This window comes from Algoriphagus sp. CAU 1675 (assembly GCF_029222925.1).
In the GTDB taxonomy this organism is placed as follows: Bacteria; Bacteroidota; Bacteroidia; order Cytophagales; family Cyclobacteriaceae; genus Algoriphagus.
Window position 1 is genome coordinate 346,029 of record NZ_JARHUI010000002.1, and the last position, 57,671, is coordinate 403,699.

At 41.1% G+C, this 57,671-nt stretch carries 50 protein-coding genes and 1 pseudogene (2 of these 51 cut by a window edge); 34 read left to right on the forward strand and 17 right to left on the reverse strand.

From position 1 onward, the window contains the following. The 19 genes from P2G54_RS05465 to P2G54_RS05555 all read left to right on the forward strand — a co-directional run. Positions 1–439: the 3' portion of a hypothetical protein gene (locus tag P2G54_RS05465; protein ID WP_275869003.1), read on the forward strand. 251 nt of this gene lie to the left of the window's left edge; the window shows 439 of its 690 coding nt (coding positions 252–690); its start codon lies beyond the left edge, outside the window; its stop codon occupies positions 437–439. A gap of 66 nt (positions 440–505) precedes the next feature. Continuing rightward, a complete protein-coding gene (locus P2G54_RS05470; RefSeq protein WP_275869656.1) occupies positions 506–658 on the forward strand; it encodes a four helix bundle suffix domain-containing protein in 153 nt (50 codons plus the stop codon). Between the two features lie 227 nt (positions 659–885). Then, the gene (locus tag P2G54_RS05475) at positions 886–1,719 is read left to right on the forward strand and encodes an agmatine deiminase family protein (protein ID WP_275869005.1); all 834 of its coding nucleotides are present in this window, start codon (positions 886–888) and stop codon (positions 1,717–1,719) included. Positions 1,720–1,839: 120 nt separating this feature from the next. After that, positions 1,840–2,196 (forward strand): hypothetical protein, encoded by a 357-nt coding sequence (locus tag P2G54_RS05480; RefSeq protein ID WP_275869007.1) that lies wholly within the window; start codon positions 1,840–1,842, stop codon positions 2,194–2,196. A gap of 246 nt (positions 2,197–2,442) precedes the next feature. Further along, positions 2,443–4,422: an IPT/TIG domain-containing protein gene (locus P2G54_RS05485; RefSeq protein WP_275869008.1), complete on the forward strand. Its 1,980-nt coding sequence runs from the start codon at positions 2,443–2,445 to the stop codon at positions 4,420–4,422. Between the two features lie 687 nt (positions 4,423–5,109). Then, a complete protein-coding gene (locus P2G54_RS05490) occupies positions 5,110–6,489 on the forward strand; it encodes a S41 family peptidase (RefSeq protein WP_275869010.1) in 1,380 nt (459 codons plus the stop codon). Positions 6,490–7,168: 679 nt separating this feature from the next. Continuing rightward, complete coding sequence (locus P2G54_RS05495; RefSeq protein ID WP_275869012.1) at positions 7,169–7,423, forward strand: hypothetical protein; 255 nt, start codon at positions 7,169–7,171, stop codon at positions 7,421–7,423. A 22-nt stretch (positions 7,424–7,445) separates the two neighbouring features. Beyond that, on the forward strand, positions 7,446–8,609 hold the full coding sequence (locus tag P2G54_RS05500; RefSeq protein WP_275869014.1) for a DUF4221 family protein: 1,164 nt from the start codon (positions 7,446–7,448) through the stop codon (positions 8,607–8,609). Then, positions 8,606–9,019 carry a hypothetical protein gene (locus P2G54_RS05505; protein ID WP_275869015.1) on the forward strand — a complete coding sequence of 138 codons (414 nt, stop codon included), beginning with the start codon at positions 8,606–8,608 and terminating at the stop codon, positions 9,017–9,019. The genes P2G54_RS05500 and P2G54_RS05505 overlap by 4 nt, the downstream gene beginning before the upstream one ends. Beyond that, positions 9,016–10,062 carry a hypothetical protein gene (locus P2G54_RS05510; RefSeq protein WP_275869017.1) on the forward strand — a complete coding sequence of 349 codons (1,047 nt, stop codon included), beginning with the start codon at positions 9,016–9,018 and terminating at the stop codon, positions 10,060–10,062. The genes P2G54_RS05505 and P2G54_RS05510 overlap by 4 nt, the downstream gene beginning before the upstream one ends. 738 nt (positions 10,063–10,800) lie before the next feature. Beyond that, positions 10,801–11,451, forward strand: coding sequence for a DUF6266 family protein (locus P2G54_RS05515; RefSeq protein WP_275869019.1), 651 nt, complete (start codon positions 10,801–10,803; stop codon positions 11,449–11,451). Between the two features lie 92 nt (positions 11,452–11,543). Continuing rightward, positions 11,544–13,133, forward strand: a complete 1,590-nt coding sequence (locus P2G54_RS05520; RefSeq protein WP_275869021.1) for a serine hydrolase domain-containing protein — start codon at positions 11,544–11,546, stop codon at positions 13,131–13,133. Positions 13,134–13,216: 83 nt separating this feature from the next. Next, positions 13,217–14,269 carry a serine hydrolase domain-containing protein gene (locus P2G54_RS05525; RefSeq protein ID WP_275869023.1) on the forward strand — a complete coding sequence of 351 codons (1,053 nt, stop codon included), beginning with the start codon at positions 13,217–13,219 and terminating at the stop codon, positions 14,267–14,269. Positions 14,270–14,485: 216 nt separating this feature from the next. Beyond that, on the forward strand, positions 14,486–15,388 hold the full coding sequence (locus P2G54_RS05530) for an NAD(P)-dependent oxidoreductase (protein ID WP_275869025.1): 903 nt from the start codon (positions 14,486–14,488) through the stop codon (positions 15,386–15,388). Positions 15,389–15,605: 217 nt separating this feature from the next. After that, on the forward strand, positions 15,606–17,135 hold the full coding sequence (locus tag P2G54_RS05535) for a SulP family inorganic anion transporter (protein WP_275869027.1): 1,530 nt from the start codon (positions 15,606–15,608) through the stop codon (positions 17,133–17,135). 126 nt (positions 17,136–17,261) lie between these two features. After that, entirely contained in the window at positions 17,262–17,663 is a 402-nt protein-coding gene (locus P2G54_RS05540; RefSeq protein ID WP_275869029.1) for a DUF3592 domain-containing protein, read from the forward strand. Positions 17,664–17,779: 116 nt separating this feature from the next. Then, complete coding sequence (locus tag P2G54_RS05545; RefSeq protein ID WP_275869031.1) at positions 17,780–19,168, forward strand: DHA2 family efflux MFS transporter permease subunit; 1,389 nt, start codon at positions 17,780–17,782, stop codon at positions 19,166–19,168. A gap of 270 nt (positions 19,169–19,438) precedes the next feature. Further along, a complete protein-coding gene (locus P2G54_RS05550; RefSeq protein ID WP_275869033.1) occupies positions 19,439–21,214 on the forward strand; it encodes a glycoside hydrolase family 9 protein in 1,776 nt (591 codons plus the stop codon). Continuing rightward, positions 21,211–21,882, forward strand: a complete 672-nt coding sequence (locus P2G54_RS05555) for an HAD family phosphatase (RefSeq protein ID WP_275869035.1) — start codon at positions 21,211–21,213, stop codon at positions 21,880–21,882. Before P2G54_RS05550 ends, P2G54_RS05555 begins: the two co-directional genes overlap by 4 nt. A gap of 48 nt (positions 21,883–21,930) precedes the next feature. Here the strand turns inward: P2G54_RS05555 and P2G54_RS05560 are convergent, their stop codons facing one another. The 13 genes from P2G54_RS05560 to P2G54_RS05620 all read right to left on the reverse strand — a co-directional run bounded on the left by P2G54_RS05560 (position 21,931) and on the right by P2G54_RS05620 (position 40,365). Then, positions 21,931–23,178 (reverse strand): serine hydrolase domain-containing protein, encoded by a 1,248-nt coding sequence (locus P2G54_RS05560; RefSeq protein WP_275869037.1) that lies wholly within the window; start codon positions 23,176–23,178, stop codon positions 21,931–21,933. 96 nt (positions 23,179–23,274) lie between these two features. Next, positions 23,275–24,390 (reverse strand): lipid-A-disaccharide synthase, encoded by a 1,116-nt coding sequence (gene lpxB, locus P2G54_RS05565; protein ID WP_275869658.1) that lies wholly within the window; start codon positions 24,388–24,390, stop codon positions 23,275–23,277. 22 nt (positions 24,391–24,412) lie between these two features. Next, complete coding sequence (locus P2G54_RS05570) at positions 24,413–24,784, reverse strand: GxxExxY protein (RefSeq protein ID WP_275869040.1); 372 nt, start codon at positions 24,782–24,784, stop codon at positions 24,413–24,415. 102 nt (positions 24,785–24,886) lie between these two features. Then, positions 24,887–25,306, reverse strand: a complete 420-nt coding sequence (locus P2G54_RS05575) for a 6-carboxytetrahydropterin synthase (RefSeq protein ID WP_275869043.1) — start codon at positions 25,304–25,306, stop codon at positions 24,887–24,889. Between the two features lie 100 nt (positions 25,307–25,406). After that, the gene (locus P2G54_RS05580) at positions 25,407–26,120 is read right to left on the reverse strand and encodes a hypothetical protein (protein WP_275869045.1); all 714 of its coding nucleotides are present in this window, start codon (positions 26,118–26,120) and stop codon (positions 25,407–25,409) included. Beyond that, positions 26,117–29,569 (reverse strand): S8 family serine peptidase, encoded by a 3,453-nt coding sequence (locus P2G54_RS05585; protein WP_275869047.1) that lies wholly within the window; start codon positions 29,567–29,569, stop codon positions 26,117–26,119. The genes P2G54_RS05580 and P2G54_RS05585 overlap by 4 nt, the downstream gene beginning before the upstream one ends. A 178-nt stretch (positions 29,570–29,747) precedes the next feature. Then, positions 29,748–30,584 carry a hypothetical protein gene (locus P2G54_RS05590; protein ID WP_275869049.1) on the reverse strand — a complete coding sequence of 279 codons (837 nt, stop codon included), beginning with the start codon at positions 30,582–30,584 and terminating at the stop codon, positions 29,748–29,750. Continuing rightward, positions 30,550–31,989: a RagB/SusD family nutrient uptake outer membrane protein gene (locus P2G54_RS05595; protein WP_275869051.1), complete on the reverse strand. Its 1,440-nt coding sequence runs from the start codon at positions 31,987–31,989 to the stop codon at positions 30,550–30,552. The genes P2G54_RS05590 and P2G54_RS05595 overlap by 35 nt, the downstream gene beginning before the upstream one ends. A 12-nt stretch (positions 31,990–32,001) precedes the next feature. Then, a complete protein-coding gene (locus tag P2G54_RS05600; protein WP_275869053.1) occupies positions 32,002–34,983 on the reverse strand; it encodes a TonB-dependent receptor in 2,982 nt (993 codons plus the stop codon). Between the two features lie 618 nt (positions 34,984–35,601). Continuing rightward, positions 35,602–37,527: an OmpA family protein gene (locus tag P2G54_RS05605; protein ID WP_275869054.1), complete on the reverse strand. Its 1,926-nt coding sequence runs from the start codon at positions 37,525–37,527 to the stop codon at positions 35,602–35,604. 4 nt (positions 37,528–37,531) lie between these two features. Beyond that, entirely contained in the window at positions 37,532–38,158 is a 627-nt protein-coding gene (locus P2G54_RS05610) for a 7-carboxy-7-deazaguanine synthase QueE (protein WP_275869056.1), read from the reverse strand. A 113-nt stretch (positions 38,159–38,271) separates the two neighbouring features. Beyond that, positions 38,272–38,709, reverse strand: a complete 438-nt coding sequence (locus tag P2G54_RS05615) for a GNAT family N-acetyltransferase (protein WP_275869058.1) — start codon at positions 38,707–38,709, stop codon at positions 38,272–38,274. Between the two features lie 66 nt (positions 38,710–38,775). Beyond that, entirely contained in the window at positions 38,776–40,365 is a 1,590-nt protein-coding gene (locus P2G54_RS05620) for an amidohydrolase (RefSeq protein ID WP_275869060.1), read from the reverse strand. 171 nt (positions 40,366–40,536) lie between these two features. On the opposite strand from P2G54_RS05620, the gene leuS reads away from it, so the two are divergent. After that, positions 40,537–43,311, forward strand: a complete 2,775-nt coding sequence (leuS, locus tag P2G54_RS05625; RefSeq protein ID WP_275869062.1) for a leucine--tRNA ligase — start codon at positions 40,537–40,539, stop codon at positions 43,309–43,311. 80 nt (positions 43,312–43,391) lie between these two features. After that, positions 43,392–44,423, forward strand: a complete 1,032-nt coding sequence (locus P2G54_RS05630; protein WP_275869064.1) for a glycosyltransferase family 4 protein — start codon at positions 43,392–43,394, stop codon at positions 44,421–44,423. Here the strand turns inward: P2G54_RS05630 and P2G54_RS05635 are convergent. Further along, positions 44,417–45,070, reverse strand: coding sequence for a Crp/Fnr family transcriptional regulator (locus P2G54_RS05635; protein WP_275869066.1), 654 nt, complete (start codon positions 45,068–45,070; stop codon positions 44,417–44,419). The genes P2G54_RS05630 and P2G54_RS05635 overlap by 7 nt on opposite strands. A gap of 175 nt (positions 45,071–45,245) precedes the next feature. On the opposite strand from P2G54_RS05635, the gene P2G54_RS05640 reads away from it, so the two are divergent. The 7 genes and pseudogenes from P2G54_RS05640 (at position 45,246) to P2G54_RS05670 (ending at position 50,733) form a co-directional block, all read left to right on the forward strand. Continuing rightward, positions 45,246–45,860, forward strand: a complete 615-nt coding sequence (locus tag P2G54_RS05640; protein WP_275869068.1) for a DUF2202 domain-containing protein — start codon at positions 45,246–45,248, stop codon at positions 45,858–45,860. Positions 45,861–45,872: 12 nt separating this feature from the next. After that, positions 45,873–46,328 carry a cytochrome c gene (locus P2G54_RS05645; RefSeq protein WP_275869070.1) on the forward strand — a complete coding sequence of 152 codons (456 nt, stop codon included), beginning with the start codon at positions 45,873–45,875 and terminating at the stop codon, positions 46,326–46,328. A 102-nt stretch (positions 46,329–46,430) separates the two neighbouring features. Then, on the forward strand, positions 46,431–47,081 hold the full coding sequence (locus tag P2G54_RS05650) for a peroxiredoxin (RefSeq protein ID WP_345795461.1): 651 nt from the start codon (positions 46,431–46,433) through the stop codon (positions 47,079–47,081). Positions 47,082–47,779: 698 nt separating this feature from the next. Further along, positions 47,780–47,846: pseudogene (locus tag P2G54_RS05655) on the forward strand (hypothetical protein); the annotation flags it as partial. A 239-nt stretch (positions 47,847–48,085) separates the two neighbouring features. Further along, positions 48,086–49,249: a dipeptidase gene (locus tag P2G54_RS05660; RefSeq protein ID WP_275869074.1), complete on the forward strand. Its 1,164-nt coding sequence runs from the start codon at positions 48,086–48,088 to the stop codon at positions 49,247–49,249. Positions 49,250–49,252: 3 nt separating this feature from the next. Then, the gene (locus P2G54_RS05665; protein WP_275869075.1) at positions 49,253–49,978 is read left to right on the forward strand and encodes a VIT1/CCC1 transporter family protein; all 726 of its coding nucleotides are present in this window, start codon (positions 49,253–49,255) and stop codon (positions 49,976–49,978) included. A 2-nt stretch (positions 49,979–49,980) separates the two neighbouring features. Beyond that, positions 49,981–50,733, forward strand: a complete 753-nt coding sequence (locus P2G54_RS05670; protein ID WP_275869077.1) for a DUF5995 family protein — start codon at positions 49,981–49,983, stop codon at positions 50,731–50,733. 12 nt (positions 50,734–50,745) lie between these two features. Here P2G54_RS05670 and P2G54_RS05675 read toward each other — a convergent pair whose 3' ends face one another. Continuing rightward, entirely contained in the window at positions 50,746–51,852 is a 1,107-nt protein-coding gene (locus P2G54_RS05675; protein ID WP_275869078.1) for a DUF4407 domain-containing protein, read from the reverse strand. Between the two features lie 252 nt (positions 51,853–52,104). On the opposite strand from P2G54_RS05675, the gene P2G54_RS05680 reads away from it, so the two are divergent. After that, positions 52,105–52,785, forward strand: a complete 681-nt coding sequence (locus tag P2G54_RS05680) for a GDSL-type esterase/lipase family protein (RefSeq protein ID WP_275869080.1) — start codon at positions 52,105–52,107, stop codon at positions 52,783–52,785. 14 nt (positions 52,786–52,799) lie between these two features. On the opposite strand, the gene P2G54_RS05685 is transcribed toward P2G54_RS05680, so the two are convergent. Next, a complete protein-coding gene (locus P2G54_RS05685) occupies positions 52,800–53,396 on the reverse strand; it encodes an outer membrane beta-barrel protein (protein ID WP_275869082.1) in 597 nt (198 codons plus the stop codon). Positions 53,397–53,577: 181 nt separating this feature from the next. On the opposite strand from P2G54_RS05685, the gene msrB reads away from it, so the two are divergent. The 3 genes from msrB to P2G54_RS05700 all read left to right on the forward strand — a co-directional run bounded on the left by msrB (position 53,578) and on the right by P2G54_RS05700 (position 55,888). Then, positions 53,578–54,675 (forward strand): peptide-methionine (R)-S-oxide reductase MsrB, encoded by a 1,098-nt coding sequence (gene msrB, locus P2G54_RS05690; protein WP_275869084.1) that lies wholly within the window; start codon positions 53,578–53,580, stop codon positions 54,673–54,675. A 265-nt stretch (positions 54,676–54,940) separates the two neighbouring features. Then, the gene (locus P2G54_RS05695; RefSeq protein ID WP_275869086.1) at positions 54,941–55,327 is read left to right on the forward strand and encodes a response regulator; all 387 of its coding nucleotides are present in this window, start codon (positions 54,941–54,943) and stop codon (positions 55,325–55,327) included. A gap of 153 nt (positions 55,328–55,480) precedes the next feature. After that, positions 55,481–55,888: a hypothetical protein gene (locus tag P2G54_RS05700; protein ID WP_275869088.1), complete on the forward strand. Its 408-nt coding sequence runs from the start codon at positions 55,481–55,483 to the stop codon at positions 55,886–55,888. Here the strand turns inward: P2G54_RS05700 and P2G54_RS05705 are convergent, their stop codons facing one another. Beyond that, on the reverse strand, positions 55,889–56,311 hold the full coding sequence (locus P2G54_RS05705) for a Dabb family protein (protein ID WP_275869089.1): 423 nt from the start codon (positions 56,309–56,311) through the stop codon (positions 55,889–55,891). Between the two features lie 137 nt (positions 56,312–56,448). On the opposite strand from P2G54_RS05705, the gene P2G54_RS05710 reads away from it, so the two are divergent. Beyond that, positions 56,449–57,633 carry a hypothetical protein gene (locus P2G54_RS05710; protein ID WP_275869091.1) on the forward strand — a complete coding sequence of 395 codons (1,185 nt, stop codon included), beginning with the start codon at positions 56,449–56,451 and terminating at the stop codon, positions 57,631–57,633. A gap of 6 nt (positions 57,634–57,639) precedes the next feature. Further along, positions 57,640–57,671, forward strand: the beginning of a protein-coding gene (locus P2G54_RS05715; RefSeq protein ID WP_275869092.1) for a 2-hydroxyacid dehydrogenase. Its footprint extends 967 nt past the window's final position; the window shows 32 of its 999 coding nt (coding positions 1–32); its start codon is at positions 57,640–57,642; its stop codon lies beyond the right edge, outside the window.

Consider the following 57,671-nt stretch of genomic DNA (forward strand, 5'->3'; position numbering starts at 1 on the left):
AGGAAGGCATGAAGTTCAAAGAATTAATCAATTAACTGATCCCTGTACTTTGCAAGGAATTACAAAAATTCGATATTACTATCTTAGGCATATTGCCGTTAAACTAAACAAACCACATAAATGGCCATTAATACTTTCAATATTTAGAGAAATGGAGCTATTTATTGAATACTTTGAAAGTAAATCCATGTCAGAAAGTAAGGTTAGAATGATATTTGCCTGTAAGGCAATTATCGAATGGATTGAAGACACTTTTCTCATATTAGCAAATGAAAAATTTGGAACGTTAGACGAATATTTACAACATTTTGAGATAAACATTATACATAATTTTCCAGATACTATGTTGGTTAAAAGTCCCTTCATAGATAGGTACCAAAAATATAGAGATAAATTAACCAAAGAGGTTTTTAACATTTTAAAAGGAAATAAAAGATAAGAAGCATACTCCCCTACTCCTTCTTATCAGACCTTTCAAAAAGCCATAGAGCACGATAATCCCGAGATATGTGCAAACACGATGATCACCTTAATTAAAATCTGCACTTATCTACTAAGTCAACAAATCAAAAAACTAGAAATAGAGTTTGTGAAAGAGGGTGGATTGAGAGAGCGAATGACTAGAGCAAGAATTGAGGAAAGAAAAAAGAATCGATAGTTTTTTAGGACAAGTGAGAAATTTGGAACTCAGGCCCAAGTGTCACAAATGTCCCAAAAAAGCTACTAATTACATCAAAAAGTAGTAACACAATATTGTAATTAGGCATTTCTACTCCCTTCTGGGAGTAGAATCATGGTTAGAACTAGGCGTAGTTTGCAACTACGCCTTCCTATCCAAACGAATTTGTAATTCGCAAAACCTTCCAAACCCAGTCTTTCCCAAAAATGACCCCCGACTCCCTCACTAACTTCCTTTATCTGGCAGATACTTTACCCAAAAAGTATCCTGAGTTTTATGCCCGTTTGGAAAAGGAATTAAAGGAGCAGAAAGTTGATTTTGACTTTTTACCCGGCACCAAAGATGTCTGGGCGGTAGATTATATGCCGATTCAGGTTGGGGACCGATTTATTCAGTTTCGATACGATCCGGGCTATCTCAAACCCCAAACTTTCCACAAAACCATCTCCGACGTGGATGCGATTTGTGCCGCTTTGGGAATCGAAACCGTGAAACCGGATATTGTACTGGATGGAGGAAACTTGGTTCGCTCTCAGCATCAGGCCATTTTGACCAACCGGGTTTTTCAGGACAATCCGGATTGGGATCGCAAGAAATTGCTTTTCCAAATTCAAGACCTTTTGGAGCTGGACCGGATTATCCTGATTCCTGAGCAGCCCGGGGATTATACCGGACATGCGGACGGGATGGTTCGGTTTATCGACGAGCATACCCTTCTAGCCAATGACTTTTCCCGGGAGGAGAAAGAGTTCTACGAAGCCTTTGAAATTGCCCTGCACAATACCGGATTGGAGGTGGTTTACCTTCCCTACAATGTCTACCAAAACCCCAATAACAACTACGCCAATGGAGATTACATCAATTACCTCCAGATGCGACAGGGGATTTTCGTACCTACCTTCGGACTTCCGGAAGATGAAAAAGCAATTCAGGTTATCGAGACTTGCTTCCCAGACCAAAAAATAATTCCCATCGAATCCAACGACCTCGCAAAGGACGGAGGGATATTGAATTGCATCAGCTGGAATATTTTTAAATAGGGATTTCTCTTTCCATCCCCCCAACCCATATTCTAACTATTGGCTGTTAGTTTAAAATTGTAAGATTTCCCTTATTTTTAATTTACACTCCGAAGTTGTTTCCTTCAAACCGACATCAATATGTTATCCAAAACCAAAAACACAATACTTTCTGCATTTTTACTAGCATCCCTTACAGCATGTAAAGAAGAACCCATAGCGGTTGATTTCCTGAAGTTTCAAAATGACCTTGTCTTGTTTACTGTAGAAAACAATACGGGAGAAGACATCTACTCCATTGGATTTGAAATCACTTACTTTACTTCAGATCATTCTATAATTGACGTCGACACCTTAAAGTTTTCCAAAACTTCCGATCCGGAGGGCATCCAAAAACCATTTGTTGAGGCAGGAAGTGAAACGTTCTTTTCCTATTCCATGCCCCCAAACACATCCTCGGCTTCTGCCAGAGCTTTTGAATTCAGTTTCAACAAATAGGCGCCATCGGGGTGTTGAATAGAATTGATTCTTAAAAAGGCGTTTGCCAGAGTGTAGCTTGCATCTTCGCTCCCTTATCCCATCGAATCCTTTAGCCAGATTTTAATCCACCCAATCCCTTTGATAATTAGACTAAACTTTGCGGGAAAGATCAATTTTTGTTCAAAAAATATTTTTGATAGGGACTACTTAGAACTATATAAATAATCGAAATAGAGATTATATTTGGATCTAACCCAAATCCAAATGAAAAATTTTTCGCTCTTTCTTTTGTTATTCCTCTTTCTCGCATCTTGTCAAGAAACTGAGGATCCTGGCTCTGTAAAACCAAAGGTAACAACAGGAGGGGCTGAACTATTGGATATTGGTGGTGTGACCTTAGTTGGAGAACTTTCCACTATCGAATCAGTAGTAAAACATGGTTTTTTTCTTGCCCAGGATACATCTCAATGGGAAAAATCAGAAAATAATTTAGACCTCGGACGTCCTTCAACATCAGGAAGATTCGAAACAAAAGTTTTCCAGGGACTTTTATCAGGACAAACCTATTATTTCAAAGCCTATTTGAAGACTCAATTCGAAACAATCTATGGCAAAACGGTTGCCTTTGTGTCCAAAGGAGGAAGATTCCCAACCATTGCGCGAATCGAACCATCCCAAGGGCATCTTGATGAAGACATCAATATTTATGGAGAAAAATTCAATTCTTCTTTGGGAAGACTGAAGATTCTTTTTGACAATGTCTACAGTCAGTACACAAACCAAACATCAGACACAGTCATAACCGCCAGAATACCCAGATTGCTGGGAAAATCAAGCTTTATGATTCGTTTAGAAAATGATTATGGGGCACCTGCTACTGTTTTCCCCTATAGTCTAGCCACTCCTGTGATTGAAAGCGTTTTTCCTGAAAAACCTCAACTTGGAAACATCCTGACGATCAAAGGCAATCACTTCGACAAAGAAAAAGCAAGGAATAGAGTCACTGTTAATAACTACCAGGCTGAAGTCCTTGAAAGCAAGCGAGATGAATTAAAGATCAGAATTCCCGAATCCATTAACGCACCTGAATTGGAGATTACCCTCGAAGCACAGGTTCAAACAGTCAAACCTGACTTTATAATAAGAATTGCCGAACCTATCATAGAAAGTTATCCCACTACAGTGAAGGTTGGACAGACTATCGAAATAACCGGGCAAAATTTTCATTTCAATGGCGGAACTTTGGTTTATTTCAATGGCAGGCTAGCTAATGTAGTGTCTGGGGATGATAATTCCCTAAAAGTAATCGTGCCTGAAGCCCCCTACCCTGATGGAAAAGCCATTTTAGAAGTTGAAGTTGCAACTCTTAAAACCCAGGGAGACCAAGAGATTGTAATTGATGAGGATTGGCTAGTTGTATCTGACCAGCTTCCTTTTAGAGGAGCAAATACATCCTATGTTATCAATGATATTGCCTATGTTTTTGGCCAATCCAAGGATGTAAATGATCCCAAAACATATATTTTCAAGTTCAATCGGGCGGATTATACTTGGTCGAAATCCCCTTCACCTCTTACCGAAATTTACAGGGGAGTGACTTCGACACATACTAAAGACAAAATTTATTTCTACACTCAGAAAGACACGGACACCTTTTATGAATATGACCCGACCTATGACTCTTGGACAAAAAAGGCTGACTTTCCGGGTGAAAGAAGAGATGGGGCAGTGATTTTTTCAGCTAATGAAAAAGTCTATCTAGGACCAGGAAGGAATAATGATAATTATGGAACGCCAGTTGGCGGGATGTATGTATACTCGCCAATTTTGGATGAATGGAAACAATTAAATGATCCACTGCCATTTGTAAGGTCAAAACCTCAGGTTCTGGTGTTTGACAACTCAGCCTACATTTTTGATGGTGCGCTCAATTCCGGGGATTATCAAACTTACAAGTATGACATCTTGAATGATTTATGGCAAGAATCAACTCCTTCTTTGGCGGTAAGATCCGGTACTACAGCCTTTAAATATAAAGGGAAAGGTTATTCGGCATTAGGGTCCATTTTTGATGACGAAAATAATTTATTGGAATTTGATCCGGTTTCAGAAAAATGGTCGCTGGCCGGTCGTATAGGTTTCAAACAACGTTCTCCTGCTTTTTCATTTGTGATCCAAGACGAGGTTTTTGTCGGTGGGGGAGACGATGAATATGATATACTAAAATGGGTAAATCCCCGCTAGAAGCAGTCTTGCGAACTAGTTTAGGACATTATCCCAACGATTTCAAATTATAAGGAACCCGCCCTAAATGGAATTTTAATTCCCATCTCCATTTCAACCTAGCTTGTTTCCCCCAGCTGAGAGTAAAAAGAACATGGTAAGGACTAGGTGTAGTTTAAAACTACACCTTCCTATCCCTAGGAATTTGTAATTCGATCGCAGGCTACTCCTTGATTTTATTCCCTACTATTTTTGGATCGCTTCCCACTAAGTGCAGGTCAGGCTAAACATTTCGCTGCGCTACATTTTTTAGCCCTCCTACTCCCCGCACTGCATATGCACAAACCTTGCAAGGCGTTACTGACAAAATTCAACAAATGCTGAATGGAAGGAGATGAAGTCATCGATTGAAAGTCCAATTCAAATGGACATGATTGAATTTAAAAAATGGGAAAATTCGAAAATTGAATATACTTGTGATGATTTCTGAATAGGGACAGACATTTGACAATGACAAATGTCAGCGAAACAAATAAAGTTGAAATAAAAAACGCAACTAAAAAGCATCTATGGCTTATGTCGGGGAACGGCTACCATCAAGGTTTTCTTACCGAAGCCCACATTGCTTTCGGTGGACAAGTAATCGCTTCGAAACCGCCGCAATCCATATGAAAACCGTTGTACTTCATGCAAAAATGTAACAACTACATGAAAAAAGGATACTTACTAATTTTAATACTTCTCTTGACACTTCCTTCCTTCGGACAAAAAAAGTTTTCCAAACAGGAAGTGATCGAAGACTTGCAGTATTTACGTGAATCTTTGGAAGAGGCACATTATAATCTATATACCTACGTAACCAAGGAAGCATTCAATCAAAATTTTGAAAATATAAGAGCTTCCATTACCAGTGACAGTCTATCCCTTCTAGAAACGACAAATTTATTCCAAGCTGTCATTTCTAAGGCCAACAATGGCCATACCGAGATTCCTTTCCCAGTGAGTTCTTATATAGCTTATGCGGGTTCGGAAGGCACAGTTTTTCCATTAGAACTGGCTTTTGAAGATGGTAAGGCACTCATCCGAAAGAATTTTTCTAATCTTGATTCTCTGGAAATTGGGACTGAAGTTATCAGTATAAACCAGCGCACCATCAATCAGGTATTATCGGAAATTTACCCACTGATCTCGGCAGAAAGAAGGTACTTCAAGCTTGCCAAGCTAGAGCTTTTTTCATTTCCAAGACTCTACTGGCAGGCTTATGGGGAACAGAAAAATTTTGAGGTAGAGGTAAAGAAAGATGGTGCAATAAAGATATACCAACTGAATTCAGTCCACCTTATTAATGATTTTGAAAGCAAGAGAAACGAGATATGGTCCGAGACAAGAGATTTACAGATTCTAAATGATGTTGCCTATTTAAAACCAGGGAATTTTGGGGGTGATGAACAGAAATTCAGGCAGTTTATAGATTCAGCTTTTGTGGAAATTAACAGCAGAAAACTGCCTGATCTAATCATCGACCTTAGAAATAATCTTGGTGGGGATGATTTTTTCAGCAACTATCTGGTGTCATACATTGCCGACAAGCCATTCCTATGGAATTCAGAATTTACACTTAAAACAAGTGCTATTTTAAAAGCCCATGTCGAAAAGAACTACGACACTACTGAACCATACTGGGAAAATGTAATGACTCATGAAGACGGAAGCATCTATACCTATGAGTTTGAAGCATATAATCCGCAACCTGAAGATAAAAGATATACAGGAAATGTTTATGTCTTGGTTAATAGGCAATCGCATTCTCAGGCAGCGGTAATAGCCGCTCAGATACAGGACTATAAATTTGCCACCATTGTGGGTGAGCAAACTGGCGACTTCCCAAGTTTACTTGCTTCACAATATGGATACTTTTTGCCCCACACAGGAATCGAGGTGAAAATTTCCAAGGGATATATCGTTCGCGTAAATGGAAGCAAAAAGGCTGAAGGTGTTATCCCTGATATTTATATAAAAGACCATCTAATAGATGAAAATGATGAAATATTAGATGAATTATTGGAACGAATAAAGAAAAACCACTAAATACAACAAGGCATATTGCTTATGACGGGAAACGGCTGCCAGCAAGGCGCTCCGTAGCCCACTTTGTTTCTGTGGACAGGAAAGTGCTTCGAAATCCGCCACTTGCCATATGCAAACCCTTGACTGAAAGCTTAAAATTTCAAGTTTTTTCCAAGCTGATCTTTCATTTTTACTTCGGAATGCCGGCTTTTTAACTTCGAATGTGATCCTTTTTGGTCTGGGCAGGCTCCTTTCTACCCCTATGAATTTGCAATTCGGTCTTTTGGGTTTAATTTAAATCCATCAGCAAAGCCTTTCGAAGGCTTCAACCTCCGTTTGGATTATCCTGACCAAGTCCGTCAGGGAAACTCCACGATTTGCATATTTTAAGACACATCCGATGAAAAACTTCCCCAGCCATCTTTTCTACCTAGTTTTTGGAGCACTCCTCTTCTACAGATGGTAAGGATAATAGGGAGGGAAAAAAGAATAGGAGGCAGGAAATGCAAGCTTCATTTAGCGATCAATGAATTTTAGAGAATATAAAATGAAACGACAATTAGAAAAGGTTTCTTCAATGAAAGATATAACCGCCGATAAGGATGCGAATTCGAAAAAATCTGAGAAAATTCAAAAAATTTTCAACTTTTGATTATAGGATATATATATATATATATTTCCAAAAACAAATTATAAAATCATGAAAAACAAAAAAATCTTCTTATCCTTTACCGTAGCATTGGTATTCTCTTTCCAAATTAGCCTATTTGCCGACTGCGGACTTCCACCTTCCGAAGGATGCGAACTTATTTCAGGAGGGGGGCCTTGTTCAGGCGATCCTGATGCTTCAGTATACCTTTGTAACGGAAATATTCAAGTTTATAGCACGCTTCTTCCAAGTGGAGGTTGTGCAGGTTCACATAGTGATTGCATGTCCACTCCTACTCTCGGATAAACCACAGGATATCAATTACTTCATGAGAAAAACCTTCTTATACACACTATTTGCCTTAATCGTCTTAACGTCGTGCAAAAGTGAAAAAGGAAAAGCTGGGATCGGGTTTGAAAGCAATCTGGTCCTGGCAGATTCTTTAATTTTACATTTGGATGAAAAATCAACTTCCGAATTTAATTATCATCAAATTAGTGAATTTGCGAAAAATGAATCGTTTTTAAATTTAAATCTGGTCAATCAAAGTTTAGATTTTTATTCATTAGAAACTGGAAAGTTAATATATAGAATACCCTTAAATTCTCACGGCCCAGAAGTAGTGCCTAACTTGGGTGGTTTTTTTTTCCATAATAAGGATAGCATTTTTATACTTCCAAAAATGTCGCTTTTTAATACCACTCTAATTGATTTAAATGGAAACTTTTCTAAAGGATATTCTCCTATTTCTCATGAAGATCAATTAGTTCCAGGTTTAATTAATCACTTTTCGAATTCAGCAAATCCAACTTATTTTATAAAAAACTCTTTATATTTTGATCAAGGAATCTTGAAAAACACCGCAGCTCCGGGTGTACTCGCTGAGAACTATCGATTATCCGGTAGATTTAATCTTGATACTGATTCTGTATTTTTGTTTCCAAAATCTGGATTCCCTCACTTCTATCAAGATAAAACCTTCCCTATCTATCTTTCTGTTTCTTCTCGAATTTTAGATTCTGAATTACAATGGATTTATTCTTGGAACGCTTTAGACAGTATTCTGATTTTCGATTTGGAAATGGAAAATAAAAAATCTTTTTATTCAAAGAGCAAATACCGAGATCAAAACTTCCCAAGCATAGCCAATGCTGGACCTTCTGAGAGTCTTGAACTTATTATTTCAAATACTCATTATTGCAAAATCATACATGATCCATACAGAAAACGATACTTAAGATTTGTTCAACTGGGCAGAAACTTCGATCCCTATACAGACAACTCAATTTCCTCGGTATTCAAAAATGATTTCAGTATTATGATTTATAATGAAAATTGGGAACTGCAAGACGAATATTTTTTCAATGGTAATATTTACAATTTATACCATTCCTTTATCGGAAAAAAAGGACTTTATATGCCTAAAACAAATCCTTTTTACACGAGTCTAGATGAGGACAATGTAGTATTCGATATTTTTGAAATCAAATGAAGTATATCTACCTTCTAGCAATTCTCAGTCTATTTTGCTGTAAAAAATCGAGTTCTCAAGAAAATAAAATCGAAGAGTATCTTGACACGTTGGAAATCCCAAAGTCAAATAAGGTGCTGATTATTTACATAGACGGGTGTACTAGCTGTTTTGTAAATCATAAGACCCTTACTGAAGAAGCAAGTAAAAACGATGAATATCAAATAATCGTGGTCACTAAAAGCAGAAAAAAAGCGGTTTTATTACTAGGAGAAGATCTTATTCCTAAAGTTTATCTTGATACGGATTTAATAGCTGTTGAATCAGGCTTAGTCAGTGGATTTCCAGTGGTTTTTTCTTTCAGTGAAGATGGCCGCTTAATGAATGTGACACAGATCGATTACTCATCGAAAAATCTATCCCTACCATGAAAAATCCCATACTATTTTTGCTTGTATTGGTATTTCTTTCCTGTAATTCCCAATCTAATTCATTTTTTGATGATTGCATGAAGCCCGATTTTTCGCCATTCGTTATCTCGGATATCTATTTAGAAATAGAACCCGCTATCAGAAATTTTGGGTTTGAACTAAAAAAGACCAGTGATGGAGGATATATATTTTTCGTCCCTTTTTGGGGAGACGCATACAAATTCTCACCAGATCGGAAAATTGAATTCAAATTGTCTTTTAATTCAAAATCGCTCTCAGAAAATAAGGAGCGTATTAATTATATCAGTGGAACAACTCCAGCTTTTGATGTTTTTGGAGATAATATCTACTTCCTACAAAGTAATCGGACAATAAAAATCTATAATCTTCAAGGGAAAGAGGTAACTAATTACTCGTTGAACATTACTGATATAAGTATTGATGACATGGAAGTCATTGGTGAGGATATAGTTATTTTGAGTGGTACGCAGGTTGTAGAAGACAAGGTAGTCTTGAGTTTTTTCAAAATGAATTTAGTTGAAAACACACTAGAAACCATCGAAAAGATTGATCTAAAAACAAGAAAGAACCCATTTTTCATAAAATTCAATGAAAATGAGGCACAGGTACTCATCGAAAGAGATTCAAGCATCACAGAATTGGATTTTGAAAAAAGAAGTATTCACAATATTAGTTTTAATCAGGCCAAAAATCGTGATTACAATAAGTATGATATTCCAATTGACGTTGATTATATTTCTCTTCCAGAAGAAGAACAACGAAAATATCGAAATGATAAAACGATAAAATTCGGTTTTAATGAAAGTGAATTGATAATCTTACACGAGGTGGCAAACAAATCGAAAAGCGGCAAACCTTATGAAAAATTGTTAACGAAACACTCTTTACCAAACGGAAAGGTGCATGAAAAATTAGGATTAGAGGGGATAATTGACTTTGATAAATGTGGAAACATCCTTCAAATTGAGGAAATCAACGGTGAATACTACATAAGTATTAAGTCTTTTGAATCTGTTAAGTAAAAATCCATTCTTTCATTAGCATTCAAAGAGAGTTACCTCCCCTCTGACGATAGTTTCTGTTTGAATGACAAAAATTCGGTGACTAGGAGTAGTTTGCAACCATGCTTTACAATTCCAACGAATTTGTAATTCGATTTACCATCTCCTCACCCCCTCTGAGCATAGATTCTGTTTGAATGAAAAAAAGCCGGTGACTAGGCGTAGTTTACACCTCCCCCCACCCCTCCAAAACAATTCTTCGCAATCTTCTGTCAGAGCGGGCTTGGTGGAAAAGGCTGAAGATTATTTATATTCCAGTGAAAAAAATTATGCAGGTCTGAAAGGGCTGATAGATGTAGATTACTGGTAGTTGGGATGTGTATGGCCAATTGCAAATTGGCTTGGATATTAGGGTGAAGTTACAAACTTCACCCAGCGTCCAATTGGACTTCAAAGATTCAGGGCAGAAACTACGCCTTTCCATCCCTACGAATGAGTAATTCGATCCCACTCTGATCCTTGATTTTACTACCTCCCATTTATAGATCAATCCCAATAACTACTGAAAAATCAAATGGTTTATTTAGGGTTTCTATAGGGTTCTGTTAATTTTCAGATAGGGTTTTAATAGGCTTAAAGCTATAAAAAACCTATAGTACCCAACTGTATTCCAGTAAATTACAGCTCCTAATCCTTTGTTCTCTGCATATTTCTCTTTAGTTTGAGTATTGTTTCGTTTAACCTCTAGATTTTTTTATTATGGCCACTTTACCCAACTCCAATGTAATCCTGCCTAAAGGAAAACTCGGAAACCTGGTTTTCTACACCTTGAACGGCAAGACAGTCGTTCGTAGCAGGCCCTCACAAAATCACAAAAACAAGCACAATCCCAGCCCTCTGCAGCTTATCCAACGGGAAAAACTCAAGACTATCAATGCCTTTCTCAAGCCCATCAAATATGCCCTGGACTTCGGTTATCAGGAATTCCTAACCCAAAGCAAAAAGGGGATACACTTGGCCTACTCCGAAATCAACACCAAGGGATACAATTATACCCGGGAACCAAGAATCGATCCTGCATTTTTGCGCATCAGTAAGGGAAATTTGCTAGGGCCAGAGAATCCTCAGGCCACTAAAAAAGGGAATTCGGTAGAATTCACTTGGACGGACAATTCCAAGGAAGGTAAAGCCCGGGAAACTGATGAAAGCTTTATTTTGCTCTATAGTCCTGAGGAAAAGAAATTTATTTGGGCAGAAACCCGGTTTCGAAGAAATTTAACTCAAGGTGTAATTGAGTTGGGCCCGGAAAAATCAACCATCAACTGGCATGTCTACATGGCATTCAGCCAGCTGGATATAAAAACCAAGAAATATCAGCTCTCGGATTCGGTATATTTGGGAAAGCTGTGAAAATCCTTTCAAAGGCTTGATCCTGTGTTTGGATTATTCAGAGCAAGTCCATTAGTGGAACCAAACCATTTTCACATTTTAAGTCTCATCCGATGAAAAACTTCCCCAGCCATCTTTTCTACCTAGTTTTTGGAGCACTCTTATTCTCATGCAATCCAAAGCCAACAAGTGATGTTGACACTAAATCCACAACTCATCTTTTTTCAGACACCTACCAAAAGCCGTTTTTTGAGCAGGATGACCGAGTAGAAAGGATAAAAAAGATTGCACCTGAACTGGAAAAGTTGATGGCTGATTATGCAAAGTCCCGAAATATTCCGGGTATTGCATACGGAATTGTGGTCGACAACCAACTCGTGATTTCCTTTGCAACTGGCTTGATGAATCTTGAGCAGAAAAGCCCGGCCAGCCCCAGCGCTTCTTTTCGAATTGCATCCATGAGCAAGAGTTTTACGGCCATGGCCATTGTAAAACTACGGGATGAAGGCAAATTGTCCTTAAGCGATCCGGTCAGTAAATACATCCCTGAAATGGCTAATCTTAAGTACCTGACCCAAGATGCACCGTCCATAGCTATTGAAAACCTCTTGACCATGACCTCCGGATTTCCGGAGGACAATCCCTGGGGGGACCGTCAATTGGATGAATCTGACCAAATGCTGATGGACATGATGACAGAGGGGGTCTCCTTTTCCAATGTTCCCTCCTATGAATACGAGTATAGCAACACGGGTTATGCCCTACTCGGGAATATTATTTCCCGGGTCTCGGGAATGCCCTATCAGGAATACATCACGCAAAACATTCTATTGCCTTTGGGCATGGAGCAAACCTATTGGGAATACGACCAGGTCCCTCCTGGTCAACTGGCAATTGGGTATCGTTGGGAGGATGAGGAATGGAAATTGGAACCCATGCTTCACGACGGGTCTTTTGGAGCCATGGGAGGTTTGATTACCTCCATAGAGGATTTCAGTAAATACGTCAGTTTTCATCTTTCTGCCTGGCCTCCAAGAAGTGATGTGGACGATGGTCCTATTCGTAGGAGTTCACTAAGAGAAATGCAAACACCACAATTCCCCAGACTAAACGCCAATGCAAGAAACTTTAGCGGTGAACCCTGTCCTGCTATTTCCGGGTACGGCTATGGCCTTGGCACCATAGAAAACTGTGATGGATTGAAAAGAGTCGGACACGGTGGAGCGCTACCGGGTTTTGGAAGCAATTATGTTTTCTTTCCCGAATATGGGATCGGAATCATGGCTTTTTGTAACCTGACCTATACCAGCCCTTATCCACTCAATGAGATTGGGAAATTGGTATTTGAAACTGCAGGTCTGAAACCAAGACAATTACCTGTTTCGGATATTCTGCGTGAACGCCAAGAACAGCTCACTCAATTAATTCAAAAATGGGACACGGATTTGGAGGAAAAAATCCTGGCTGAGAATTTTTATCTGGATAAATCCAGAGCGCATAGGATCCAAGAAGTGCAAGGTGTTTTGGAACAAGCCGGAGCTATCCTTTCCATTGGAGAGCTTTCACCTCAAAATCAGCTTAGAGGCGGTTATAAAATTCAAACCCAGAATGGAGAAATCGGAATTTTCTTTACACTAACCCCTGAAAAAGACCCCAAAGTGCAACAATTGGACATCTTATTTCTATCAAAGGAATCTGAGTAAAAAGGCTATCCGGTGAAAATTTAGAGGCTAAACTGTAGGGAAAGATATATTGACCAGGGTATCTTCCCCATTACCCCAAATTTATGAAACCCCAAATCATTCGAATTCTTAGAATTATCATGCCCCTCATGGCCCTAGCTTCCTTGGTGATATTTGTCCCTTGGACTTTGGTCAGCGTGTGGTTGGCACCCCTTCCGGTAACGGTACAAGAACAGGCCAATGCCGCAATCGGGTATGGATTGGATGGGATCATCGTCTATGTGGATCAAGGGGGAAAGGAGCCTGTGTCCTATACGGCCGGTTTGAAAAATAGGGAAAACAAAATCCCAGCGGATCCAAATTCCCTCTTTAAAATCGCCAGCATCAGTAAATTATACATTGCCACAGCTACAGCAAAATTGGCCAATGATCAAAGGCTTTCTCTGGATGCCACTTTGGCCGACTACCTGCCAGAGCTCAAGGAAAGAATTGAAAACGCAGATCAGATTACCCTTAGAATGCTCGTGCAGCATAGAAGCGGCATCCCCAACTATAGCGATTATCCGGATTATCCATGGGACCACGCCCCGGATAATCAGGGAGCATTAGCCTTTGTCTTGGATACGCCAGCGGATTTTCTACCCAATGAAAAATACGCCTACTCCAACACCAACTACCTGCTGATCGGAGAAATACTAGATCGGACTTTAGGCTACAGCCACCATGATTATATCCGGCAGGAGATTCTGCTTCCACATGGATTAAATCATACCTACAACCTGCTGAGCGAAGTCGATATAGACAAGGTGATGAGTGGGTACTTCGTCGGTTATGGACCCGATATCAAGAACAACGATTTTCCAAATCCCGGCGGCTCCATGGTGGCTACAATACAAGATGTGGGAAAATTCCTGAGGATTTTAAACGATGGCTCTTTGTTAAATGATGATGAACAGGCCATCTACTCTTCCATTTATGATTACGGCCATACCGGGCTGGTACCCGGCTATTCAAGTATAGCCCGATACCATGCAGATATAGATGCGGTGGTGATCCAGTTTGTGAATACCAGTGGTGGAGATACCTGGACGATTTCAGAGATGATTTATAATCGAATCGTAAAAATCCTAAAAAAGGGAAAAGACAAGGAATCTTGAAATTAACAGCTCGGGCAGCAGAAAACCGAAAGACAATACTTTATTCCTCTGAGTTAAAAAAAATAGATTCCCTGAACTTTCCCCGAATCTAACTCACCCCCCACAATTAACTACCCTAATTCAGTTTTGAAATATGATTTAGGATTGGATTCTTTCTGGGTATTTCGAACTTTACCGATTCTTACCAAAGCAAATCAAACCTAAACCAGAATAACCATGACTAAAAAACGAATTTTATTTACTGGGGGCTCGGGAAAGGCAGGAAAACATGTTATTCCCTACCTGCTTGAGCAGGGACATCGGGTATTGAATGTAGACCTGAAACCGCTGGACTACCCGGGAGTAGACAATCTTATCGCTGATATCACGGATTCCGGGCAAATGTTTAACGCCATGACTTCCTATGCCGGTTTTGACGAAATGGAGCCGGGCACCGGGGTTCCCAAATTTGATGCGGTGGTCCATTTTGCGGCCGTTCCCCGAATCCTGATCAATCCAGACAATGAAACCTTCCGTGTCAACACCGTTGGAACCTATAATGTAATAGAAGCAGCAGTGAAGCTTGGGATCAAGAAGATTGTCATTGCTTCCTCCGAGACGACCTATGGAATCTGTTTTTCAGACGGTCAGACAGACCCAAAATATCTTCCACTAGATGAAAACTACGATGTGGATCCCATGGATAGCTATGGCCTTTCCAAAGTAGTGAATGAGCAAACGGCCCGCAGTTTCCAGAGAAGATCGGAGGTGGATATTTATTCTTTGCGAATAGGAAATGTGATCGAACCACACGAGTACAAAGAGCTGTTCCCGCATTATTTCAAACACCCGGAAGTACGCCGCAGAAATGCGTTCTGTTACATTGATGCCAGAGATTTGGGGCAGATAGTGGATTTGTGCCTGAAAAAAGACGGACTGGGATATCAGGTCTTCAATGCCGGCAACGATCACAATGGAGCCGTTATCCCAAGCAAAGAATTAGCAGAGCGCTTTTTCCCTGGGGTGCCCCTTACCCGAGAACTGGAAGAACATGAGGCCTTGTTTTCAAACCGCAAGATTCGAGAGGTTTTAGGCTTTAAAGAGCAGCACAACTGGCGAAATTATTTGAATTGGGAATAATTATCTCTTAATCCCCTGAGCGTTACTGAAGATTGCACTCAGGGGATTTCTGTTTTCACCCCCTCCAGCTGAAGGCATCACTCCGCTATTTCTGCAAAGTTTTCAGAATAAAATTCTGTCTACTTCATTTTTTGTACCTTTGCCGACTCAAAAACAGCATAGCTACTCAGAGCATGGGAATCAATTCCCAAAGCCTTTCTATCCAAACCTATTCCAAATGAAGAAATACTTCAACCTCTTTGACTTCTCCCAAAAAGTAAACTATAAAACAGAAATCCTTTCCGGGCTGACTGTAGCTATGGCGCTGATCCCTGAAGCAGTGGCTTTCGCATTTATTGCAGGAGTTTCTCCCCTGACAGGACTCTATGCTGCTTTTATGATGGGCTTGGTCACTTCCATTCTTGGAGGAAGGCCCGGTATGATCTCCGGAGCTACCGGAGCAGTGGCAGTAGTTTTGGTGAGTCTGGCCGCCTCCCATGGAGTGGAATATATTTTTGCCACGGTAATTTTGGCGGGACTACTTCAGGTTGCAGCCGGCACCCTCCGCTTGGGAAAACTCATGAGACTGGTTCCCCACCCGGTGATTTTCGGCTTTGTCAATGGACTGGCTATCATCATTTTCATGTCCCAATTGGATCAGTTTAAAGGAACAGATGGCTCCTGGCTCAGCGGGATGGAATTGTATGTTCTCTTGGGGTTGGTTCTTTTGACCATGCTGATCATCTGGGGACTTCCAAAACTCACCAAAGCCATTCCGGCTTCTCTAACCGCTATTTTGGTGGTATTTGGTCTGGTAAGTCTTTTGGGAATCGACACCAAAACCGTGGGTGATATGGCAAGTATCAAGGGGGGCTTCCCTCCTTTCCATATTCCTTCAGTTCCCTTTACTCTGGAAACCCTTCAGTTGATTTTCCCTTATGCCGGGATTGTGGCCGGTGTAGGATTAATCGAAAGTCTCTTGACCTTGAACATCATAGACGAAATCACAGAGACCCGGGGAAGGGGAAATAAAGAAGCTATTGCCCAAGGCACCGCAAACATCCTTTCCGGACTATTCTCCGGCATGGGAGGCTGTGCGATGATCGGCCAGAGTTTGATCAACGTTTCTTCCGGCGCCCGGGCCAGACTTTCCGGGATTGTGGCATCGGTCATGCTCTTGGTTTTCGTCATGTTTGGTTCCGGTTTGATCGAGCAAATGCCCATGGCTGCATTGACAGGTCTGATGATCATGGTATCTATAGGGACCTTTGAATGGGCAAGTTTGAAGACCTTTACCAAAATGCCTAAATCTGATGTATTTCTAATGGTTTTGGTAACCCTGATTACTGCAGTTCTTCACAACTTGGCACTGGCCGTTTTGATCGGAGTGATTCTAGCCGCTCTCTTTTTTGCATGGGACAATGCCAAAAGGATCCGTGCCCGAAAATACGTTGATGAAAATGGGGTAAAGCATTACGAAATGTACGGTCCTCTGTTTTTCGGTTCCATCACAGCATTCAATGAGAAATTTGACGTGCTCAATGATCCCCAGGAAGTGATCATTGATTTTGCGGAAAGCCGTGTGGTGGACATGTCCGCCATTGAAGCTCTGAACAAAATCACCGAGCGCTACTCCAAAGTGGGTAAAAAAATCCATCTGAGACATTTGAGTCCAGACTGCAGAAAGCTGATCGAAAAGGCTGATGCCATCATCGATGTCAATGTAATGGAAGACCCTACCTATAAATTGGTGGTGGACAAGGTCTGATACCTATTAATTGCAATTAAGAGCGGGGCCATCAAACCCCGCTCTTTTATTTGGAACTAACATCTCCTTATCCATTTTTTATTTTTTATATTCCATACGATAAACCCTCTTTTTAAAAAAGGACACATGGAAACCGATATTATTTTGACTTTACTATTTACTGGATTCACAATTGTGGGGATTGTTTTGGACCAGAAAGGGAAGCATATCCTTTATAAAGGGAAAAGAGCCCAAGCGGTGATTTTTAAAAACAACCGAAAAGGAGTACATGATCGAATGTATTATCCGGTGGTCCGATTCAAAACCGAAGCAGATGTATGGATCACTCAGGAACTGAGTATAGGTTACTTTCCTGCAAAAAAAGAGGGGAAAAAGGTTGAGGTTCTTTATGACCCTGAAGACCCTACCCAAGTGGAAATCAACTCCTCTTTTCAATTGGAATTTTTACCCAAACTTTTTATTGCAGTAGGATCTTTCGGTTTGGTTTTGGGGATTTTAGAGTTATTTGAAATCACCCAGTTCGTTTAGTTATATCCCATTTACAAATCCCCTCTTAAGCCTTAGTCCTTCAAAAATCTCTTTTTTTTCAACATTTGAAGAGAGAGCAGGTATATTCGTAGGGAATTGGAATGAAGGCAGCCCCTATGGAAATCCAACAAATCAAAAAGGTACTTCCCATCATCTTGGCTACTGCCATTTTTATGCAGATGCTGGATTCAACCATCCTGAATACCTCTCTTCCTTCCATTGCCAGGGATCTACAGGAGTCCCCGCTTAATATGCAGAATGCCATCATCAGCTATGTGCTAACCTTGGCTCTTTTTATGCCGATCAGTGGATTCTTGGCAGATAAATTCGGAACAAAAAAGATCTTTATTCTCTCCCTCACCCTTTTTGCTCTCGGCTCCCTGTTTTGTTCACTATCCCAAAACCTGAACCAACTGGTTCTTTCCCGGGTCCTTCAAGGTTTTGGTGGAAGCTTGATGACACCGGTTGGGCGCTTGACCCTGATAAAAACTTATCCTAAAAACGAACTGGTCAAGGCCATGAATTATGCCATTGTCCCTGCCCTAATCGGTCCTGTTTTGGGGCCATTGGTAGGTGGATATTTGGTCGATTATCTTTCCTGGCATTGGATCTTCTTGATCAATATCCCTATTGCTATCCTTGGTATTCTGCTTAGCATTAAATTTCTACCTGATTATACCTCAAAGAGTCTGGAATTTGACCTAAAAGGATTTTTGATCTTTGGCGCAGCTTCTTTTATGCTTTCTATTTCTTTGGAATTGCTTGGCAACTCGGTGCAAACCACCCCGATCTTGTTGGCTTTGACCTTAGGTTTTTTAATGCTTTACTTTTACTACCGGCATGCTAAAAAGGAGGAAAACCCGATCTTTCCCCTGAATCTATTTCAGGTTCGCACCTTCCGAGTTGGCATTTTAGGTAATCTGGTTACCAGAATAGGTATCAGTTCTGTTCCATTATTACTACCTCTGATGATTCAGATCGCCTATAAACAATCCGCAGTCGTATCCGGATGGATGGTTGCCCCTATGGCTTTGACGGCTATGTTTGGTAAATCTTTCGTGATCCGGATTCTTAACCGTTTTGGCTATAGAAAAACCCTTTTGATTAATACCCTGGTTATTGGATTATTGATCTGTTCAATGGCATTGCCTGGGATTCACTCCTCCTTTTATTGGCACCTTCCATTGATTGCCATACTAGGTTTTTTCAATTCCATCCAATTTACCTCCATGAATTCCATTGCCATCGCTAATCTTAGACCCTATCATACCAGCAGTGGAAATTCCCTGATTTCGGTCAATCAACAACTTGCAATAGGCTTTGGAATTGCTTTTGGCTTGGTGATCCTCAAGCTGTTTGAAGGAGATGTTAAATTGATCCAACATGATATTCACAATGCCTTCCGCTATACTTTTTTGGTCATCGGAAGCTTGACTGTACTTTCCGGATTGGTATTCCGTCGGCTTCATTTCCGGGACGGAGATAATCTGAAAGTCAGGAATTGATTGCCCATTCAACCTGTCCCTAAACAGCATGTCTTTTCATTGGTAGTATCTTCCGGACCATCATACCCACGACTGGCATAAACTTAAGCAGTACTTTCTTTTTGGAACGGCAACTTGAGTACTGAACAGGATTTTATCATCCTGCAAACCATCCACAAGCAATCCCAAGAGAAAAAACAGGAGGTCCCAGTACCTGAATTTTTTCCTGGGTTCCCGAATACATTTACTAAATACTTTTTACCTTGAGTTAGCACCACTTTTCCCCTTGAAATGAAAAAATACGCCCTCAGTCTTTTTGGGATTTTCCTTGCTTTCCAAGCATTGGCCCAAGATGTCTTTTTCTCAGTTAATCAAGTCGGTTTTCAGCCCCAAGACAGCAAAAAAGCAGTCCTATTTTCCCGAGAAAAAATTAAAAACAAAATTGAACTGCTTCGACTGCCGGATTCCAGTTCGGTAGCCAGCCTAAAGCCCATAGGTATTGAATCCGGCGTCTGGGGTGATTTCCACTACTATCAAATTAACTTTTCCAACATACAGGCTGAGGGAGAATATTTGCTATGGCATCCACAAAGCAAAACACCTAGCTCTCCCTTCCAGATTGGAGTAGAAGCCTATAGGGGTCTTTCGGAAGAACTGTTGGAATTCATGCGTCAGCAGCGTTGCGGATACAATCCCACCTTGGATATGGTTTGCCATGAAAAGGACAGCAGAAGCTTCTTTGGCCCCATGCCGGACAGCACCTATGTAGATGCTTCCGGAGGATGGCATGATGCCGGTGACCAACTCAAATACCTGATTACAGGCAGTTATGCCACTGGGCATATGCTGTTGGCTTATCAGCTTTTCCCGGAGCAGTTTGAAGATCAAGTCAATGCGCTTGGGCAGCCTGGCTCCAATGGAATTCCGGATGTATTGGACGAAGCAAAATGGGGCTTGGACTGGCTACTCAAACTTCATCCGGCACCGGACCAACTGATTCACCAAATTGCAGATGACCGGGACCATCGAGGCTTCAAAATCCCCAATCAGGACAATGCCGATTACGGATGGGGACCTAACAGCTACCGAGCGGCATATTTTGCAACGGGAGAACCTCAAGGCTTGGGAAAATTCAAAAGTGAATCCACCGGTATGGCCAACATAGCAGGAAGGTCTGCAGCTGCCTTGGCCCTGGGATCTAGAGTTTGGAAGGAAATCGACCTCTCTTACTCGATCAAATGTCTGAATGCAGCAAAAACCCTTTATGAACTGGGAAAAAAATATGAGGGGTATCAGCAAGGCAATTCCTTTGGAGCGCCCTATCGCTACAATGAAGAAACTTGGAATGATGATATGGAATGGGCAGGAGCAGAATTATATAAGGCTACCGGAGAAAAACAGTATCTCACTGAGGCCAAAGAGTACGCCCTGAAAAGTGCCAATGAGGATTCATGGACCGTCAGAGATTCGGCCTCCCATTACCAACTTTATCCATTTATCAACTTGGGCCATTATTCACTACATGAAGTAGCTGATGAGGAGTTCAAGAGGACATTGGAAAGCTTCTACAAAGAAGGAATAGAATACACCCTACAAAAGGCAGCAAACAGCCCTTTCGAAGTGGGTATTCCCTTTATTTGGTGTTCCAACAATCTGATGACCAGTTTGGCCACTCAGCTGATACTCTATGAGAAAATGACCGGGGATCAAAATTATCATTCTTACCTTTTGGCTCAGAGAGACTGGCTATTCGGAAAAAACCCTTGGGGGACCTCCATGTTTACGGGAATTCCCAAGAATGGGGATTTTCCGGTTTATGTACATACAGCACCCTATGTGCTTCTTGGCTTGCAGGTTCCCGGAGGATTGGTAGACGGTCCGATTTTCAGGACTATTCATTCCAGTCTTTTGGGATTAAACTTAGAAAGACCCGATGATTATGAAGGAAGGCAAAACCCATTTGTGGTTTATCATGATGCTGTGGGGGACTACAGCACCAATGAACCCACCATGGATGGCACTGCCGGTTCAATTTTGATGATGGCCTATTTCAGTGCAGCAAAATGAGTTTAAACCATACATATTTAAATAATGTAAAAGCCTTGATCTTCGATATGGATGGGACTTTGGTGGACAATATCCCCTACCACCTTGAAGCTTGGCTTCATTTCCTAAGCGATCATGGCATCCATCTTCTCCCTGAGGAATTTCATGCGCAAAATCACGGCACCATAGATGAAATGATCGCCCGTTTCTTTCCCCATGTCATGTCCGAAGAGAAAATCATCGAACTGGGGACTGAAAAAGAGGATATCTACCGAAGAATTTACAAGCCCCATCTTAAAGAGGTGAAAGGCTTAAGTGGATTTCTGGAAACCATGAAGTCTAAAAAGCTCAGTCTCCATTTGGCTACCATGGGCGATGAGGTCAATATCAATTTTACCCTAGAAGGTCTGGGAATCCTGGAACTCTTTGACTCGATTACCGGAGGACATGAGGTAAAGCATGGTAAACCACATCCGGAAATTTTTGAAAAAGCTTTGAAAAAATCCCATGTCAGGCCTGAGGAATGTCTGGTATTTGAAGATTCAGGCGGAGGAATTCGGGCTGCAAAAGCTGCAGGATTAACTGTAGTAGGAATTACCACTTCCCATACCAAACAGGAATTGATGGAAATGGGATGCGATGAAGTGATCTCTGATTTTGACGAGGCTCAAAAGTTATTTGAGGATTAAACAGAATCATTAAAAAAGGAGCGGAAGAAACCGCTCCTTTTTCCATCTCTATTCAACCAGTGTAAAGACCATTTGGCGGAATTTCCAGCCACTTTCATCCCCATTGCCTGAGCCGGACGTCTGTTTGAAAATCAAACCGATGATGTTTTCTGTAGGATCTGCAAAGTATTGGGTATTGAAATAGCCTCCCCAGTCAAAAGTCCCTTTGCTTCCGATTCCTCCCATAGCAACACCTACTTCATCTACCAATCCGAATGCTAAGCCATAATCCTTACCGCCGTTTCCAAGTAAATCCCCTACTTGGTTGGTCATGATAGTCTCAATAGTTTTGGAGCTCAATAATTTTTTCCCGTTCAACTCTCCTCCATTGAGGTACATCTGAAGGAATTTTCCATAATCCTCTGTTGTGCTGGAAAGTCCAGCCCCTCCTGAAAAGAAGGTCTTTGCACCGGCCTTTGGGTAAGCAGGGTCATAAAAAGTGACCGGAAAAGATTCCCAAGCGGAATTTCTATAGGTATGAACCGTCACCAATCTTGGAGCCTGTTGTGCACTCAGATAAAACCTTGTATCATTCATTCCCAGTGGATCAAAGATCCTTTCTTTCAAAAACTGATCAAATGGCATTCCTGACACGATCTCTATAAAATACCCCAACACATCCAAGCCCTCACTGTAAGTGTATTTACTACCCGGCTCGTGATGCAGCGGAAGCTTGGCCAGTTTTTTCACACTTTCTCCGATAGTGACTTTTTCAGTAGTAAAAAGGTCCGTGATACCAGCCTTCTGGTAGATCATTTTCATCCGCTCATCACCGTCAATCACACCATATCCCAAGCCGGAAGTATGAGTCAATAGATGACGGATAGTAATTTCCTTGGATGCCGGTCTGCTTGTGTAAGTGGTATCCGAATACCTGAAGGAATTAAGGATTTGAGGATTTTTAAACTCAGGGATAAACTTTGAAATAGGATCATCCAATCTGAATTTACCTTCCTCCCAAAGCATCATAACAGCTGTGGAAGTAATGGCCTTGGTCTGTGAAGCAATTCGGAAAATAGAATTTTTCTCCATTGTCTTTTTGGACTCCACATCAGCATACCCTTTTGCTTCATGGTAAACTACTTTCCCATCTTTTAAAACCATGGCTACCAAACCCGGAACCTGGCCAGAGCGAACGGTTTCCTCCAGCATAGCATCCAGTTTTTTCACCCGCTCCGGAATAATGCCGGGAACTGATTGGCTGAATGCAGACAAGGAAAGGATGAAAAACGAAACAAGTAACTTGACTTTCAACATAGACAGATAGTTTAATTCTGTCAAAATATATTTTTCCAGAACAAATAGCTATCAAAAAAATGACAATTGGTGATTCTAGGTCACCAAGCGCATCTCCTAGGAAAGACTCTCAAAAATCAGGTGAGCAGCCGTATCTGAGGCAGAGCTTTCACCCAGTTTCTCAAGAACCAAATCATAGCCCTGTAACATTTCCCCTTTGTAAACAGGGTTAGTAAGTATTGTTCGGAGTTCCTTTTCCAAGTTGGAAATGGAGAAATCCTGCTGGATCAGCTCTTTTACCACCTGTTTTTCGGCAATCAGATTTACCAAAGAAATATAAGGCACCCGGATCAGTTTTTTTCCAATAGCATAGGATATCGCACTGGTTTGATAAACCACAATCTGGGGAACCCGGAATAGAGCAGTCTCGAGAGTTGCAGTTCCGGAAGTGACAACTGCGGCAGTAGCATGGGAAAGAAGGTCATAGGTTTGATTATAAACTACCTTCAACCCCGCATTGATGGCTGGTTGATAGAGTTTTTCATCCAAACTGTCCACTCCTGCAATTACAAATTGCGCATTGGGAAAAACAGAGACTAATTCCACCATCCTGCTCAGCATTTCCTGAAGCTCCTGCTTTCTGCTTCCTGGTAGCAGGGCTATGATAGGTGCATAGCTCAGTTCATTCTTCTGAAAGAAAAAATCATGAGGTTTAAATTTGCGGATTTCATCCAAAAGCGGATTTCCTACATACGCTACCTCCATGTCAAACTTTTTGAAAAAATCCGGTTCAAATGGCAATATCGAATAAATATGATCCGTATTGGCTTTGAGTTTAAGGGCTCTTTTTTGATTCCAGGCCCAAACCTTGGGAGGAATGTAATAATGAACAGGAATTCCTTTTTCCTTGGCAAAGGCGGCAATTTTCATGTTAAATCCCCCGTAATCAACCAAAATCAGGGCATCTGGCTTGAAAGCGGTCAGATCATTTTTGACCAAGTTGAGGTATTTGAGCACCTTGCGGAATCCCAAAACCACTTCTAAAAATCCCATCAAGGCTACCTCAGAATAATCAACAGCAAGATCCACTCCGGCCTCTTTGGAGTAGCTGCTCCCCATTCCTCTAAACTGCAAACTGGAATCAAGAGACTTTAAGGACAGCACCAGGTTTGATGCGTGTAAGTCACCAGATCGCTCTCCGGAGATAATGTATATTTTATTTTTTTTGACCACAGAGGACACGGAGAAAAAGGCTTTAGTTTCTCAGTCTAATAAGACCATCTACTAACCTCAAGACATTAAAATTTATCAGTAACCCAATTTTATACCCACTCAATTTTAAATAGGTAATCATCTGAGCCTTATGAATATCTTTAATTTTTTTTACACTCTTTAATTCCAAAACTATTTGATCTTCTATAACCAAATCCAATCGATAGCCACATTCTAGGTATAAGCCATCAAAATAAACCGGTAACGGTTTTTCCATTTCGACTTTTAAGCCTTCAGATTTTAATCTGTGAAACAAACAATTTTGATACGTACTTTCAAGAAGGCCTGGTCCTAATTTTCGATGAACATAAATTGCTTCACCGATTATTCTCTCAGTTACATCAAAATCTCCCATGCTTAAAACCAGAACCGTTTCAATAAAAATGATATCTAAAAAAAATTATTGAATGAAATAGTTTAAAAAACGAATAAATCTCTGTGCTCTCTGTGGTAAAAATCACTCCCCAAAATACTCCACAAAATTTCTTGGCGTCTCATAAAGGGTCAATTTGTACAAGCCTCCATTGGGGGTGATCTCCTTGATCGCTGGTTCGAGGATTTTCCAGAACTCCATGATCAGGATTTCGCAAGAGGCCATTTTTCCCTGCATAAAATCCACATCCACGTTCAGGTTTTTATGATCTACCTTATCAATCACTAACCTTCTGATGAGGGTACTCAGCTGTTTGAGGTCCACCACAAAACCCGTATCCGGATCCGGAAGCCCCTTGACGGTTACGATCAACTCGAAATTATGCCCATGCCAATTCACATTGGCACAAGGACCGAAAACCTCAAAATTCTTCTCATCAGACCACTTGGGGTTCCAAAGTTTGTGGGCTGCATTGAAATGTTCTTTTCTGCAAATGTGGATCATCACCTCTTGAAATTCGGCGCAATTTAGGCAAAAGTAAAGAGAATAGAAATCAGGACACTAAGCAAAAGAAAAGCCCGATCTTAAACCGGGCTCTAATGAGTTATTTTGAGGTTTCATTCAGCTTTTGAAAGAATATCACCAAGTGATCTTCCCGATCCAAACTCAACTTATTTTCCTTGATGATGGATTTGGCCAGTTCCTGATCGGACTCATGCAAAGCCTTCAGGATACTGTTGGTCCGCGCTTTTACAGAAGTCACCTCTTCATTTTCATCAATGAGGTAGATACTCTCCTCAAAGACAAACATTTTTCCAGCAGTAGGTGCATAGGAGTTTTTGGGAGGAGTGACAAGATCAGAATAGAATCTTCTTACTAAACTGTATTTTTTGCCCTCGGCCAATACATTGACCAAATCATTGGGATTAACACCTCTGATAAATTCAAATCCTTTTTTAAACAGCAATTTGGTCAGCAGCCCACTGGCACTACCTCCAGAAGTAGCGATGATTAGGGAAGGTCTTTCCAGCATCACGTACTCGAGGTAATTTTTATTCAGGATAATGGTGTTTCCGGCCTCATTGATGACTTCCAGTTCATTTTCATGGATATTGAACCGATAGGCTACATTCTCCTTTAGGCCGGCATTGGTAGTGCCAATATCGGCGCGTGACCAATCCTCAAAAAGGTAGGGAGAACCATCCACCCCGGAATATCCCGAAAGTCTCGCAGGTGCTCCATTCATATGCACATTGCTGATTTGAGCAAAAGAAGTTTGGGCAATTAAAATCCCAATTGCAATTAAAAATTTTCTCATTGTCTTATTAACTTTTTGTGTAAGGTTAAATTGTTGGTAAACATTTTCAGTATATAAATTCCTTTATTGGCCGGCAAACTCAATTCAACCTGCAATTCAGAGCCATTCTTTTGGAACTCCTGATTGAGGTAAACCCTTCCTGCCATATCAATCAACTGGAAATCGATTGGCCCCATATAATCGTTGGAAACAGTAATTGTCACTTGGTCTTCAGAGGGCACTGGTCCCACAAATATCCCAAACCTGTTCAAATCTGCCTCCTGATTTGGAATAGCTGAGATGACAACTGGGTCGGAGATTCTATTGCAAACATCTCCAACAATGGCTACCTGATACAAACCGTCTTCACTTGCTGCATAGGTTCTGCTAGTTGCCCCTTCTATTGGCGCTCCATTTAGATACCATTGGAAGGCTGTTCCTGGCTGTTGAGAAGTCAAATTTGTACCATTAGCAACGATCACAGGTTTTACAAGTTCATTTTCGCCGATTTCCACAGTTTGTTCATAAGTGGATGAACTTTGGCCATTGGACACCACCAATTTGACCGTATAAGTTCCTGTGGTGTTAAACACAAAAAACGGATTAGCCAAAGTCGAAGATCCCAAGCCAGCAAAATCCCAACTGTAAGATGAAATAGTACCATCGCTTAGATTTTCAAAGTTTACAGCAGCACCAACACAGGTAAAACTGGTTCGGAAATTGGCGAAGAGGATGTCCTCGCAATTTTGGGTCAGCCATCCATTACTATTTTCAATCTGAGCTGAAGTCCCCAAATTAACTATCGCCTGCCCTTGCAAATCCACATTGCTCACCGAAATATGATCAAGACAGGTTTTTCGGTGAATGTCATGGATAATCTTTCCTTTGGAGGAGGCTTGGATCAAGGATTCATTTAAAGTAGAACCAAATGAAAAAATGCTGTCCAAAACATTCAATTCCCCATTTGAGCCCAAATCAAGAGTTGCTGATGAACCAATCCCCAAAGAATTTAGACTAAGAGAAGTAATCCCCAAATGAGCTTTTCCATCTGCGATTTGAATATTCTGAATCTTTTCACTCAACAGCGTTAAATCACCAGATTTGATTTTTAGCCAAAGTATAGGTGTACCCGATTCATTCTTAAAGGTCCCTGTTCCTCCCTGGTAAGTAAGGTTAACTCCTTCCATCACGGAAGAATTGCTTTCAAAAGTTATATCCTGTGAAAAAATAAGGTTTTGGAAGGTGCCAGAAAGTGCCCCCCCAGTCTTAAGCTCAAGGCTTTTCAATTTCACCTCATTGTAATCAAAAGAAACAGATGCAGCTGCATTAATCCTCACAGAGGACAATTGACTCCCAGAGATCACTTTCCAGTTGCCTGAATTGAAAGCCAGTTGAACGTTATCAAACAAAGCATCTCCAAATTCCAGCACTTTTGAATTGGTACCGGCATTCTCAAAATTTAAGGTTCCATTTCTGACTTCTGTGATTTGGTTACTTATTCTCAATCCATCATTGATGGTGAAAAGGTTTCCTTTTAAATCCAATTCTACTAATTGGTCACCAAATAAATTTAGACTAAAGACATTTGCTTCAGAATTGACATTTATAATAAGGGAACCGCCCTGAGCACCTTCAAATACTACGCGTGTCTTTGGTCCCGGTGTTTTTCCCGCTGGAGCCCCACTAATTTGAGTAGACCAGTTGTTGGAGTCTTCCCAATTCCCACCTGAGGACCCAATCCAATAAAGGGTTTCATCTGCACCGTCCTCAGAACCTGCTGTCATTACCAATGAATACTGCTGAACGTCAAACTTCAAAGAACCTTTATGAGAGACTCTAACACGATATTTTTTGGGAGCGGGATTGGGAATATAAACCTGTTCTACATTATCACGGAAATTATCCCGGTCCCGAACAGCCCTAGCCCCAGCCAACTGTGTTGGATCCAAGCTCCAAGGAAAATACTCAGTTCCGTCTTCATCCACTATTCTCAAATCCAGATCATTCACCAACATCAAATCCCCGGGATTCAAACTTGTTCCAGGGGGAGTTCCTGCGGGATCAGTCCAAGCAATGGTTACTCTGATCGGTGTAATCCCATCTGATAAAAATTCAAATTCCTGAACTTCTCCATCTTCCAAAATTTCATCTTTGATGACATAGGAGTTACCATCTTCATTCAGAATGACTTCTGCTCCTGATTTTACATCCAACAATCCCCATCCAAACATATAATCTGGTCCCGGAGCCGGCCCTGCCTCTTTTGTGGTATGGATAGCCAATGCTTTCAGGGTAGATGAAAGCATAAAAATTCCAGAGTTTCTTTGAGAATATAATTGCTGTAACAAGAATAAAGAGCCAGTCACATTGGGAGCAGCCATAGAGGTGCCACTTTGACTTGCATAAGCATCTTCCCCGGAAGAATTGATGGAAGTACTATATACATTTACCCCCATTCCTACCAAGTCAGGCTTTATTCTTCCGTCATCGACTGGACCCCAAGAGGAAAAATTACTCATCAAAACATCTCCCGGACTTTTGTAATCCAAAACCATTTCGACGGCACCAACAGTCAAATTATTCTTTGCTACCCCTTCCGGACCAATAGTGTCTTCAGGTCCATCCGGGTCATGGGTATCATCTCCCCTGTCATCGCGGTCATTTCCTGCAGACCACACAGCTAAGTATTGGGGCTTTGTAAATAGGATTTCGTCTATAGCCTGGCTTTTTGTGGTATAAAACCCAAATCTCCAGTCTTTATTTTGGTCAATTGAGGGGTTCCCAAACCATTTCCAGCTTCCACTACTGAAAGACCAACCCAACACAATCCCATAAGAATGATTGGACAAGAGGAGCCCATTTGGTTTGGTTACAGGATCATACGCATTGGCAGCCATTTTGGAAACATCATTGTCCCAATTAAAAGACCAACCTGTAGCCTCATAGGCCATTCCTTTTGAAAGCGAATTTATACCTGTAGCGAGAACCGTTCCTGTCACGTGAGTTGCATGAGTACTTATTTCCTCGGATGACCCGTCGATTTGAGTGAGTCTCCCCTTAAACTCTACATGATCTGGCTTAGGTCTAGTCTGGTCAAATATCCCAACTGTAAGGCCTTTACCTGTCAAATTTAAATCCAGGTCTCCTCCGGGTTGCAATTGAATAGCTCCAGTGGTGATAGCTGCATTTTTATTATGTGGTCCATAAAAAACCGGATAGCCACTTTGATCTAGATATTGGATTTTGGAGTTAAATCCTCCATCAAGTGTAATCCCCATTTGGGAATTAAAAAACTGAAGATTTGGCAATGAGCTTCCTTGCTTAAAGCTCAGCTCCTCCAAATGTCTTTGTAAATCTGACTGGACAGCAATTCTTGCCTTTTCTAATTTGATAATTTTGGAATCCCCTGACTGGCCCAATACCACTTGGCTTGTCAGGAGCATAAACATAGAATAGAGCAGTATTCTCATAATTTGCCCATAATAATTACTTTCTCTCTAGAGGAAAAATGGATTTTATATTCTTTAACTAAAATAGAGTGAAAGCGGTTCAAATAAACCGAAAAGATCGGATTTGTTGGTTAATTCAGATTTTTAAGAATAAAAAAGGAGGGAAAATCCCTCCTTTTTTTAAGAATATAAATTGATATTACTGTCTTGTCATCACAATTTGTTCAACCTCATAATCAGGATTATAGGTTATATCCGCTATCTTCTCCCATGTGATTGTATCGGTATCAGGATCATATACTCCTGTACCTCTCCACTGAATACCATAAGCCGAACTTCCATACAAAGTTAGGATATTACAGTTATCGGTAAAGAAAGCCTCAACAACATATACTGCGGGGTCATAATAAACACCCATTGCATTTAGGTCGACAATTTTGTAATTCCCGGTACCAATTTCTTCGATTTCTGTAGTTTCGCCGTTAGCGAATTCCCAGGTTCCAGCCAAATCTGATGGACAGATAACTCGAATGGCAACCGTCATCTTCCCATAATTAGCAGAGACCTCAGCACCTGTAGCACTATCGATCTTTAATACCAAATTAGGGGATTCAGAAGGATCAATATTTCCCGTCAGGACAGTTACAGGAAATGACTTAACGAATTCACCAGCTTCCAATGTAACAGAGGTACCAGTGAATTGATAATGAACACCTTCGACAGCTGTTGATGAAGGATCAACAGAGATATTCATAGTGATAGGTGCGGAACCATTGGTTGACACACGATTCACTTGAATACTTACCTGGTCTATTTGAGTAGGACTATTTCTCACAAAACGAGCAGTAAGCCCATTTGGCAAATTCGCATCTTGGAACTCAACTTCATTTCCATTGAAGAAAACATCAGTCCCCGGATCATCAAAGCAGGAGGTCATTGCCAGAGAGGCAAAGGCTACTGCAAGTAAGATATATAACTTTTTCATAATCGTTTTTCTTTTTTTAGTTATAACCAGGGTTTTGCTCCAATTGATCATTCAACTGCAATTCAGCAGTAGGAAGTGGAGCCAACAAACGATAGTCAGAGTAAGGTACATTTTCAAAATTACCAGCCTTGGTAATATCCAGTCCATTTCTCTTCAAGTCAAACCATCTGTGACCTTCCAATGCAAATTCCTGTCTTCTTTCCAACATGATCTGATCAAACAAAGCTGCCCCTGAAAGTGCGGCATCCACATCATCCAACCCTCTTTTTGATCTTAAAGCATTAAGATCAGCTCTAGCACCTGCATCATCAGGACTTTGTTTTCTATTACGAGCTTCTGCTCTGATCAAAAACAGTTCAGCGGCGCGGATAATCGGAAGATTCTCTAGGAAGTCCCCCTTATGTCCTAGCCACTTATTGGAACGGTACACAGTACCGGAAGCACCAGAACGGGTAGTCTCTCCCCAAGCATCTTTTCTCACATCTCCTTCTTCATAAGATTCAATCAGTTCATCCGTTGCAGTTACAATAAACTGCGCACTGGCAAACACGTTTGCAGAAAGGGAACATACTGAGTTATTCACCCCATCCACAGTAGACCAGTCGTTGGATCTGATTTCAATTTCAAACAAAGACTCAGGATTTGGAGCAGTGGAGAATCCAGCAATGTAACTATCTGCATCGGCCAAACCAACACCGGCATCAGAGATACCGAAAGTCGCCATAGCCTGGGTAGCAGCAGCTTCTGCTTCGGCAAATTTAGAGTCATACAAAAAAACTCTTGCTAGCAATGCCTGAGCTGCACCCTTGGAGGCTCTGTATACTCCAGATGTTCCTTGAGAAGCGGTTGGCAACAAATTGATAGCAGTCTGCAAATCAGAAATGATCAGATCATAAACCTGACGGTTTGTTGCTCTAGCTCTGAAGTCCGCATTGGAAAAGCCCAAAGTAGGCTCAGTTCTCAAGATAACGGCTTTATCCCAGCCATTTACTTCTTTACCTGGCTCATATCCATAAACTCTAGCCAAATCAAAGTAAAAAAGCGCTCTCATAAAATGAGCTTCACCTTTTACTCTTGCTCTTTGGGTATCATTCCCCTCTACATCATCAATCTGAGCCAACACGATGTTGGCGGTGTTGATACCTGACCAAAACTGGGTAGTCCACAAATTCATGTGAGCTCTATCAGCGTTGGCTTCCTGGCCAATGTATCGACCAGTATTGGCGATAATTCTCAAGTTGTCAGCCATGATCTCAGGAGCGATCATCATTTGCTGTCCGTATTGGTTAAAAGCACGGGCAATGCCATAGGTTGTAAAGCCCAAAGCTTCAAAACCGTCCACATCAGCAAAAGCTACCTCCGGAGTTAAGCTTTGTCTTGGCTGAGTTTCCAAGTCTGTACAAGAAGCGGTAGCCAAAGCGCCGCCCAGTACCATTATTCTAAAGATATTTTTCATTTCTGTTTCTGATTAGAAGGTTAGGTTTAGACCTGCAGAGAACTGCTTACCGTTCGGATATCTACCGATAGATACGTTTTCTGCAATTCCTACAACTTCAGGATCTTGTCCGGAATACTTCGTGAATGTTGCAAGGTTCAATCCCTGGACGAAAGCTGTCAAACCTTTCATGCCAATTTTAGAAGCAGCAGCACTTGGAAGGGTAAAGTTCAAAGTTACTTGCTTCAATCTAACATATCCACCGTCACTCAAGAATCTGGTAGAGAAAGTATCAATGTTGGAAGTACCTGGAGCCTGTCCTCCTTCATAAGGACGACCTACAGTGGTGATGTCACCAGGCTGCTTCCAGTAATCCAATTGGCTTACCCAAAGGTTACCTGTACTAGCTCCCCAGTCACCCAAGTTGAAGATATCCTGGTTTCCTGCCAAGTTTCCGAATTGTCCTTGGAAGAACACTTCCAAAGAAACTGGTCCATAAGAGAAGGAGTTAGAGAAACCACCATAACTCTTAGGAAGACCGCTACCTATATATCTTTGAGTAGATTCACCCACGATGTAAGTTGGGTTTCCATTAGCATCCTCGTACATGGCTCTACCGTTCGCTGGGTTTACACCGATATATTGATGGGTATACCAGAATGAGATTGGCTTACCAACGATCAAGGAGTTACCAATTCGGTCAAGTCCATCGTAAAGCTCCAGCAATTCGTTTTCCAAGAAGGTAATGTTGAAGGCAGTGCTCCACTGGAACTTACCCGCTACAACGTTTACAGTCTGGATATCGAAATCAATACCTTGGTTTCTAACCTTACCGGTGTTTCTGGTAATAGATCCGAATCCGGAATCAATTGGAAGTGGAGTATTGAACAATAGGGACTTGGAGTCTTTTCTCCAGAAGTCAACTGTACCGATGATTCTACCATTGAACAAGGTCCAGTCCATACCGATGTTGGCAGTCTGAGATTCTTCCCAAGTCAAGAGGTCGTTACCCAATTGGGAAAGACCCAAGGAGCCGGAACCCAAATACTGACCAGTATTACCAACCAAAGTTCTGGAAGCAAAGTTGTCAATGTTAGAGTTACCAGTGATACCGAATGAAGCTCTCACTCTCAAGTTGTCAATCCAGGTCAAATCCTGCATGAAAGACTCGGAAGAAACTCTCCATCCAACTGAAGCTGCACCGAAGGTACCCCATCTGTTCTGCTCACCGAATCTAGAGTGACCGTCTCTTCTGATGGTAATGTCAGCTGTATATCTATCATCGTAGTCATACTTTGCCTGACCGAAGAAACCAGCTCTTTTATACTCCGTAAAGAATCCACCTACTGCAAAAGGAGTAGCCGCATTCTGAAGGTAAATCAAAGTTGGGTTTGCAAAACCTCTACCAGTGGCAGTGGTCTCTTCATTTTGGAATCCTTTGTATTCAAAACCAGCCAAAGCTGAAACAGTGTGCACATCGTTGAATTTCTTGTTGAAGTTCAAGTTGTGGTTTGTGTTATAGTTGTTGGTTCTTCTATCTGCAAAGAAAGACTGGCCTCCATAAGAGGAGAATACAGGAATAGTAGATGGACGGTTGTTCTCATCTCTGTTATCAGAGAAATCAACACCAAAATAAGAAGTCCAAGTCAAGAATGGAGCAATCTGATAGTTCATCTGAAGATTGGACACAGTCTGAACTGAAGTACCTCTTCTCAATTCCTCATAAACACCCTGAACGATGTTGTAACCAAAGTTATGGTTAGAAGGATAGTTTGCTTTGAAAGAACCATCTTCATTGTAAATCGGCACATTTGGTCTCATGGTGAAACCTGCAGAGAAAGGACCGTTTACGAAGTTACCGTTTGCGATGGTACCCAAAGTTCTTTGATAAGCCAAAGACAAGTTGGCAGCTACGGTCAATTTTTTGTTTGGTCTGTGAGTCAGATTCAATCGACCAGTACCTCTTTCATAACTTGACTGGATGATCTGACCTTCCTGCTTGGTATATGCACCAGAGATATAGAAACTAGTCTTTTCATCACCTCCGGATACAGACAAATCATAAATGCTCAATCTACCGTTTCTGTACAGCTCATCAACCCAATCATAAGACTGCAAATTTGGATCTTCTGGGTTTCCATAAGTATTTGCCGCATCAGCTGGATTTCGACCTGCATTGATGTATGCATCACGCTTGATAGTAGCAAGCTGAGTAGCATTCATCACTTCATACAGGTTCAAAGGCTGAACAATACCTTCCTGAACGGAAATCTTGGTCTGTGTAGCACCTTTCTTACCTTTTTTAGTAGTAATCAAAACTACACCATTGGCAGCCTGAGCACCATAGATAGAAGCAGCCGCAGCATCTTTCAATACCTCAATTGACTCGATATCATTCGGGTTGATGGAAGCCAAGGCATTTTGTGGGCCCTGAGAAGATAGAGAACCTCCACCCAACTGAACACCATCTACAATGTAAAGTGGTTCGTTACCAGCATTGATAGAGCCGACACCACGGATTCTAACATTCAAAGTACCTCCTGGAGCACCAGAAGTTGATGTTACCTGAACACCCGCGATACGACCCTGCATGGCACGGTCAAATGACTGCATTGGAAGGTTTTCGAAAACCTCACCTTTAACAGATGCAATCGCACCCGTGATTTCTCTTTTGGATTGATCACCATAAGAGGTAATCACAAACTCAGACAGGGCCTGAACATCCGGCTCCAAAGCTACATTGATTGTAGTTTGGTTACCAATGGTCACTTCCTGCGATCTTAAGCCAACAAAGCTGAAGACCAAAACATTGCTCCCGGCAGGTACACTAATTGAATATCTACCATCAAGATCTGTGGCAGTACCAACTGTAGTCCCCTTCACAAGAACAGTCGCTCCCGGTACACCTAAGTTATCCTCAGTGGAGGTAACCGTACCAGTAATCACGCGGCTTTGGGCAAATGCTACAGCACTTGCCAAAAACAGCATGAGTCCTAGAAGTAAAACTTTCCTCATATTTGGTTTTGTTATGGTTTAAATTAGACTCAATGATATCTCATATCTTTGAATATCCAAAGAGCATTACTACGAAAAACTATAATTGTTTTTTGAACGGTAAAGAGATATTTTTTTGACTTGGAGCATAAAACCTATATAAAATTTGGTAAATAAACGAAAACAGAATATTCAACAAAAAATAATTTTACAATACTGAACGTTAACAAAAGTTAATTTTTAATTAAAAAATTGTCTTTTTATTGAAAGAAATTGTCTTTTTCCTTAATTCAGTGCTTTATTCTAAAAGAAAGGTTTTTTTCAAAATATTATTTAAAACATACTCAATTAAGAGATAATAAAAATTGTTTTTTTATAAAACAATTGAAATAATATAGCCTTTTTTACAATTAACTAATTTTGTTAGACATTATTTATTCACATAAAACAATTTTTGTTATCACATTTAACCCTGCCTTATCCAATAATAAGCCCTACAGCACTAAACAGACTGTCTTTTCGAATGGGCAAAGCAAAAAACCAAAACCATCCTAAAGGTAAGCCAGAGGTCAAATCCTCATCAATTTGAAATCAGAGATTCATTTGCCGAGAAATTCGGTAAGGTAAAGAAATTGCAGTTTAAAGAACGCGAACAGTAATTCTTCTATTGAGCGCCTGGTTTTCCGGGCTAGTATTGGGAACCAATGGCTCCTGATCACCCTTGCCTTCTACCATCACCCGTGCAGGATGCATCCCGTTTTCCACCAGATATTGCTGTACACTTTGGGCACGCTGCAGGCTTAATGCTTTGTTGTAGGAAGCAGAGCCCACATTGTCGGTGTGGCCGCTAATCATAATGTTTACATTGGAATTCTCCTTCAAAAATTTGATCAATCGCTTGAGTGAACTGATTGATTCAGGTTTCAACTCGTATTTATTAAAATCAAAAAACACGTTTTCAAAAACGAACTCCTCCCCTGAGGAAACCGGCGTCAGCGAAACTTCAAGATCCTTTACATCCTGAATTTTATCCCGCTCCACATTGTAAATTTTAGGTAAAAAACCTTTCTTTTCCACATACAGCCCTGAAATCGACCTTTCTGGATACAACATCATAAACTCTCCGGTCTTTCCGTCTGCCCTGAACTGATAGAGGGTGCTATCATTGGTCAGTGAAACCAAGGACAAGGTAGCGTCTATTGGTTCTCCAGTTTTGGAATTAAAAACCTTCCCGCCGGTTACTGTCAAATTTTCGCCAAGGTAGATTTCCTCTGGAAACCTAAACCTGTACAATAGGGATCGATCATCGTCCTTCTCCCCTGAACTCAACTCTGTAAAATAGGCATAATCTTTCTGAGCGGTGATAAACAAGGCTACCTGATCTAAATGATCATTGATTGGAAGCCCTAGATTTTCTGGCTCATTAAACTCCCCCTTCTCTACCCTGGACAGAAAAATATCCATTCCACCAAAACCTTGATGACCATCGGAGGCAAAGAAAAGGATCTCATTGTTGAAAAACATAAAAGGTGAAATCTCATCTTTTGATGTATTGACTACATTCCCGAGATTTTTGGCATCAGACCAGCTGCCGTCCGCCATACGAACAGAATACCAAATATCATTTCCTCCAAACCCTCCGCTTCGATTAGAAGAGAAAAAAAGAACCCTTCCATCCGCTGATAAAGAAGGCTGAGAATCCCAAAATCTGGAATTCACCTTCTTCCCCATATTGTTCGGGCGCTGCCAGGTTCCATTCTCTTTGTAAGCAATGTATAAATCACAGCTTCCCTCGGAATCGGGAGCATCACAAGAAGTGAAAATCAGAATATTCCCATCTGCGGTTACGGAACAGGTCCCTTCATTGTATTGAGAATTGATCGTTTGAGCGATGCTTTTTGGATCTGTCCAATTTCCTGTAGAATCCAGAAAAGCTGTAAAAATATCCTCCTTATCAAAATTCCCTGTTCCGTCTCTTTTTGTAAACAATATCTGCTTACCATCCGCAGTTAGGACTGGAAAATATTGAAGGCGAAATTGATTCAAAGGATTCTCTAATCGCTCTTTATCAATGGTAGAAGCCTTATCCAGCTGTTCCCCTAAAAACTCAATCCTAGACTTAATGTCTTTGTAGTACAAATGAGTCCGGAAGGAATTATCCAGAATAGGATCCGTCTTTTGAAACTCATCATAAGCTTTTTGAAACTCCCCACTAAGCAGGTATATATTAGTCAATACCCATCCAAAATCGGCCTCGTGCTTTTTGGTTGCGTTTTTATTCGTCTTTATTCGGCTCTGTCCGGCAAGGGCGATTTTTTCGGCCTCCTCCAAATTTCCCTGGGTAATTAGTATTTGGGAGATTTTCACATAGGCTTCCAAGAAGGAGGCTTCCCGGTTGATCGCATCCCGGAATTTTTCCATGGCTCCCTCGTACTGCTTCTCCATGATCAACTGCTCCCCTTCATTATAAAATCGGATAGCCCTTCCGTCATTAACGGAAAATTGCTGACCAGACGCGTGGAAAGTGATTAAAAGAAATACTACAACAGCAAATACAGGGCGCATAAACCTATGGGATGTCCATAAATTTATGAGTTTGGAGCGAAATTTTCCAAATAGGATGATTTTTCACGTATTCGATGATCTCAGGAGTGAATTTTTCAGCCTTGCTCCACTCCGGCTGAAGCCTAAGTTCACATTGAGGCCCAACCAATCGGGCATGTGCTTCAGCAAATGCAAAATCACTGGCATTGTAAACCACCACTTTCAGCTCATCGGCTTTTTCATAGATTGATGGGTGTGGCTTTTTAAATTTCTTAGGGGAAAAACAAACCCAATCAAACTCTCCTGAGAATGGATGGGCCCCTGAAGTCTCTATATTGATAGTAAAACCTTTTTCCTTCAGGAGATTGGTCAAAGGCCCCAGATTGTACATCAAAGGTTCCCCTCCTGTGATCACAACCAAACGGCCGGGATAGGCTAAGGCTTCATCAACAATTTTTTGAATAGAAAATACCGGCCATTTCCCAGCTTCCCAGCTCTCTTTGACATCACACCATACACACCCCACATCACATCCTCCCAGCCTGATAAAATAGGCCGGATATCCGGTAAATCGTCCTTCTCCTTGTATTGTGTAAAAAGCTTCCATCACGGGAAGCTGTAGCCCTTCAGCCACCAATTCTTCTTGAGTCATTTGAATTTTTGGTAAAGCGGGTGATCGAACCGCTAGTGAATTTGCCTGCAAAGGTAGGGCTTAGGATTGTAAAATTGAAAAATTCACAAGCTGATAGATTTAAGCGAACAATTTTACAATTCCTTTTGCATCACTATCCGGTAATCCTCCACCCCTCCCTTGGGAATCACTTCCATAATTTTGAACCCTCTTTTCAACCCGAAAGCAATCATCGCTGGAAAGCGGTTTCGAGTTTTTAAAAAAATCGATTTGAACCCTTTCTCCTTCGCCCAAGTTTCCTGACACTCCGCCAAGGCATCTGCAACTCCAAACTTTCTAAACTCAGGTCTCACTCCCCCCATCCAGGAATAAAAAACATTCGGGTTGTCACTTTGATAGCCCACCTTGAACCCTAAAAGTTCTCCTTTGCTTTCAGCTACCAAAGCCAGAAAAAGTCTATGCTTCAACCGGTCGGCATAAAAATCAAGAGAAGCTTTTCCTGGGAACTCAGGGATTTGCTGATGCATCCATAAGAGTTCGTCAAGAGAAGCTTCTCGAATGTTAAATTTCATTGGATTGGAAAATTTAAAAATTGAAAGATTGCAATATTATTTCACAATCTTCCAATTTCAAATCTTTTAGTCCTTCTTCACAGTTGGGTAGGTCACTCCCAATTGCTCCAAATAAGAACCGTATTTGGTTTCGTCGTAATAGAATTTCTCCAATTCAGGACGGAACTGCTTCATGATCTCTGAATTGAGATAGATCGGAGGAGCATCGTCTTTGGTAATCATTGGCTTATACTGCTCTTCCTTGGTTTGCACATTATTGAAATAATCCCAGGCTTGACCTACCAGTTCGGGCTTCAACAAAAAGTCCAAAATGGTCATAGCCTCTGCTTTGGCACCGGCTGTTACTCCTTTATGAGCAATAGGTGTTGCCATAGCAATCGCATTACTCCAATGGTGCCCCGGCAGTCCAGGGATATTGGAAGGGAATCTCAAGGTAACGGTTGGCAAAACCCATGAAACATCACCAATATCATCGGAACCTCCAGAACGGGGCTCGGTTACCGGAAGCCCCAACTCATCCAGTTCAGTTGGAAGCCCTGTTTCTTTAGACCCCATTTCCTTTTGAACTGCTTTTGCCAATTCCTGATCCTTTTCGTCCCACTGAGGAAGACCAACTTTTTGGATATTAGCAAACATAGTCTCCGCAATCACCTTATTAAAATGTCTTGGCCAGGCTGTTCCCAAAACTTTATAATCCATAGTAGTCTCAGTCATCATAGCTGCACCTTTAGCAATATTGGTAGCCTGCTCATACATTTCCATGATCCCATCATATTTCACATCTCTGAAATAATACCAAATGGAAGCCTTGGAAGGAACTACGTTAGGCTGATCTCCCCCATCGGTAATCACGGAATGGGATCTTTTCAAGGGATGCAAATGCTCTCGCTTGTAATTCCAACCGATGTTCATCAACTCTACAGCATCTGCTGCACTTTTTCCTCTCCAAGGTGCTCCCGCGGCATGGGCAGCATCACCTGAAAAGGTATATTCAACAGAAATCAAGCCCGTACCAGAGGCCTGACCATAACTGACACCGAGGTTATTTCCAACGTGTGTAAAAATACAAAGGTCTATTCCCTCAAAGAGCCCATCTCTTGTAAACCAAGCTTTGGAAGCCACCAACTCCTCGGCGATTCCAGGCCATAAGATCAAGGTCCCTCCAATATTTTCTCTTTCCATGATTTGTTTCACTGCCAAAGCGGCTGTGATATTCAAAGGGATTCCGGCATTGTGTCCTTCTCCGTGTCCGGGAGCTCCTTCCACAATAGGTTTATGGTAGGCCACACCAGGATATTGAGATGCTTTGGGAATATTGTCCACATCCGATCCCAAAGCGATTACCGGTCCTTCTCCATTGCTCCAGCGAGCAACCCAAGCGGTGGGAATTCCAGAGATCCCCATTTCAATTGTAAAGCCATTTTGCTCGAGGATTCCTGTCAGGTATTTAGAAGATTCAAATTCCTGGAAACCCAGCTCTGCAAAGCTGAAAATCTTGTCCACCATCACCTGACTTTGTTTGTGATTTTCCTGGACAATTTGGGCTACTTCCGCCTTCAAGGCATCAATCTGTTTTTGGGATATTTTCTTTTGGCTGTAACCATTGAAACTTAGCCCAGACAACAGAACCGCTACAAGTAAAATTTGTTTTTTCATAAGGGTCGATGGTTTGGTTATATGAAATTAACAAAAAGCCGAATCCTTCTTTAAGAAAAATGACCAACGGAAAAATCTCCTACTCGGAAGGATTTGAATTTTGCTTACCAAACCCCGCTAAATTTTCTATTTTTGCAGTCGTTTAGCAAAAACATCAAGAAATTTTCAAATATGGCGGAGTACAATTTCAGGGACATCGAAAAAAAATGGCAGGGCTACTGGAAAGAAAAAGGAACCTTCAAAGCTAAAGTAGACCTCAATCGCCCCAAATTTTATTCCCTGGATATGTTCCCTTATCCTTCAGGAGCAGGCCTTCACGTAGGCCATCCCCTGGGATACATCGCCTCGGATATTGTTTCCAGATTCAAGATGCTCAAAGGGTTCAATGTATTGCACCCCATGGGTTACGATTCATTTGGACTCCCTGCGGAACAATACGCTATCCAAACCGGACAGCATCCGGCTATCACCACAGAGCAAAATATTACAAGATATACTGAGCAGCTAAAAAACATCGGGTTCGCCTTTGATTGGGACCGGGAAGTCAGAACCTCCGACCCCTCCTATTACAAGTGGACTCAGTGGATATTTATGCAGCTTTTCAATTCCTATTATGATTTGAAGGCTGACAAAGCACTTTCCATAGACTCTTTGATCTCGACTTTTGAAAAAGATGGAAATAAAGATGTAAATGCCGTTTGTGATGAAGAAACTCCCGACTTCACGGCAGCGGAATGGCTTGTTTTTTCAGAAAAGGAGAAGCAGGAAATGCTGCTCAAATATCGTCTGACCTTTTTGGCGGAAACCACTGTAAACTGGTGTCCTGCTTTAGGTACAGTTCTTTCGAATGATGAAGTAAAGGATGGGTTCTCCGAAAGAGGAGGACATCCTGTGGAAAGAAAAAAAATGATGCAATGGTCCATGCGGATCACTGCTTATGCGGACCGCCTACTTCAGGGACTTGAGAAAGTAGACTGGGCTGAGCCGATCAAAGAAATGCAACGTAATTGGATTGGAAAATCCATCGGTGCAGAAGTACTTTTTGATGTCAAAGGTTCGGATAAAAAAATCAAAGTATTCACCACTCGGGTAGATACCATATATGGAGTAACCTATTTGGCATTGGCACCTGAGTCGGATTTGGCTGCAGAACTGATCACAGAGGATCAGAGAGAAACTGCCGAAGCCTATATCAATGTTGCCAAAAACCGCTCCGAACGCGAAAGGATGAGTGATGTCAAAACCATCTCAGGCGCATTCACTGGCTCATACGCTATCAACCCTTTCAATGGTGAGGAAATCCAAATCTGGGTAGCCGATTATGTTTTGGCTGGATACGGAACTGGAGCCGTGATGGCAGTACCGGCTCATGATGAGCGGGACTATAATTTTGCAAAGCATTTTGGACTGGAAATCAGACAGGTGATTGAAGGCTCCATGGAAAACGGTTCCTTCCCCGGAAAAGGCGGATTGATCATTAATTCAGGTTTCATTTCAGGGCTATACATGAAGGAAGCCATGGAAAAAGCCATTGAGTTTTTGGAAGAAAAAGGAATCGGCAAAGGCAAAATCCAATACAGAATGAGGGATGCCATCTTCACCCGCCAGCGTTATTGGGGAGAGCCACTTCCTGTTTACTTCAAGGATGGATTGCCATACTTGATTGATGAAAAAGATTTGCCTTTGGTTTTGCCTGAGGTTGATAAATATCTTCCAACAGAAGACGGAGAGCCACCACTTGGGCGGGCCAAAGACTGGACCTATAAAACCGCGGATGGAGAATATCCATTGGAACTCTCTACCATGCCGGGTTGGGCCGGATCCAGCTGGTATTTCTTCCGATACATGGACCCCAAAAACAAAGAGGTATTTGCTGATAAATCAAAAACCGATTATTGGGGCGCTGTGGACTTGTACATAGGTGGATCAGAACATGCCACGGGACACTTGTTGTATTCCAGATTCTGGACCAAATTCCTGTATGATTTGGGTGTGGTGAGCATTGACGAACCCTTCCAGAAAATGATCAACCAAGGAATGATCCAGGGAAGGTCGAATTTTGTATATAGACAAAAAGGTACCAACACCTTTGTTTCTTATGGCTTAAAAGACCAATACGACACGGCAGCAATGCACGTGGATGTAAATATTGTCCACAATGACCAGCTGAACCTGGATAAATTCAAAGCTTGGAGACCGGATTTGGCAGATGCCGAGTTCATCTTGGAAGACGGAAAATACATTTGCGGAGCTGAAGTCGAAAAAATGTCCAAGTCCAAATACAATGTGGTCAACCCGGATGATATCATCGAAAAATACGGTGCGGATACGTTGAGATTGTACGAGATGTTTTTGGGTCCACTGGAGCAATTCAAACCTTGGAACACCAACGGAATTGATGGGGTGTTCAAGTTTTTGAGAAAGCTTTGGAACCTCTACCATAATGCCAAAGGAGAATTTGAAGTATCCGATGCAGCTCCTAGCAAAGAAGAACTGAAAGCCCTGCACAAAACCATCAAAAAGATGGAAGAAGATATGGCTAATTTCTCCTTCAACACTTCCGTATCCAGCTTCATGATCTGTGTCAACGAACTGACAGCCTTGAAAAGCAATAAGCGCGCAATACTGGAACCTTTGGCAGTCTTGGTCTCTCCATATGCTCCCCATATCGCTGAAGAGCTTTGGGCCTTGCTAGGGCATACCGAATCTATCACCAAAGCAGGATTTCCTGAATTCAAGGAGGAATATTTGATAGAAAGCAACTTCGAGTACCCTGTAATGATCAATGGAAAAATGAGGGCGAAGTTGAATCTCCCATTGTCCCTTGCGGTACCGGAAATTGAAAAAGCTGCCATGGGAGATGAAACTGTACAGAAATGGATGGAAGGAAAATCTCCCAAGAAGGTGATCATCGTCCCGGGAAAAATCATCAACCTGGTAGTCTGAAACAGATTTGAAAAAAGGGGGAATATCATTTTCCCCTTTTCTTTTTCTGGCTTACTTTCAGTCAAATTAATAAGAGCCCTATGATCATTTACACTTTTCCAGTTCGGACTGCCTTTATCGACCGGGACTTGGAAATGATCAGCCCTTCGGAAAAAATCAAAGCTTTAGAGTTTACTCAAAGCCCGATCCAACTACCCTTCTTCCTTATAATTCAGTTTTTTCAATTACTCTGGTTTCTTCCCCGAACCAGCCAGTATCTCTGCTTTTTTGGGGGGTATCACAGCGTACTCCCTGTATGGTTCGGAAAACTTACCGGAAAAAAATGTACCATTCAGGCCGGAGGAACAGATTGTATCAACATGCCGGAAATAGGTTATGGGAATTTTCGCAAAAAATGGCTCCGAAAAGCCACCGTGTATTCCTTTAAAAACTGCAGCCTGATCCTACCAGTGGCTGAAGCCCTGGTTAGACAGGATTACCATTTTGACCCTCAATTATCATCCAAACAGGGCTTATTGAACTTAATCCCTGATTTAAGCACACCAATTCAGGTGCTTCACAATGGGTTCGATAGTGGATTTTGGAAAAACTTCGGGAGGAATAGGCGGAATTTCAGTTTTATATCGGTAGCGACCGGAACATCGAAGTCCTCAAGAGCCAGGATAAAAGGAAATGATTTGATTGAGGAATTGGCAAAAAATCATCCCTCCTGGAGTTTCACTTTGGTTGGGGACTCCGACTATCAAACCAAAAATCTGAACGTACTGGTGATTGGAAAGCAAAAACCGGAGCAACTGCTTGAACTCTATAACCAACACCAGTTTTACCTTCAGTTGTCAACTTCCGAAGGGTTTCCCAACTCCTTGGGAGAGGCCATGGCATGTGGATGCATTCCTATTGGATCTTCAGTAGGAGCCATACCGGAAATCATCGCTGACACAGGATTGATTCTTGAGACCAAGAATTTGGATCAGCTGGAATTCCTTATTTCTACCCTAAATACTCTAAACCTGGATACACTTTCGCAAAAAGCATCTCAAAGAATAGAAAAGGATTTTAGCTATGAGAAGCGAAAACAAGGCCTTTTGGCAGCACTTGACCTTCCCTATTGAAGCAATTTGATCTGGTGACGGTTTACAGTCAACATTCCCTTTAATTCCAACTTCTTTAATAGTCGGGTGATCACTTCCCTGCTGGTATTCAACTCTTGAGCGATTTGCTGATGGGTTTTGTGAACAATTGATGAATGACTGACTTCTGCACTCTTTTCTAGATATTCCAGTAGCCTCTCATCCATTCGGTGAAAAGCAATACTATCGACCACTTTAAGTAATTCATCAAATCTATGCTGATAGGTATCCATCACAAAATAAAACCAGGAAGGATATTTTGCCATCCACTCCTCAAATTTCGTGACGGGGACAATAATCAGAGAGGTATCCTCTTCTGCAATCGCCTTAATCTTGGAATACCCTTCTTTTGCTGAGCAAATCAAGGTAACAGCACAAGCCTCTCCAGGTCCCAGGTAATACATGAACAATTCATGGTCATGATCATCTTCACTTTCACGGAAGACTTTTACCAAACCTGATACGATCAGGGGAATTTTTTCCACTTTTTGGCCAATCTCCATCATGAGCGTATCAGCCGTGATGTCCACAATCTCCCCACTTTCTACAATTTCCGCCGCCAATTCTCCTTGGAAATCGGGGAATTGATAATTCAGCAGGTTTCTTATTTCTGTTTTGGAATCAATCATAATCTAGAGCAATTTGGAAAATCCACCTGCATCACTTTCCACAGCTAGGCAGATATTCCATTTCTTTTTATAGGATCCAAATTAACTGCTCAAATACTCTTTTTTGGGTGATGAAAATCACTGCTTATCAAGGTTTTTTGGCCGAAATTTCTCTAAGACTTAAAAACCAAATATCATGAAACGCTTATTCACATTAGCATTCGTGTTGCTTTCATTTGCCTCCTGTAATGAAGACAATGACAAGGACCCGGTTATCGTACCACAGATCAGCAACACAGTAAAAGAGACTCTTCTCTTTACTAGAGAAGAGGAGAAAATGGCCCACGATGTATATGTTTATGCTTACTCCAAGTATGATATTCTGGCATTTCAAAACATTGCAAACAGTGAGTCCCAGCACGTAGCGGCCGTATTGACCAATATGGACAGGTTAAATCTGGAAGACCCATTAGATGGTAGCACCCTTGAAGGTGAGTTTACAATTCCGGCCATACAAACCTTGTATGCAGAATTGATTGAACGAGTAGATCAATCTCATCAAGAAGCCCTTCTGGTAGGCCTTTACATTGAAGACCTGGACATCAAAGATCTTCAGGATGCCATAAAGGAAACCAGTGATGAGACATTGAAATCTATGTATGAAAATCTAATGTGCGGTTCCAAAAACCACATGAGATCATTTGAAGGACTTGCATCCTTCCTAGATCTCACCTACACCCCAGAATTTATAACTCAGGCGGAGTATGACCTGATCATCAGCACACCTGTGACAACTTGCAGTAGTAATTAAAAAAGTTAACCAATGAATTTAACCCCCATTCTTATTGCATTCCTGGCATTTGGCCCAATCACGGAAAACGGCAACCCCAAAAGCCCTGAGGCAAAGCAAGAGTTCAAACAGCCCGAAAATCAGGATTTAGATGGTTTGGTATTGCTTAAGAAGTATTGCTACGTATGCCACAACCCCAATTCTGCATCCCATGATGAAATGTTGGCCCCACCACTGTTTGGGATCAAAAATCATTACCTAAAAGCTTTCCCGGAAAAAGGAGCTTTCATTGATGCAATGAGCGATTTTATCAAAAATCCAACCGAAGAAAAAGCGCTCTTAAAAGGACCAGTTAATCGATTTGGCCTAATGCCAAGGCCTGCTGTCAGCGATGAGGAAATAGAGGTAATCGTAACATACATAAAGGATAATCAGCTTGAAAAGCCAAAGTGGTTTGACAAGCATCATCAGGGAGTAAATGAAAACTAAAAATCAGTAATCCCTTATTTAGATGTGATAGTGATCACAATCTGTTTAGGAACTTGACTGTAAATTTGAATCATAGGTTTAAAAAAACGATAAATAATATAAATGATGGAAAATCAAGTTTTAACCATGCCTAGAATCGGAGATATGGCTCCAGATTTCGAAGCAATGACGACCACAGGAAAAATTAAATTTTCTGACTACATCAAGGACAGCTGGACTATCCTATTTTCACACCCTGCTGACTTCACGCCTGTATGTACCACTGAGATGAGCGGTTTTGCTCTGGATCAGAAATTCTTTGATGACCATGGCACCAAGCTTATTGGTCTGAGCATTGACTCTATTCATGCGCATATTGCCTGGGTAAACAATGTCAAGAAAAACACAGGGGTCCTATTTGAATTCCCAATCATCGCTGACATTGACATGAGCGTTTCCAAACTCTATGGAATGCTTCAGCCTGGTGAAAGTGAAACAGCGGCAGTTCGGGCAGTATTCTTTATCGATCCAGCTGGAAAAATCAGGCTAATCATGTACTATCCTCTGAATGTGGGAAGAAACATGGAGGAGATCAAAAGAGCTTTGATAGCATTGCAAACAGCTGATCAATATAAAGTTGCTATGCCTCTAAACTGGAAACCGGGTGAAAAGGTAATTGTTCCCCCACCAAAAACAGTGGAAGAGATGAAAGAAAGAGAAGCCAGTGATTACGAAATGGTAGACTTCTATCTGGCTAAAAAAGACCTAGCATAAGTTTGACTTTTTTTTGGATTAAAGGGTTAATTAGTGGAAAGCCTTCCCGAAATTTTTGGGAAGGTTTTTTTATTAACCTCTATAAAAACCAAATTTATATGAAGCAAATTTCATAAAATTATTAAAACCAATTTTCAGACTTTTTACATGAAACTCATGAAAGAAGGATGATTTTTAAACCATCTTTTTGAAACTGAACAAACTAGACTCCAAAAAGGGGTAAAAAAAGAGAGCTTGTACAAAAACAAGCTCTCAATAACGGGTCTATTGTCAATGGATTAAAACCATATAAACTTTGGAAAACTAGCGTGATTAACAACTTTTCATTTACCAAAATTTATTAAACTTAATAAAAGTCAAATAATATCCCAAAATTCAATAAAATATTTTTGATTTTTTTTCAGATCCCCTACCTCTGTTTTGAAAGGCTTTGGGGATTAAATCATATTCCCACATAAAAGCTGGAAGGAAATGTCTGATAGTAAAAAATCCTGCCACTAGACATACCTCCTGAATCTGAAAGTCTTCAATCAACAAGTAAGGTTTTTCAGTTTTCAATCTTTCCTTCAATACATAATTCAGAAGAGGTCTCTCTAAGGAGGTAATAGTCACTCTGGAGAAACGGCCTGGGACCGAACTGATGTTCCACATCAAAGCGGAGGTTATTGCGACAGCTCCTCTCCCACGTGCTTTGAAAAAGGGGATTTTAAAACAGGAACTCAGGACATATCCTTGGGAAAAATCCAGACTGTGATTATTTCATGAGCGCCGATCAAATTGAATAGTGGAAATACCCCAACTAAGGCTCCACGTAACTACAGCAGTTGTTCAATTGAAACCCCAATGGGATTGCGATTTTTGATCCGGTCAAGATTATTTAGTACGGATAAACTAAATAACCTGAAAACCATTAAGACCAGAAAAAAATATTAACAGAAAGCTGATAGGCACAATTCCTCTTCCATTTCATTTTTCCTTATCTTAATCAGACAAATTCCAGTCTGATGAAAAAGCATCTCATTGCCATCCTGATTCTTTTTATACTCTATGCGATTGGCATCTCAACCATTCCTCCCTACATAGAGTCTGAAAGAAATCCCGTAAAAATCGCCCCTCCTTACACTGTTTCCCCTGAAGCGCAAGCGCTTTACGGGCGTTTGGATTTTATTTCTGACTTGCATTGTGATGCCTTGCTTTGGGGAAGGGATTTGAATGAAAGGGGAAGCAGAGGGCATGTGGATTTTCCAAGAATGCGTGAGGCTAATGTGGCTATGGAAATGTTTACCATTGTATCGAAGTCTCCTGCTGGGCAGAATATGCAAAGCAATTCCGAAGACACCTTCGACAATATCACCCCATTGACCATTGCCAAAGGAGAAGGACCATGGAATTGGTTTAGCCTGATCAACAGAACCCTTTCCCAATCGGGTGATTTGGAAGAATTTGTAGAAAATGAAAAAGGAAAAGCCATTTTTGTCAAAACTAAAGCTGACCTTGAAAAACTGATTGAACTTAGAAAATCTGACCCTTCAGTCATCGGAACAATGCTTGGAATTGAGGGCGCACATGCCTTGGAGGGCGACCTAATTAATCTGGATCTAGTCCACCAAGCCGGTGTAAGAATGATTGGTCCAACTCATTTTTTTGACAATGAATTGGGTGGGTCCGCACACGGGGAGTCCATGGAAGGCCTTACCGAATTTGGAAAAGCGGCTATCCGAAGAATGGATGAACTGGGGATATTTGTAGATTTGGCCCATGCCTCTCCAGCTATTGTCGATGATGTACTGAAAATCAGCACACGCCCCGTGATAGTTTCGCATACTGGCGTAAAGGCCGTTCTTGATTCCCAGCGAAATCTCAGTGACGAGCAAATCCAAAAAATAGCGGAAAAAGGGGGAATCATTGGGGTCGCATTTTTTGACATGGCTGTAGGCGAACCCGAACTTCCTAATATTATTGCCAGTATTCGGCATATCCGTGACTTAGTAGGGGTTGACTATGTGGCACTGGGATCCGATTATGACGGATCCGTTGCTGTTCCTTTTGATATTACCGGCTTACCCCTGATTGTAGAAGGCTTAATGAATGAAGGCTTCAGCGAAGAGGAAATCAGAGCAGTAATGGGGGAAAATGTAAAACGATTTTTTCTTGAAAACTTAAAGTAAACCATGGAAGAAAATTATCATCAGGATTCTGACCGCTTTGGCAAACTTCAGGTCTATCTAAGAGAATTTGTTTACGGAGGCATCGATGGGGCTGTAACCACTTTCGCAGTTGTGGCAGGAGGATTTGGAGCGAACTTGGATTCAGGAATCCTCATTATTTTAGGTTTTGCCAATCTGCTAGCCGATGGCTTCTCTATGTCAGTTGGGGCTTTTCTATCTGCAAAAAGCGAAAAAGAAAACTTCAAAAAACACCAAAACATAGAGTATTGGGAAGTAGAAAACCTCCCGGAATTAGAACGAGAGGAAATCGCAGTGATCTATAGACGAAAAGGCTTTAAAGGAAGCTTACTGGACAAGGTGGTAGACCATATCTGCTCGGACAAGGATCTTTGGGTAGCTGAAATGATGAAAGACGAGCTCTTTATGATGGAGGACAGCAAAAGTCCTTTTAAAATAGGCCTAGCCACCCTGATATCTTTTATTTTGGTTGGTTTCATCCCCTTGCTGATTTACCTATGGGATTTCTTTTTCCCTACTGACCTCAACATTTTCTTTTGGACCAGTATTTTAACCGGGATTGCCTTTATGTTGGTAGGCTGGCTAAAAGGAATCGTCAACCAAACTTCCGCCCTGCAAAGCATCAGTGAGACAGTAGCTTTGGGAGTATTGGCAGCGGTAGTAGCCTACTATGTGGGAGACATTTTAGAGAACTTTTTCATTACTGCCTAATAATGAACACGATTGAGGAGGTACTCTTAAGAATGGATGAAATAGTCAATGAATGCGCCCGCACTTCCTCAAGAATTGGTTATTTCTCAATCTTGTACAGACAGGTTACTCGAAGGATCAGGCAGGGAATACTATCCCGGGAATTTGAGGACAATACCAGAATGGAAAAATTGGATGTCCTTTTTGCAAAGCGATTTATAGACGCATATCAAGAATGGAAAAACGGAAAACAGCCCACAGAAAGCTGGCATCTTGCATTTGAAGCAAGCAAAAGCTCTCGCAACCTTGTCCTGCAACATCTATTTTTAGGGATCAATGCTCACATCAATTTGGATTTGGGAATTGCCGCCTCGGAAACCATGTCAGGAAAAGACCTGAATGGAATAAAGGGTGATTTTGATCAAATTAACTCTATCCTTTCCGAGATGGTTGATGATGTCAAACGCTCCATCAGCAAAGTCTCTCCTATTTTTGGATGGCTCATCCCGCTGGCAAAAGGAAAAGATGAAATGCTACTCAACTTTTCCATTCAGCTCGCTAGGGACGGAGCATGGAAATTTGCAGAAGAATATCACCAGGCAATTGACAAAGCTTCGCTTATACACGAGAGGGATTTAAAAATCTCCAAACTGGCAATGAAACTGCTGAACCCCGGAAGTTTGCTAAGCTTTTTGATCAAGGTAATCCGGATTGCCGAATGGAAATCTGTCACTCGGACCATGATGCAATTGGAAACAATGGCTAAACCTCAGTAAACTGCCTTCTAATCATTTCCCTTCAAACTCTGCAATTTCACGTTCGGTCAGAGCCTTGCTTCTACGATTGGTCCTTTCTTTTTTCAAGTCAGTGGCATAAAAGTGGGTATCTTGAAAATATCCAACTCTGGCTTCGGACTCGCCTTTTGCAATCGTCCATTTCTCTCCTTTAAAAAGTCGGATTCTCTCTTCGTGCAACTCCAACAAATCATCATATGGTCCTCGAGAAGAAATCAATTTGACAAAAATTGGAGCGGTCTCAATGGCAATAAACAACAACATGATAAATAAGTTGGCCAAAGCAATCGCCTCGCTCTCGGAGGTAAGAGAAGAAAACGCATCCATTCTTGCCGCCAAGCCATCGAATCCATCGATCCCTGGAAGTTGCTTCTCAAATTCCGATTGTTTACGATTCCTTACTTCCCTGATCTGTGCTTCAAGAGTATCGGTTCGGGCTTGGTTTCTGATTTTAAGTTGATCCAGAGCCAATTGAGCAGCATCCAACTGCTGTTCTTTCTTTTTGGCATTAGTTCCAAGTCCCACAATCCCGCTGCTTCCTGAGGTTTTCTCTCCAAATCGCTCTGCATCATATTCCTTCTGCAACTGATCCCGGAAAGTTTCAGCTTCGTCCACCTCAATCTTGAGTTGATTAATTTCACTTTCAAATTCCTGGATTTCCGGAAAACCTTTATCCAAGCTTATTTTGGACTGAGCGATCATCTCAGTTTTCCTTTCATCCAACTTCCGGTCAATTTCCCTTTCAAACATTTTCAGCTCTAGGGGTTTCGAAATCACAAAGGCCAACAATATGGCTAAAACCAAGCGAGGAATTGCCAACTTCCATTCGGAAATAGCATTTTCTCTTTTTCGCATACTGGAGACAATAAATCTATCCAGATTAAAAACCATCAAGGCCCAAAGAAACCCAAAGCCCAATGCGGGCCAAATGGATTGAAAAACTGTGTAAAGGGCATAGCCAGCTGCTAAACCTGCCAAAATACCGGTAAAAAACACGGTAGCACCAATTCCTACATACTTGTTGGATTCTGTTGGAGCACGCTTAAGAAGGGCAAAATTGGCACCGCTACAAAACCAAAAGAAATGGATAAAATACTGCATCTAATTAGGGATTTGGTTGGATGAGTATTAGTAACGCCAAAAGCTTTCCAAAACATGCAAATACAAAATGTAAATAGCCTAAACCCCATAAAGTGCCTTTTCCAGCGTTTTGAAGCCTATATTTTCAATATTTCAAAAGCATGGGCAATTGATCAAAATGTCCGAACTGTACGCAATTGCGCAATACCTGAACGATTTTGAGCAGTTCGAATAAAAGCATGAAAATAAGTCCTCAAGAACCTATATTTAGTCATGAAAAATCCAAAAATTCTTCTCCTTCTTCTATTCTTCCTGATTCTGGCTGGTAGAAACTATGCCCAACAAATTCCCTTTCAGGAAGAAGTAAATCAACTCACTGCTCAAATTGATAAAAAAGGATGGAGTAAAGGCAGCATTGTTTTTACAGGAAGTTCAAGTATTCGAATGTGGAAAAATATTCAGGAAGAATTCGCGGATGTTCCGATTATCAATACCGGATTCGGAGGGTCTCAGGCCTCTGATCTCCTGACCCATTTGGAGTCTTTAGTCAATCGCTATGATCCCCAGGCTGTTTTCATTTATGAAGGGGACAATGACATCAATGCTGGAAAATCGACAGAAGAAATCATCCATGATTTGGATCAAATTCTACATAAACTAAATGAGCACAAAGAAGGAATATCGATCTATTTCATCGGAGCAAAACCCAGCCCCAGCAGGTGGAACCTAAAAGATTCCTATGAGCAATTCAATAAGGCTCTGGAATCCTATGCCGAGGGGATGATTAATTCCCAGTACATTGATGTTTGGTCTCCAATGCTAGATCCTACCGGAAATCCCCGTCCTGAACTTTTCTTGGAAGACATGCTACACATGAAACCGGAAGGTTATGAGATTTGGAAAAAGCAGCTCGACCCCCACATCAAATTCCTGAAAGAAATGATTTATCAGTAAATCCTTCTTGGATTTTACAAATCAAAAACCCGAAGAGAAAGCGCCAATAAAACCTGCTGGGATCTAAAGGGCTGGTCTTTTCCAAAAATCCGTTCGTATCCGAATTTTCGATCATGAAATTCTCTTTCATATCGAAGATCGATACCAATGGGTCCCACTGAAATACCTAACCCAGCCTGATACCCCATTCTTAACTTAGAGTCCTGACTATTTGCCCATTCCATATTGGAGGGATCCTTCAACGAATAATGGAAGGAAGGCCCTGCCACCGCATTGATAACCTTAAAAATTTGGATCCCGGCTAACACTGGTAGATCCAGCCGCTTGGCTCTAAAATCCAAATCCTTGTCATCAAATCCAGATTGCGTGTAATTCAATTCCGGTCTAAGATAAAGTCCATAGAAACCCAGTTTATAAAATACCCCTGCAAGATAGCCCACTCCTTGTAGAGGATCCTGCCAAACTGTTTCTGCATCCTGAAAATATTTCCCGGAAGAAGCATAATTCATTCCGAATTTAATTCCCAATCCTGGTGCACGTTGAGCGAGAGTCGGGATTGAAATCAGAAGAAAAAAGGTGATCAGGACAAAAGAAGGGCTTATTTTTTTCATGGTTGATGGAAGCTCAAACTGAAAACTTTGTACTGGAAATTATCAGTGAATCAATTTAATTTGATCGCTTTATTGCTCAATCGCATTAAAACAATCGAACAGAATCCTTGTTCTATACGTTGTTCAGACAAAATATCAATTCCAGGAAAGTTCTCTTGTGAAGAATTTTGAACCATTAAGCATGAATCAGACCAAACTTATGAGTTTCAGCATAATTAGTTTTTTTTCAGCCCTTCTATTCGCCTGTAGTCCAAACCCCGAAACTTCAGTTGAGGAAAGTGATGCTGCAAAAATTTCTTCCTATCAAGGCAAAACCGAGAAAGCTACATTTGCAGGAGGATGCTTTTGGTGCGTGGAAGCACCCTTTGAGGGAATTGACGGGGTCATTGCTGTGGTTTCCGGATATGCAGGAGGAAAAGAAAAAAATCCAACTTATGGTGAAGTCAGCAGTGGAAAAACCTCACATAGAGAGTCTGTTCAAATCACTTTCGACCCAGAAGTAATCAGCTACTCCGAACTTGTCGATATTTTTTGGCAGACCTTTGACCCCACAGATGTTGGCGGTTCATTTTATGACAGGGGATCTCAATATGAATCCGCAATTTTCTATCACAATTCCATCCAAAAACAAGTAGCGGAAGAGTCCATAAAAAGGTTGGACAGGTCAGGGAAATTTGAAAAGCCGGTTGCAACACCTTTAATCAAATACACCAATTTTTACCCGGCAGAAGAATACCATCAGGACTATTACAAAAAAAACCCATCCGACTATTATGCTTACAGAAAAGGCAGTGGAAGAGATGCCTTCATCAAAAAACATTGGCCTGAACTGAGTTCCGAAAAATACAAAGCTCCTTCCAAGGAGGAATTGAAAAAGTCTTTAACAGAAATGCAATATGAAGTAACCATGGAAGATGCTACTGAATATGCATTCCAGAATGAATACAACGGAAACAAGGAAGCAGGCATTTATGTATGTATTGTCTCCGGTGCACCCCTCTTCAGTAGTAGCGACAAATACGAGTCGGGTTCAGGTTGGCCAAGCTTCACCAAGCCAATAGATGCGAGAATCATCGACAAACCTACTGACAGAAGTCTTGGAATGACACGGGTAGAGGTTAGAAGCAAGCTTGGAAACAGCCATTTGGGCCATGTATTTTATGACGGTCCTGAACCAACCTATTTGCGTTATTGCATGAATTCGGCTGCGATGAAATTTATTCCAAAAGATCAAATGGAAGCAGAAGGGTATGGAGATTTTCTCTGGCTTTTAGAATAACGCGGAGTTAAAATACGATTGGATCTAAAAGTTGTATTTTTAAAATGTTGTATTTTTTTTGTAGTTGAAATACAAAATAATTAGATTGATTTTCATACTTTAGTTAAAACACTTTAGACCTCGACTAATATCACCCAGTTAGTGTTAGTTAAAGTTTCGAATCAAAAAACAACTTGGATAAGAAACAATGCTTTAAATGGTTACCGAAAAAGCATGTTTCAAAGCCTTTTGAATTAAACCTTTTATTTTAAATCCGCTTAGGCCTATGGATTTTGACCTAATTCTTGTTGACGATGATCCTGCATATTTGCAGCTTCATGAGGTCTTGGTGAAAAAATCAGGGTTCCATAACCAGCCTATTCTTATTGATTCCGGAAAAAAGGCAATCGAATACCTTGAACAAGAGGTAGACTCTGACCGAACGATTTTACTTTTTCTGGACATCTATATGAAAGATATAGATGGTTGGGATGTTTTGGATTTTATTGAAAGCTATGGACTGCCGGAAAAAATCAAAGTAATGCTTGTCAGTTCCTCGGTTGACTTAAGTGACAAAAGAAAGGCACTCAAGTACAATACAGTCATAGAATATATCGAAAAGCCTTTGGTCCTTCCTTATCTAGAAAGGTTAAAAGAGCTTGCCATTTTCTAACAAGGAACTGAATTAAGTGCTTTTCTAAAATCCGACACTTTTATAATGAAGTTCATTAATCCCACTTTTGGATTGATTTGCCCAATGTTTTTTGGCAAGAAATAATCTATTAATCCAACCTATTTTTAACTTTAATAAAAATAGGATCAGTCAATGAAAAAATTTGCTTGGATTTCCGGTATTGTTCTACTCGTCATGTTTGCCGGAATTTTTTGGTATAAGTTCTACTTCGTATTTGGCGAAGGAGTAAAAGCTGGCAGCCTCAATTATTTTGTAAAAAAAGGGGTAATCTTCAAAACTTATGAAGGAAGAGTAGTTCAAGAAGGATTTCAAAGTCCAACGGCTGGAGGACTTCAAAGTAATGAATTCCGCTTTAGTGTAGTGGATGAAGCGGTAGCGGCAAAACTTGAGAGAGCATCTGGAAAATTCGTCGAACTACGATACAACGAATACAACGGAGCCTTGCCTTGGAGGGGAACCTCAAACTTCGTCGTCACCGAAGTTCTGTCGATAGAGGAGTCCGGCCAAACCAACCGTTCGGCCCTGCCCTATGATCAATAATTAAGGCTTAGTCCAATAATCCAAAACCATCACCTTGTCCAAGTGTGGTCCTAAAACCTCGCCAAAAGCCTTATGGGCTGGATGAGGCAAATAGGCATCTCTGTCTTCATCAGAATGAAAAGTCAGAGTAAAAGCATGAGTCAAACCCTGGTTTAGATTTTCGGGACTGGAGTTAATACCCCACTCGAATCCCTTGATCCCATCTATCTTGTTTTGTAAATCTCTAAATGCATCAATCACAGATTGAATATCCTCTTGGCTGGAAGTCTCTTTAAAAGAAAAATAAACTACATGTCTGAGTACGGAATCTGGCTGCATTTCTATGGTTTTTTCGAAAATTACTTCTGGGGTCTCATTACTTTCCTGCTGATTGGCACAGCCAATCAAAAATGCCAGGGGTAGTAAATAAATTAATTTCTTCATTTACAATGTGTTTAAGGATTGATTCTTCAAGTAAGTAATTTCTGCGCTTTCTTTAGATAAATTCTTGTAAAGTATTGAAATTTAAAAATAAGCATTTACCTTCAACGATTATTTCGTAGATCAACGTTTGTATTAATATGAAATTACAACTCAACCAACTTTATCTGCCACTGTTTGCCCTTGCCTCGTTTACCTTCCTTTTTTCCTGTGGAAAAGGGGCTGAAGAATCCCAAATTTCAGATCAGGCAACTTACTCTTTTGCAAAAATCGACTCCTTTGAAGTCAATAATTTGACCCGGGTTTTTATCCGAGATTATTCTCCGGAAGAAAAGCGTTACCTGGGTTATTCCATCGTTGAAGATGAGCTACTTGAAATATCTGAAAACGGGGAAATCCTAAATAGAGTCAAAAAGAAAGGAGAAGGACCTGGGCTTTATGGAAACTGGAATCCAATAGGAATCTGCTTTGGCCCGAACGGTGAGCGAGTAGCAGAATTACCCTTTGCTATTTTCACATTTGACAAAAACTACGATGTGGTGCACGAGCAACGAATCCAGTCTCCACTACCCATACGCACTTTTGGTCCTATGGGAAGAACTGAATATTTCCAAAAACAAGACAGTACTTTTTACTTGGTAGGCCCAAGCAATTATCTATCCGCACATTATCTAATCAGGAATGAAGAAGGTTTGGACACTTTGAAGAATTTTTACCAAATCAATATTGAATCAGGTGAAATGAAGTCCGTAGTCCCCTACCTGGAAAACTCCATTTATAAACAAGGAAAAGACATCTATCAGGAATTGATGACCAAGTCATTCTTTGTAGATAAAGTAAAGAATGAGCTGATATTGATTCATGCTATTGAGAAGGAAATAGAGGTTTACTCACTTCCTGACCTAGCATTCAAAAAAAGTGTCCCGCTCAAATACAGTGCGTTTTTAAGCTATTCCCCATTACCTATAGAAACCGCCCCCAATGATGAAAGAATCAATACCTTGCGGTTTTTGGCAGGAAGGAACAAGAAGTTGATCAATTTGGGAGATGGCATGTACTTGCTTCAGTACTACAAAGGAATCAGTGAGGCAGCCTATCAAAGCAGGATAGCGGAAAACCCACTTTACTATCCTTTGGATGACATAAAAGAGCAGGGAATTCTATTGGTAAAAGAAGGAAAACAGCTTGATTTGGAACTCAACTCGATTTCCGGGACAATCCTTTTTGGAATGGGGAATAATAGATTTTTGGTACAAGACCCAGAAAATCCGGATATTGAAGAGGAAGTAACCCGCTTTAGCATCTATCAAGTACAAACGAATTGATTCTCCATGCGAATTGCCTTTTTCAGTGCAAAGTCCTA

Coding starts and splice junctions, on each gene's coding strand:
- P2G54_RS05475 (WP_275869005.1), top strand. CDS start 886: ATGACCCCCGACTCCCTCACTAACTTCCTTTATCTGGCAGATACTTTA.
- P2G54_RS05480 (WP_275869007.1), top strand. CDS start 1,840: ATGTTATCCAAAACCAAAAACACAATACTTTCTGCATTTTTACTAGCA.
- P2G54_RS05485 (WP_275869008.1), top strand. CDS start 2,443: ATGAAAAATTTTTCGCTCTTTCTTTTGTTATTCCTCTTTCTCGCATCT.
- P2G54_RS05490 (WP_275869010.1), top strand. CDS start 5,110: ATGAAAAAAGGATACTTACTAATTTTAATACTTCTCTTGACACTTCCT.
- P2G54_RS05495 (WP_275869012.1), top strand. CDS start 7,169: ATGAAAAACAAAAAAATCTTCTTATCCTTTACCGTAGCATTGGTATTC.
- P2G54_RS05500 (WP_275869014.1), top strand. CDS start 7,446: ATGAGAAAAACCTTCTTATACACACTATTTGCCTTAATCGTCTTAACG.
- P2G54_RS05505 (WP_275869015.1), top strand. CDS start 8,606: ATGAAGTATATCTACCTTCTAGCAATTCTCAGTCTATTTTGCTGTAAA.
- P2G54_RS05510 (WP_275869017.1), top strand. CDS start 9,016: ATGAAAAATCCCATACTATTTTTGCTTGTATTGGTATTTCTTTCCTGT.
- P2G54_RS05515 (WP_275869019.1), top strand. CDS start 10,801: ATGGCCACTTTACCCAACTCCAATGTAATCCTGCCTAAAGGAAAACTC.
- P2G54_RS05520 (WP_275869021.1), top strand. CDS start 11,544: ATGAAAAACTTCCCCAGCCATCTTTTCTACCTAGTTTTTGGAGCACTC.
- P2G54_RS05525 (WP_275869023.1), top strand. CDS start 13,217: ATGAAACCCCAAATCATTCGAATTCTTAGAATTATCATGCCCCTCATG.
- P2G54_RS05530 (WP_275869025.1), top strand. CDS start 14,486: ATGACTAAAAAACGAATTTTATTTACTGGGGGCTCGGGAAAGGCAGGA.
- P2G54_RS05535 (WP_275869027.1), top strand. CDS start 15,606: ATGAAGAAATACTTCAACCTCTTTGACTTCTCCCAAAAAGTAAACTAT.
- P2G54_RS05540 (WP_275869029.1), top strand. CDS start 17,262: ATGGAAACCGATATTATTTTGACTTTACTATTTACTGGATTCACAATT.
- P2G54_RS05545 (WP_275869031.1), top strand. CDS start 17,780: ATGGAAATCCAACAAATCAAAAAGGTACTTCCCATCATCTTGGCTACT.
- P2G54_RS05550 (WP_275869033.1), top strand. CDS start 19,439: ATGAAAAAATACGCCCTCAGTCTTTTTGGGATTTTCCTTGCTTTCCAA.
- P2G54_RS05555 (WP_275869035.1), top strand. CDS start 21,211: ATGAGTTTAAACCATACATATTTAAATAATGTAAAAGCCTTGATCTTC.
- P2G54_RS05560 (WP_275869037.1), bottom strand. CDS start 23,178: ATGTTGAAAGTCAAGTTACTTGTTTCGTTTTTCATCCTTTCCTTGTCT.
- P2G54_RS05570 (WP_275869040.1), bottom strand. CDS start 24,784: ATGGGAGATTTTGATGTAACTGAGAGAATAATCGGTGAAGCAATTTAT.
- P2G54_RS05575 (WP_275869043.1), bottom strand. CDS start 25,306: ATGATCCACATTTGCAGAAAAGAACATTTCAATGCAGCCCACAAACTT.
- P2G54_RS05580 (WP_275869045.1), bottom strand. CDS start 26,120: ATGAGAAAATTTTTAATTGCAATTGGGATTTTAATTGCCCAAACTTCT.
- P2G54_RS05585 (WP_275869047.1), bottom strand. CDS start 29,569: ATGAGAATACTGCTCTATTCTATGTTTATGCTCCTGACAAGCCAAGTG.
- P2G54_RS05590 (WP_275869049.1), bottom strand. CDS start 30,584: ATGATCAATTGGAGCAAAACCCTGGTTATAACTAAAAAAAGAAAAACG.
- P2G54_RS05595 (WP_275869051.1), bottom strand. CDS start 31,989: ATGAAAAATATCTTTAGAATAATGGTACTGGGCGGCGCTTTGGCTACC.
- P2G54_RS05600 (WP_275869053.1), bottom strand. CDS start 34,983: ATGAGGAAAGTTTTACTTCTAGGACTCATGCTGTTTTTGGCAAGTGCT.
- P2G54_RS05605 (WP_275869054.1), bottom strand. CDS start 37,527: ATGCGCCCTGTATTTGCTGTTGTAGTATTTCTTTTAATCACTTTCCAC.
- P2G54_RS05610 (WP_275869056.1), bottom strand. CDS start 38,158: ATGACTCAAGAAGAATTGGTGGCTGAAGGGCTACAGCTTCCCGTGATG.
- P2G54_RS05615 (WP_275869058.1), bottom strand. CDS start 38,709: ATGAAATTTAACATTCGAGAAGCTTCTCTTGACGAACTCTTATGGATG.
- P2G54_RS05620 (WP_275869060.1), bottom strand. CDS start 40,365: ATGAAAAAACAAATTTTACTTGTAGCGGTTCTGTTGTCTGGGCTAAGT.
- leuS (WP_275869062.1), top strand. CDS start 40,537: ATGGCGGAGTACAATTTCAGGGACATCGAAAAAAAATGGCAGGGCTAC.
- P2G54_RS05630 (WP_275869064.1), top strand. CDS start 43,392: ATGATCATTTACACTTTTCCAGTTCGGACTGCCTTTATCGACCGGGAC.
- P2G54_RS05635 (WP_275869066.1), bottom strand. CDS start 45,070: ATGATTGATTCCAAAACAGAAATAAGAAACCTGCTGAATTATCAATTC.
- P2G54_RS05640 (WP_275869068.1), top strand. CDS start 45,246: ATGAAACGCTTATTCACATTAGCATTCGTGTTGCTTTCATTTGCCTCC.
- P2G54_RS05645 (WP_275869070.1), top strand. CDS start 45,873: ATGAATTTAACCCCCATTCTTATTGCATTCCTGGCATTTGGCCCAATC.
- P2G54_RS05650 (WP_345795461.1), top strand. CDS start 46,431: ATGATGGAAAATCAAGTTTTAACCATGCCTAGAATCGGAGATATGGCT.
- P2G54_RS05660 (WP_275869074.1), top strand. CDS start 48,086: ATGAAAAAGCATCTCATTGCCATCCTGATTCTTTTTATACTCTATGCG.
- P2G54_RS05665 (WP_275869075.1), top strand. CDS start 49,253: ATGGAAGAAAATTATCATCAGGATTCTGACCGCTTTGGCAAACTTCAG.
- P2G54_RS05670 (WP_275869077.1), top strand. CDS start 49,981: ATGAACACGATTGAGGAGGTACTCTTAAGAATGGATGAAATAGTCAAT.
- P2G54_RS05675 (WP_275869078.1), bottom strand. CDS start 51,852: ATGCAGTATTTTATCCATTTCTTTTGGTTTTGTAGCGGTGCCAATTTT.
- P2G54_RS05680 (WP_275869080.1), top strand. CDS start 52,105: ATGAAAAATCCAAAAATTCTTCTCCTTCTTCTATTCTTCCTGATTCTG.
- P2G54_RS05685 (WP_275869082.1), bottom strand. CDS start 53,396: ATGAAAAAAATAAGCCCTTCTTTTGTCCTGATCACCTTTTTTCTTCTG.
- msrB (WP_275869084.1), top strand. CDS start 53,578: ATGAATCAGACCAAACTTATGAGTTTCAGCATAATTAGTTTTTTTTCA.
- P2G54_RS05695 (WP_275869086.1), top strand. CDS start 54,941: ATGGATTTTGACCTAATTCTTGTTGACGATGATCCTGCATATTTGCAG.
- P2G54_RS05700 (WP_275869088.1), top strand. CDS start 55,481: ATGAAAAAATTTGCTTGGATTTCCGGTATTGTTCTACTCGTCATGTTT.
- P2G54_RS05705 (WP_275869089.1), bottom strand. CDS start 56,311: ATGAAGAAATTAATTTATTTACTACCCCTGGCATTTTTGATTGGCTGT.
- P2G54_RS05710 (WP_275869091.1), top strand. CDS start 56,449: ATGAAATTACAACTCAACCAACTTTATCTGCCACTGTTTGCCCTTGCC.